Genomic DNA, 57,671 nt, shown 5'->3' on the forward strand with positions numbered 1-57,671 from the left:
TACACGCTGGTGTACCGGCTGATGTTCAACATCAACGAGGGCAAGGTCATCTGGCCGTCGCTGGGCGCCGCCCTCAAGAAGGCGCAGCTGCGGGACAACACCTCGTTCCTGCTGCGTCCGCCGTCCCCGGCGAGCTTCGACTTCCTCGGCCCGAACGTGGCCGTGGAGTGCACCGACCGGGACTACCCGCGCGACCAGCGGCTGCTGAAGCACAAGGTGGAGTCGTTCGCCGCGGCGGCGCCGCTGCTCGGCCCGGCGATGGCGTTCGGTCCGCCGACCTACGACCACCAGCACGCCACCGCGTGCGCGCAGTGGCCGGCCGAGCGGGTCAGCAGCTACGACGGCTCCTACCGGGCGCAGGGCTCGGCGCCGATCCTGGTCATGGGCACCACCGGTGACCCCGACACCCCGTACCAGGACGCGGTGGCGCTGTCCCATCGCCTCGACAACGCCTCGCTGCTGACGTTCGAGGCGGAGGGCCACACGGCGTTCGGCCGCAGTGCCTGCGCGACGGACGCGGTCGTCAAGTACCTGGTGGACCTGACGGTTCCCGCCGACGGCACGACCTGCGCGGACGAGACGCAGCCGCCGTCGTCGACGCCGAAGGTGGCCCCGCCCGGTACGACGCTGGGTGAGCTCCGCAACGGTGTGAACGAGCGCGTGGAGAACATCGGTTCCGTGGCCTGACCGGTCCTGACCGGTCGGCGGTGTCGCACCCGCACCACAGCACGCCACGTCCCGAGGCGTCGGCCCCACGGCCGGCGCCTCGGTCGTGCGCGGGGCGTGGGGCGCGGTGGCCGGCGTGACCGGGGCCCGGCGCCCTACCGGTCCGGGGCCGGGTCCGGGTCGTCGGCCGGGTCGCCGAAGGTGAGCGCGTCCAGGTCGCCGTCGAAGTCGTCGGGGACCGGGCACAGCAGGTCCAGGGCGTCCGGCGGCTGTCTGCGGGGGTCGGGGCCGGTCAGGGGCTGCTCGGTCCAGATGCACTTGCCGTCGGGGGTGTAGCGGGTGCCCCAGCGGTGGGAGAGGGCGGTGATGAGCTGCAGGCCGCGGCCGCCCTCGTCGGTGTCGGTCGCCCGGCGTATGCGGGGCATCGTGAGGCTGCCGTCGAAGACCTCGCAGGTCAGCTCGGAGCCGTGCAGGAGCCGCAGCCGCACGGGCCCCTTGGCGTGGCGTACGACGTTGCCGACGAGTTCGCTGGCGAGCAGTTCGGTGGTGGGGGCGAGGTCGTCCAGGCCCCAGGCGGCGAGCTGTTCCCGGACGTGGCGGCGGGCCTGCCCGGCGGCCCTCGGGTCGTCGAGGAGCGGCCAGCACGCCACCTTGTCCTCGGTGAGGGCGTGCAGCCGGGCGACGAGGAACGCGGCGTCGTCGGCGGCCTGTTGGTGGGCCGGGAGCAGCCCGTGGATGAGGGTGTCGCAGAGGAGTTCCAGGTCGTCGGCGGTGCCGTCGTCGTGGGCGTTGCGCAGCAGCCGGGCGAGTTCGGCCATGCCCTCGTCCATCTCGCGTTTCGAGGACTCCACGAGGCCGTCGGTGTAGAGCACGAGCATGCTCCCGTCGGGCACGTGCAGTTCGACCGTCTCGAAGGGCGGCTCGGCCGCGCCCAGCGGCGGGTCGGCGGCCAGGTCCGGGAAGCGCACACTGCCGTCGGGCAGGACCAGCGCCGGCGGCGGGTGCCCGGCGCGGGCGAGGGAACAGATCCGGGTCGTGGAGTCGTACAGCGCGTACAGGCAGGTCACGTACGACTCCTCGCCCATGCCGGCGACGAGGTCATTGAGGTGGGTCATGATCTCGTCGGGCGGCAGTTCGAGGTCGGCGAGGGTGTGGACGGCGGTGCGCAGCCGGCCCATGGTGGCCGCCTCGGGCAGTCCGTGGCCCATGACGTCGCCGACGACGAGGGCGACCTGGCCGCTGGAGAGCGGGATGACGTCGTACCAGTCGCCGCCGACGTCCATGCCCCGTCCGGCGGGCAGATAGCGGGCGGCGGCCTCGCAGGCGGGCAGGTCGGGCAGGGCCTGTGGGAGGAGGCCGCGCTGGAGTTCGTGGGAGCGGGTGTGCTCGACGTCGAAGAGGCGGGCCCGCTCCAGGGACTGGGCGAGGAGCGCGCTGATCGCGGTGAGGAGGGTGCGCTCCTCCTCGGTGAGACGGCGCGGCCGGTCGAAGGAGACGACGCACACCCCGAAGGTGTGGCCGGAGGCCGTCAGCGGCAGGAACGCCCAGGACTGCTTGCCCGAACGACGGGGCAGGTCGGCCTGGTGCGGCTCGTACGCCGCGTACTCCTCGGCCGAGGACAGGAAGACGGGTCCGCCGGTGGCGATGGCGTCCCAGGCGGGCCCGTGGCGCGTCTTGGGGCGGTGGTCGACCAACTCGACGAACTCGGCGGAGTAGCCGACCGCGCCGAGGTTGTGGAGGCGGTCGCCCTCGACCTCCTGGACGAGGAACCCGGTGGCGGCGAACGGCGGAAGCACCCGCCGGGCCACCGCCTCGATCACATCCCGCGTGGTGGTCGCCTTGGCCAGCGCGGCCGTCAACTCGGCTGTGCGGGAGGCCCGTTCGGTGGCGGCCCGCTCGGCGGCGCGGCGTTCCTCCTCCAGCCGGCGGTTCTCGGTGGTGTCGGTGAAGTACAGGGTGTGGCCGTCGGGGCCCGGAACGACCCGGAGGTGGAACCAGCGGTCCTTGCCGGGGCTGTGCACATCGAACCCGGTGGGCCTCTGGTCGGCGGCGGCCTTGCGGCACAGCCGCTCCAGGCCGGGCACCCCGTCGCACTCGACGGCCAGCTCCCACAGCACCCGTCCGACGATCTCGTCCTCGGACAGGCCCAGCATGCGTTCGGTCTCCAGGTTGGCGAAGGTGATCCGCCATGCCGTGTCGACCGCGAGGAAGGCGTCGCTCATGTGGCGCACGGCCCGGCTGAGGGCGTCGCGGGCGGAGCCGGACGGGGTGCTCTCCCAGCCGACGCCGACCATCCGCCGGGGTGTGCCGTGCTCGTCGTAGGTGGCGCGGCCGCGGGCCCGGGTCCAGCCGTAGGTGCCGTCGAGGCGCCGTACGCGGTACTCCGCCTCGTACACGGTGCGGTCGCGGATGGCGCGGTGGGTCGCGGCGAGGGTGGGGGCGAGGTCGTCGGGGTGGACGATCCGCATCCAGTCGTCGATCCTGCCGGTGAAGTCGGCGGGCCGCGTGCCGTACAGCTCCAGGGCGGGCTCGTCCCAGATCAGGTCGCCGGTGCCGATGTCCCAGTCCCAGGAGCCGACGCTGACCTCCTTCAGGGCCTGCCGCAGCCGCTCACCCCCGGACTCGGCGGGGCCGGGGCCCGACGGGGGCGGGGCCTGCGCCATCCGCTCCTCGGTCCAGGTGACGACGTCCCGCAGGAACCCCCAGTGGGCGTCGTCGGGTTCGCCGCGGTCGCCGGTGAGGACCGAGAGCGCGCCGATCGCCCGGTCGCCGCAGGTCATGGGGAGGGCGGCGACACCCGTGCCGGGCCAGGTCGGGTCGACGGAGGCGATGGGCGCCCAGGAGCCGTGGTCGCGGTGGAGGGCGCGGGCCGGGGGCAGGGAGCCCTCCTGGTCGATGATCTCCCAGGGGCGGGTGAGGGCGGCCGGGAGGCCGGTCGCCGACACCAGACGGAGCGCCGACATCGGCCCGCGGAGGTGGATCATGCCGCCGAGAGCGCCGAGTTCTCCGACCGCGTGCTGGAGCGCGAGGCGGAAGACCTCGCTCACCGCGACACCGGGATCCACCGTGCCGAGCAGGGCCAGCCGTGCGTTCATGAATCCGACCTTAACGTTCACCGCTCGATCAAGGCAGTGCACCACGGGAACTCACTGACGGATCGTCCGCACCGGCCAACCGCGCCCAAGTGGCTTGTCATGCACAACAATTGACGAGCCGACAGAAAGGCGGCCCGCACGGCGTGGCCGTCGCCGCGCGGGTGGCGTGACCAAGATCCGGCGCGGGTCGTTGGGCCGCTGCAAGACCCAGGTTGTCCGGCCGACCCCCAGCAGGCGCCCCATGTTCAAGTCGTTGGTCAAGACGTTCGTCGAGCAGTACACGAGGAACCAGCAGCTCGGACGAGAGCTCAGAGTTCAGCGCGAGGAGCAGGAGCGGCGTTGGCGTGAGGAGGACCGGGCCGTGCTCCTGGCCGCGCTCGCGGAGAACCGGGTCGCGCTCGACGAGCACAACCGCACGCTCCGCCGGGCCGCCGGCGTCTCGTACATCACGCTGCGCTGCCACGAGGACACCTGGACCTTCATGGCGCGCGCCGCCTTCGGGGTCTGGGAGCCGAACTGGACCCAGAGCACCCGTGACCCCTACGACCGGATCGGTCCCGGTGTGAGCAAGGCGGGCCGGTTCACCGCGGACCCGAACCTGCCGCCGGGCCGTGTCACCAAGGCCGAGGGAGGCATGCAGGACGTGCTGCTGTCCGGGCAGAACCTCGTCCTCGTCCTCGACGCCCTGCACACGGCCACGACGGCGGAGCTGTCCGCCACCGGGGCCCGCTCCAGGACCCTCTACGACCGGCTGGCGTCGTTCACCGCCAAGCTCGACCCGGCCGCGCCGCCCGGCCGCACCACCGGGATCCTCTGCCGGATCGACGACAGCCTGCACACCCAGTACGTCGGCGGCCGGCCCTCCGGCGGCACCACCGGTCGCGGCACCTCCGCGCCCCTGTTGCGCAAGGTGCCCTCCCCCGCCCCGGCGACCCGCTGACCCGGGCTGCGCGTGCCGGGGCCGGACTGACTTGGGGCGGAGTGGGGCCGGGGCGGGGCGGGGCCTGGTTCAGGCCAGGGAGGCGAGGAGGCCGGTACCCGGTGCCAGGACGCCGGGCTGGCCGAGGGCGCGGAAGTCGGCCTCGACGTCCGACAGTCGGAGGGTGCCGGCGCGGACGGCGTGGTAGCGGACGAGCGACCACACGAAGACGTCGAGGTTGTCGAACTGCGTGTCCGCCTCGACGACCTCCTCCTCGTGGAACCACACGGCGACACGGCCGTTGGTGAGCACCACGTAGTAGTTGCCGCCCCCGTCGGCGCCGACGGACCACACGTCGTCGTCGGACAGATCCGTCTCGTAGTCCGAGTCGAGGATCCGGCAGTCGTTGGCCGCGAAGTCGAAGGCATACGACCAGTCGTGGATGTCGAGGAACCGCGGCATGGTCCCCGCCCGCACCCGGCGGTCGAAGGCGGCCAGCGCGGTCGCCGCGTCGCGGGGAAGGCGGGCGAGGAACGGTGCGACCGGGCGGGTCGACGCCGGGGGCACGGCGGCCCACGGCTCGTCGGGGAACCAGCGCGCCAGATCGGCGTCGAGACCCCGCTCCACGTACCCGGCCAATGCGTCGACGGAGAGAGACATGCGGGGAGGCTATCCACGCCCGCCGTAGGCAGTTACGTGGGGCACGGGCCCCCGGCGGTCATGGGGTGGGCCGTGTGGCGGGCGACGGGGCGGGTCGGGGCCGGTCGTCGCAATCGGAGCACAACCATCCGCCATGACCTGCCGTCTCACCACGTAGCAGCGTCATGCGATCCAGGGGGGACAACATGCGACGTATCGGAGCGGCGGTGGCCGTACTCGTGCTCGCCGGCACGGCGACGGTGGCGGCGGGGGGCGGCGCGAGTGCCGCTCCGGCGGGCGCCGCGCGGGCGGCGGCCTGCCCGACGGGCTGGGGCAGCGGCCTCAAGGGCGTCCCGGACAGCGGCATCGTCCCGCTGGCCGACATCAGGACCGGCCGCCACGACTGCTACGACCGCATGGTCTTCGATGTCCCCGGCGGCGGCGACCACATCGGCTACTACGTCCAGTACGTCGACCAGTTGCACCAGGTCGGCTCGGGCGACGTCATCCCGGTCGGCGGCGGCGCCGTCCTGGAGGTCAGGATCGCCGCGCCCAGCTACGACCCGGAGACCGGCGCGGTCGCCTACCCGGGGAAGGCCGCGAAGCCGCTGCCCGGCGTCGACATCACCGGCTACCGCACCTTCCGCGACACCCGCTTCGCGGGCAGCTTCGAGGGCGAGACCCAGATAGGTCTCGGTGTCCGCGCCCGGCTCCCGTTCCGGGTGACCCGGCTGCACGACCGGCTGGTCGTCGACGTCGCCCACAGCTGGACGAGCACGCGCTGACGCCGCGCGGGGCGGCGCGACCCGCGGCAGGGGCGGGAACACGCGGCGGCCGAGCGCCGGTGCTGTTCCCCGGTGCCCGACTTGTAGGGTCCGCACGGTGGAGAGATCGAATGAAGGTTTGAACGGCGGGGCGTCGGCCGAGACGCTGCTGGATGTGCTGCTCGGCGCGGCGCGCGAGGCTCCCGAGCGGACCGTCGTTCATGTGCGTGCCGACGGCGGCGAGCACACCGTCACCTTCGCCGGACTCCGCGACGACGCGCTGCGGGTGGCGGGCGGCCTGATCGAGGCCGGCGTCACCGCGGGCACCCCGCTGCCGCTGGTCGCCGACCGGGGCGAGGACTTCCAGCCGATGTTCTGGGGCGCGCTGGCGGCCGGGGCCGTTCCCGTGCCGCTCGCGCCCGAACCCCGCCGTGTCGGACCGGTGTGGGAACTCCTCGGCCGCCCGCCGGTCGTCGTCGACGCCTCCACGGCACCCCTGCTCGGCGAACTGGGCGCGTCTGTCGTGGCGTTGCCGCTCGACGCGCTCCGCGAGGGCCGCCCGCTCCGGCGACCGCACCGGCCCGCGCCCGACGATGTCGCGTTCCTCCAGTTCTCCTCCGGCAGCACCGGCTCCCCCAAGGGCGTCGAACTCACCCACGCCGGCGTCCTCGCGAACCTCCGCCAGATCCGTACGGCGATGGCCATCACCGGCGACGACGTCATCGCGACATGGATGCCGTACTTCCACGACATGGGCCTCATCGGCACGCACCTCGTGCCGATGGCGGCGCGCGTGCGACAGATACGCGTCGAACCGCTGTCCTTCGCCAAGCGCCCCGCCCTGTGGCTGGAGGCCGCGGCCCGGCACCGCGCGACCCTGCTGTCGGCCGCCAACTTCGCCCTCGACCTGGCCGTACGGCGGATCCCGGCCGCGACGCTCGCCGGGCTCGACCTGAGCCACGTACGACTGCTGCTCGTCGGCGCCGAGCCGATCGCCCCGCGTGTCTGGCGCGCCTTCCAGGCCCACACCGCCCCCGCCGGGCTCGACCCGCGCGCCCCGCTCCCCGTCTACGGCCTCGCCGAGGCGACGCTCGCGGTGACCGTGCCGCCGCTGGGCGAGCGCGCCGAGCCGGTGGTACTCGACCGGGCCGCGCTCAGCCGGGGCCGGGCGGTGGAGACCGCGCCGGGCACGCACGCGGTGGAGCTGATGGACCTCGGACTGCCGGTGGAGGGCTGCGAGGTCAGGATCACCGGGACGGTGGGGGACAGCGAGGGCGAGGGCGAGGTCGAGAGCGACGGCGGCGCGGGGAATGCGGAGGGTGCGCGTGACGCCCGAGACTCCCGTGACGTCCGTGACGTCCGTGACGTCCGTTCCGTCCGTGACGTCCGTTCCGTCCGTGGTGTGCTCGGTGAGTCGCGGGTGGGGCATGTGGAGGTGCGGGGGCCGCAGGTGGGGCGCGGGTACCACCGGGCGCCGGGGGCGAGCGCGGAGGCGTTCGGGGACGACGGGTGGCTGCGGACCGGGGACCTCGGGTTCCTGCGGGGTGGGCGGCTGGTGGTCACCGGGCGCCACAAGGACGTCGTGTTCGTCAACGGCCGTACGTTCCACGCGTCGGACCTGGAGGAGGCGGTCGCGGCGACGCCGGGACTGCCGTCCGGTACGACCGCCGCGGTCGTCGGGTCCACCGACCCGGACGGCGGGGGCGAGCGGGTCGTCGCGTTCGTGCGGTGGGCGAGACCTCCCGCCACGACCGCCGCCCCCGTGCTGCGGGCCGCCGCCGGACGTCTGCGGGAGGCCCTCGGCCACGACGACGTACGGGTCCTGCCGCTGCCGCCGGCGGCGTTCCCCCGCACCACCAGCGGCAAGCTGCGCAGGGGCGCGCTGCGGGAGCGGTTCGAGGCCGGGGGGTTCGCGGCGGTCGAGGAGCGCTGGGGCGACACGGCGACGGGGAGCGCCGGGACGGCCGGGGAGCCGGGCGAGGGAGGTGGGGCGGGGAGCACCGGGGAGGCCGGGGAGCACCGCGGCGGAGGTGAGGCCAAGGGTGCGGTCTCGGTGGCCGGGGCGCCTCGTTCGGTGCGGGACGTGCGGGAGGCCGTACGGGGGGTCTGGGCGCGGGTGCTGGAGCGGCCCGAGGGCGAGATCGGGCTCCACGAGCGGTTCTTCGACCTCGGCGGCTCGTCGCTGAAGGCGATGGCCGTGCTGGCGGAGTTGGAGGACACGTTCGCGGTCACCGTGGAGCCGAGGGCCCTGCGGGACCATGACACGGTGGCGGGGCTGGCGGGGTATCTCGTCGAGGCGGTGGTGGAGCCGGGGTCGCGCTCGGTCGCGGTGACGGGCTCGGACACAGGAACGGGGGCGGTCGCCGGTTCGGCCGCGGAGACCGGGCCCGTGACGGAGACGGACACTGCTTCCGCTGCCGTTCCCCGTGGCCGTCGTGACCGTAGCCGTGGCGGCGGGGTCTCCTCCGGTGCCGTGGCCGTGCTCTCGGTGGCGTGCCGGTTCCCCGGGGTCGGGTCGCCCGAGGAGTTCTGGGAGTTGCTGGCGGCCGGGGGCGACACCGTCGGGGCGGTACCCGAGGACCGGTGGGGGAACGGGCCCCTCCCGAGCACCCGGTTCGGCTCCTTCCTGCCCGAACCGGCGGCCTTCGACGCCGACTTCTTCGGGATGGACGACGCGGAGGCGAGGGCGACCGACCCGCAGGCGCGGATCTTCCTCGAACTGGCCCACGAGGCACTGGAGCGTGCAGGGTACGCGGGCCCCCGCCGGGCCGGCCGCAGGGTCGGCGTGTTCGCGGCCACCGGCGACAGCGGCTACCGCGAGGTCCTGGCCGAGGCCGCCGCCGGCGACCTCGCCCGCCACCCGGCCGCCCTCACCGGCAACCTGCCCAACCTGATCGCCGCCCGGGTCTCCCAGGTGCTGGACCTGACCGGCCCGGCGCTCGCCGTCGACACCGCGTGCTCGTCCGCGCTGGTCGCGCTGCACCTGGCCCGGCGGAGCCTCGCCGCCGGGGAGTGCGACCTCGCCGTGGTCGGCGGGGTCAACCTGGGCCTGACGGGCACCGGGCACCGGCTGCTCGAAGCGACGGGCGCGCTGTCGCCGACCGGCCGGTGCCGGGCGTTCGACACGGACGCCGACGGGTTCGTGCCCGGGGAGGGCGGCGCGGCCCTCGTGCTCGCCCGCCTGGACGAGGCCCGCGCCGCCGACGACCCGGTCCTCGCCCTCGTACGCGGGACGGCGGTGAACAACGACGGCCGCTCGCTCGGCCTGCTCGCGCCCACGCCGCGCGGGCAACGCGAGGTCATCGCGCGGGCGTACGCGGAGTGCGGGGTCGACCCGGCCGCCGTGTCGTACGTCGAGGCGCACGGCACGGGAACCCCGATCGGGGACCCGGTGGAGGCGCGGTCCCTCGGCCAGGCGTTCCCGCCCCGTCCCGACGGGCTTCCGCGACGGCTGGGCTCGGTCAAGGCGAACCTCGGGCACCTTCTCAACGCGGCCGGGATGCCCGCCCTCGTCAAGGTCGTGCTCGCGCTCACCCACCGCCGGCTCCCGCCCACGCCGCACGCCGCCCGACCCGCCCCGTTCCTCGCCCACACGGCCCCCGGCTTCCGCCTCGTGACGGAGCCGGAGCCCTGGACCACCCCGGACGGCGGCCCCCTCACCGCGGGGGTCAACGCGTTCGGCTTCGGAGGCACGAACGCCCACGCGATCCTGGAGGAGGCACCGGACACCACGGGGCGCCGTGACTGCGGGGAGGTCGGTTGCCGTGCGGGTGGGGAGGCCGGTTGCCGTACCTGCGGAGAGGTCGGCCGGTCCGGGCACGGCCGCCCCGTCGGAGCCGCGGTCGACGTCTCCGGGCCGTGTCTGCTCACCCTCTCCGCTCGGAGCCCCGGCGCCTTGCGGGCGGCCGTCGCCGAGCTCGCCGCGCACCTCCGAGCGCGTCCCGAGCTTCCCGAGGCGGACGTGTGCGCCACCGTCGGCACCGCGCGCGACGACGCCCCGTACCGTCTCGCGGTCGTCGCCGACGGCGACCTCCTCCAGCGGCTGGAGGCGGCCGCTCGCGCCGGGGAAGCGGAACCCACCCGCGCCCGGCCCCGTACCGTCTTCGTCCTCCCCGGTCAGGGCGCCCAACGCCCCGCCGTGGCCCGCGCGCTGTACGAATCCGCCCCCGCCTTCCGGGACACGCTGGACGAGGCGTCCGCGCTCGTCGGACGCGTCCTGGGCCGTTCCCTGACCACGTGGTGCCTGGACGAGCACGTCAGCCCGGAGGCGCTGGCGCGGACGGAGGTGGCGCAGCCCCTCCTCGTCGCGTTCGGCGCGGCCCTCTCCGCGCAGCTCGGCGCGTGGGGGGTGCGACCCGACGCGGTCGTCGGGCACAGCGTCGGCGAGATCACCGCCGCGCACCTCGCCGGCGTCCTCCCCCTCCCGGACGCGCTCGCCTTCGCCGCCGAACGCGGACGCCTGATCGGCGAACTCGCCGCACCGGGCGCCATGGCCGCCGTCCGGGGCGACGAGGACACCGTCGCCCCCGTGATCGCCGCGTCCGACGGCGAGTTGTGCGTGGCCGCCGTCAACTCGCCCACCCAGCTGGTGATCGCCGGCACGTCCGACGCCGTCGACCGCGCGATCGCCACTCTGACAGCGCGCGGTGTCGCCGCACGCCGGCTGCGCGTCTCGCACGCCTTCCACTCCCCCCTGCTGGAGCCCGTGCTCGACCCGCTCGGCAACGCAGCGAAGGCGCTGACCGTGCTCCCGGCCACCGTGCCGATGCTGAGCACGGTCAGCGGACAGTGGGGCCCGGAACTGACCCCCGAGTACTGGCGCGACCACGCGGCCCGGCCCGTGCGCTTCGGCGCGGCCGTGGCTCGGCTCCTCGACGAGGGCTACGACACCTTCGTCGAACTGGGCCCCGGCGACACCCTCTCGGGCCCCGTCCGCGCCATCGCCGCCGCCCGGCCGGGGGAGGTGGCCGGAACCAGGGTCGGGGCGGGGGCCGAGTTCCACGAGTTCCCGTCCTCGTCGTCCGGCGTCGCGTACCTGCCCGCCCTGAGTCCCGCCCCGAGTGTCGCTCCGGACGGTGGGAGCGCCGGGTCCTCCGACGCGCGCTCCCTGCTGGAAACGGTCGGTCGCCTGTGGACACGCGGGACACCTCTGTCCCCGACGGTCCCCGCACGCGGCCCCGTTGGGAACCGCCGGGTGCCCGTCCCCACGTACCCGTTCCAGCGTCGCCGGTACTGGCCGGAGCGCCTCGACTCACCCCCGGCGCCCCACGCCACACCTCCCAGCCACGACCTCGACGGCGGCCCCGTTCCCCGGCCCCTCCTCTGGCGCGACGCCCCACTCCTCGCCGCGCCGGACCCCCGCGTCGTACGCCTCGCCGGCGCCGACACGGCCCTCGCACGGGCCCTCGCCGACCGCCTCACCGAGCAGGGCGTGACGGTGCTGGGGCCGGACGACAACTCTCCGAGCGGGCCGAACGCCCCGGAGACCCTGGTGTGGTTCGCCGAGGACACCACCGAGTCGGCCACGGCAACGACCACGACCACCGACGCCATTGCCTCCCTCCGTGGTGTTCTCGCCCTGTTCGACACCGCCCCCGCCCGCCTGCTGCTCGTCACGGAGGACGCGTACACCACCGGCAGCGGAGACACCCCCGGGCGTGCCCGGCCCGTCGGCGCACTCCTCCACGGCTTCGCCCTGGCTCTCCCCGACGAGCACCCGGCGCTGTCCTCCCGCGGCGTCGACCTCTCCTCCGGTGACCCGCTCGCCGCCCGACTCCAGTCACTGGAGCGGGAGTTGTACGCGGCCGACACTCCCGGCAGCGCCGTCGGCACCGTCGCCTGGCGGGCGTCCCGTCGCCTCGCCCGTACGCCCGTCGCCTCGACCGGCACCACCCGGACGACCGCCGACGTCCTCCCGCCGAACGGCACGTACCTCATCACCGGCGGTGCCGGCGGCCTCGGTTCCGCGCTCGCCCGCGACCTCGCGGAGCACGGCGCCCCCGACCTCGTCCTCACCGGCCGCACCCCCACTCCGCCCCGCGCCCTGCTCGCCGAACTCCGCGCGCTCGGCGCCCGCGCCCGCTACCAGGCGGCGGACGTGAGCGACGCCCGCGCCCTCGACGACCTCGTCGCCGGGCTACCGCCCCTGGACGGTGTCTTCCACGCGGCCGGTACGGCCCGCCCCGGCAGTCTGCGCGGCAAGTCCGACGACGAGATCGAGGAGACCCTCGCGGCCAAGGTCCACGGCACGGTCCTCCTCGCCGAGGCACTGCGCCGGTACGGCCACGACACCGCCGTCCGCGTCGCCTTCTCCTCCGTCTCCTCGGTCCTGCCCGGCCTGTCCGGCGCCCTCGGCGACTACGCCGCCGCCAACGCGTTCCTCGACGCCTTCACCACCGCCGAGCACGCCGCGGGGCGGCCCTGGCGGACGATCGCCCTCGGGCCGGTCTCCGACACGGGCCTGGCGAGCGGCCCCCGCGCCGAGGACCGACTCCGCGTCCGGGGCCTCGCCCCCATGCCCGTACGCGCCGCCCTCACCGCCCTCCGCACGGCCCTCACCCTGGACGCGCCCCACATACTGGTGACGGGCACGACGGAACCGACTCCGACGCCGACACCGGACGCCACGCAGAGCTCCACGCCTGCCTCCGCGCCCGTGCCCGCGCCCACACCCACGCCCGCGCCCACGAGCAGCGCCACCTCCGCAAGCGGCACCGCCCCCGCGATCACCGCGCTCCTCCGCCGTCTCCTCGCCGAGGCCCTCCATCGCTCCCCTGAGGACATCGCGGAGGACGCCCCCTTCCTCGGTCTCGGGCTGGACTCCCTCAGTGCCGTGGACCTCGCCCGGCGTCTGGAGCGGGAGCTGGGCCGGCAGCTGCCCGCCACCCTGCTCTTCGAGTACCGCACCATCGGCGAACTGGCCGCCCACCTGGCCACCGGGACGCCCACAACGGCACCGCCCGCCCTGCCCGCCGCGCCTCCCACCACCGGTTCCACCACCGGTTCCGGCGCCGAGTCCGGCGCCGAGGACGGCCTTCTGCCCCTCACACCGCTCCAACTCGCCTTCCACACCAGCGCATCCCTTCACGAGGGGGTCACGGCATACGGCTATGTCCGCCAGACCGTCAGCGGCCCCCTCGACCCCGCGCTCCTCGGCCGGGCGCTCGCCCACCTCGCCCTCCGTCACCCCCTGCTCAGGATGCGGTTGACCGGGGACGGCGGCGCCCGCCCGCGCCAGTACACCGCGCCCGCCGAGGTGCCCACCGCCCACGGATCCGGGCCCGCCTGGTACGAGATCCGGCAGGTCCCGGCCGGTCCCCGCGCCCTGGCCGACCTCGAACAGGCCCTCTGCAACCGGCCCTTCGACCTCACCACCGAGGACCCCGTACGAGCCGTTCTGGTCCCCGACCAGGAGGACGCGCACCTCACCCATCTGCTCCTGGTCGTCCACCACGCCGCCGCCGACGGCTACAGCCTCAAGGTGCTGAGCGAGGACCTCTGGTCGCTGTACACCACCCTCGCGCGGGGAACGGGAGGGACGCCGGAACTCCCGCCCGCCTCAGGCGAGTTCGGCGACTACGTGGCCGCCCTCACCGTCGAACGGCACTCCCCGGCGTTCGAGCGGGACCAGCGGTACTGGCGCGACCGCCTCACCACGCACCTGTCCGCCCCCTCGACCGCATCCGCCGCCCCCGCCCCGGCCCTCCCCTACGACGGCGACCCCGACGCGCCGCCGGTGCCACCGCTCGTCCATCACCGCACCGAGATCGACGAGGAGGTGACCTCCGCGCTGCGCGAGGTCGCGGCCCGCCACGAGGTGTCGCTGTTCCATCTGCTGCTGGCGGCCTACGGGCGGTGCCTTGCCCGGTGGAGCGGGCGTCCGGAGGTCGCCGTGAACGTGGCGCGGGCGCGCCGCGAGGTGGCGCTCGCCGGGGTCGACCGTCTGGTGGGGCCGCTCGCCGACACCCTGCCGGTGTTCGTGACGGTCGGCCCCGACGAGCCGGTGACCGCGCTGGCCGGCCGGGTCCGGGAGATCTGGCGGGAGGCCGAGGCGCACGCGACGCTCGGCAGCGCCGACCTTGCCCGACTGCTGGGGGAGGTACGTCCCGCCACCGGACCGGCGCCGCGCACGGTCGCCGAGGCGGGCTTCAGCTTCGCCCGTTTCCCGGTGGTGCACGGCCCCGACTGGCCCGTCACCGTCACCCCGACGGCCGCGGCCACCGCCACCGCCGCCACCCGCCTCGGCCTGCTCTGCTGGGAGGCCGACGCGAGCCTGCGCCTGTCCTGGAACCACCCGGCCCGGCTGTTCCGCCCCGAGACGGTACGCGGCCTCGCCGACGGGTACGTCTCCGAACTGCGCGCCGTCGCCGCCGGGTCGAGGGAGCCGGCCGTCGCGTACGCCCCGCACCGGCAGCCCGCGCGTCCCGCATCTGGACCCGTCGCGCCCGCCGCGCCCGCCGCGCAGCCGGCGGGCGGCGGACAGCCCGGCATCGTGGACCGCCTGTGCGCGCGGTTCCGTGCCACGCCCGAGGCCGTCGCCGTCCACACCGGCGACTCCACCCTCACCTACGGAGCCCTCGACATCGCGTCCGCCACCCTCGCCGCCGGGCTCCGCGCCCACGGGGTGCGCCCCGGCGACCTCGTCGGGCTGCTCACCGAACCGGGCGGCACCGCCACCGTCACCGGGGTGGTCGGCATCCTGCGCGCGGGCGCCGGCTGGGTACCGCTGGACGCCACCCACCCCGTCGCCCGGCACCGGGACCAACTGGCCCGCACCGGCGTCGGTGTCCTGGTGTGCGACCCGGCGAACCACGAGGCCGCCGCCCGACTGGGGGGCGTCGTCCCCGTCGCCACGACCGAGGCACCCTCACGCCCTGTCGCCGCAGGCGAAGTCCCCTCCCCGCTCCCGGGCGGGGCCGCCACCGACCTCCTGGGCTCCGCCCCGTACGACCCCGACTCCGCCCCGTACGACCCCGAGGCCGTCGCGCACGACCCGGACGCCGTCGCGTACGTCATCTTCACCTCCGGCTCGACGGGCCGTCCGAAGGCCGTGCCCGTCACCCACAGGTCCATGGCGAACTACCTCGACTGGGCGCTCGCCACCTTCGGCTACGGCCCGGCCGACCGGCTGGCGCAGACCGCGTCCGTCTGTTTCGACGCCTCCGTACGGCAGTTGCTGGCCCCGCTGCTCGTCGGCGCCTCGGTGCACACCGTCTCCCGCGATCTGCTGCGCGACCCCGAGGCGCTCCTCGACCGGGTCGTGGCGGACCGGATCACGGTGTGGAGCTCGGTCCCGACGCTCTGGGAACGTCTGCTGACCGCCGCCGAGGAGCGTGTCCGCCGGGAGGGGGCGGCGCCCCCGGACCTCTCCGCCCTGCGCTGGGTCCACGTGGGCGGCGAGGCCCTCCCCGCGGCCCACGTCCGCCGCTGGTTCGACCTCCTCGACGCGACGGCCACCCCGACCCACACCCTGGGCGTCCCCGGCATCCCCGGCGTCCCCGATGCTCCCCGTGTGCGCCATCGGGTCGCCAACCTGTACGGCCCCACCGAGGCCACCATCAACGCGACCTGCCACATCATCGACACCCGCCCCGCCGACGACGTCCGCCACCTCCCCATCGGCCGCCCGATCGCCGGCACCGAACTGGCCGTGGTCGACGCGGACGGCCGGGCCTGCGCCCCCGAGGAGGCCGGGGAACTCCTCATCGCCGGCACCGGACTCACCCCCGGCTACCTCGGCGACCCGCACCTCACCGCGGCGGCCTTCACCGAGCGGGACGGACGGCGCTGGTACCGCAGCGGCGACCGCGTCCGCCGTACGGCCGACGGGGTGCTGGAGTTCCTGGGCCGCCTCGACGACCAGGTCAAGGTCCGCGGTCACCGCGTCGAACTCGGCGAGGTCGAGGCCGCGCTCCTCGCCCACCCGGGCCTGGCCCGCGCGGCCGTGCTGCTGCGGGAGGGGCGGCTCGTGGCGTACGTCGAGCCCCGGGCCGGGGCGCCTGAGCCCGACGCCCGCGAGGTCCGCGCCTTCCTGTCCCGGACCCTGCCCCCGTACATGCTCCCGGCGCGCATCCACGCCCTCGCCGCCCTCCCGCTGACCGGCACGGGCAAGATCGACCGCAACCGTCTCGCGCCGCCCCCGGACCACGACACCCCCGCACCCGGGCGGACAGCGCACCGCACCCCGCCGGTGACCCCCACCGAACGGCTGCTGGCGCGCGCCTGGTCCCAACTCCTGGACGTGCCCGAGGTCTTCCGGGAGGACGACTTCTTCGTCCTCGGCGGGGACTCCCTCACGGTGCTGGAGCTGTTCTCCCGTCTGCGCGACGACCACCGCCTCCTGCCACGGCCGACCACCGTCTACACGCACCGCACACTGGGCGCGCTGGCGGCGGCCATCGACACGGCCGACGAGACGGCGGCGGCCACCGCGCTCCCCGTCGCGGGACCCGGCCCGGCCGCCCCCACGTCCCCCACCACCCCGGTCACCCCCTACCCCCTCACCCCCTCCCAGCGGGGCTTCCTCCTGGCCGACGCGCTCGCCGCCGGTGCGCCCGGCGGCTCCGGGGGCACCGGCGGCTCCGTGGACTCCGCCTGGCTGGCGCGTTTCCGGATACGCGGGCCTCTGCGTCCGGAGCTGTTCCAGCGCGCGGTGGACGTCCTCGTGGCCCGGCACCCGATGCTCCGCACGGTGTTCCCGGCCGGTGCGCGCCCGCCCGTGCAGCAGGAACTGCCGGACACGCTGCGGCTGCCGGTGGAGACGGAGGCGCTGAGCGAGCCGGGGCTGCTGGAGCTGCGGATCGCCGAGGAGGCGCGGCGGCGGTTCGAGCCGTGGGCGTGGCCGCTGCTGCGGCTGCGTCTGTTCACGGTCGCCGACGACGAACACGTCCTCGTCGTCCACGCCCACCACCTCATCGGCGACGGCTACAGCGCCGCCCTGCTCACCCGTGAACTCCTCACCGTCCACGACCGTTTCGCCGCCGGTCTGTCCGACGGCCTGGAGCCGTTGCGGTCGACGTTCCGCGACCACGTCGAGCTGCGCGCCACCCGCCGCCGGGCCCCGTCCCGGGCGCCGGGAGCGGCGGACCACCTCGCCCGGCACGAGGCCCCGTACACGCCCCCCGTGCTCCGCGCCTCCCGGCAGCCCGCCGACGGCACCGGGGCGTCCCCCGGCCTCCGCACCCCCGGCTTCCACACCACCGGTTTCACCCTCGACGCCGACCGCGCCGGGGCGTTGCGCCGGCTCGCCCGTACCGCCGGGACGACTCCGTACGCGCCGTTCCTCACCGCCTACCACCGCGCTCTCGTCGGCCTCACCGGCCACCGGGACCTGGTGCTCGGCCTCGCGGTCACCGGGCGCGACGACAGCGTGCCCGACGCGCACCGGGTGTTCGGCCCGTTCGCGGAGGCCGTGGCCGTGCGCCCGCCGGTCCACGGGGAGGTGCCCGGCCCCTTCGTGGAGGACCTGCGCCGTGTCGCCGCCGAGGCGGTCGCGGCCCGGACCGCCGGACCGCTGGACCTGCGGACGGACGACGGCCTGCCCCGTACCGCCCAGTTCTTCTTCACGTTCCTGGACTTCGGCTCCCTCGGCGCCCCGGCCGGCACCGCGCTGACCGTGCTCCCCGACGACACCGACACGGCGCTCGCCCCGCCCCCCGTGGGCACGGACGTCCTCCTCGCCGTCCGCCCCTCGGGCGACGGGGTACGGGTCACCGTCCGCGCGTCGGCGGGCGCCCTCACCGAGGAGGAACTGGCCGTGTTCGCGGGCGGGTTGCGCCGCGAGCTGGAGGACAGCGCGCCCCTGGACGCCGCGCTCATCGGCTATCTGCCCGCACCCCGCGACCTGGCCGCGTACGCGGGACTGCCCCCGCACGCCGTGCCGGGCCGCGAACAGCTCCGGGCGCTCCTCTTCCCCGACGGCCGCCCGCGGCTGCTGGAGACGACGACCACGTCCCTCGGCACATCCGGCTTCCTCGCTCTACCGGTGTTCGCCGACGAACTGACGGCCCTCGCCACCCCGGACGACCGGAGTTCTCTGGCCGCCCGCACCGCACGTGCCGTGGAGCACGCCCTCGCCCTGGGCGCGCGTTCCGTCTCCCTGGCCGGGGTGATCCCGGCCCTCACCGGCTACGGCTACGACGTCCTGCGAGAGGCGGCCCCCACGGCGACCCCGAGCGCAGCGGCCCTGAGCGCAGCGGCCCTGAGCGCAACGCCCCCGAGCGCCGCGGCCCCCGGCGCGCTCACCACCGGCCATGCCACGACCACCGTCGCCGTCGTGAAGACCGTGCACGCGGCGCTCGCGGCGACCGGCCGGGACCTCGCCGGTCTGACCCTCGCGGTCGTCGGCTGCGGTTCCATCGGCACGTCGTCGCTCCGGCTGCTGCTGGCCCGCAGCCCCCGCCCGCCGGCCCGGCTGATCCTCTGCGACCTGCCGGGCAGCGCCCCACGGCTGCGCCGTCTCGCCGCCGAGCTGTCGGCGGACCGCCCCGGCACGGCCGTACAGGTCCTGGAGTCCACCGGCACCCCCGCGGGCCTGCCGGCCGAGCTGTACGAGGAGGCCGATGTCGTCGTCACCGCGGTGAGCGGCCCCACGGCACTCCTGGACGTCGACCGGCTCCGGCCCGGCACGATCGTCGTGGACGACTCCTTCCCGCACTGCTTCGACACCGCGCGGGCCCTGGAGCGGATGCGGCGCGAACGGGACGTGTTGCTCGTCGGGGGCGGACTGCTCGCCCTGGGGGCCACCGAGACCCGGCTGTCCCCCGACCTCCCGCCACTCGCGCGCACCGGCCCGGCACGGGGCACACAGTTCCAGCCCCATCTGCCCGGCACCCTCGCGTCCTGCCGTCTGGAGTCGCTGCTCCACGCCCACCACGACGGCTCGGAACTCCCCCCGATCCACGGCCTGGTGGACCTCCCCCACGCCCTGGCCCACTGGGACGCCGCCGAGTCGGCCGGGGTCACCGCCGCGCCCCTGCATCTCCTCGACCACGTGATCCCGGAGGCCACCCTGAAGGCCCTGCCACGCCCCCGGACCCGGCCCCTGCCCAGGCCCCGGCGGCCCTGATCCCGGTCGGCCGGCCCCACATGGCGACGCCCGGCCGGGGGAGTTCCCCGGCCGGGCGTCCGTCGGTGGTCGCGCGGGTTCAGCGCACGACGACCCCGGCGGTCGTGGCGGACCCGTTGGTCCAGCCGTACCGCTTGGCCGTCACCTTCACCGTGATCTTGTGGCCCCTGTCTGCCTTGACCAGGACGTACGTCGACTTCGTGGCGCCCGTGATGGTCGCGCCGTCACGCTTCCAGGAGTACGTGTAGGTGGTGGCGGCCGGTGACCAGGTGCCGTGGGCGGCGGTGAGCTTGTAGCCGACCTTGGCGGTGCCGGTGACGGCGGGTGCCGTGGCGGCCTTCAGGGCGGGGCCGACGGCGACGGTGACGGCCGGGGACGTGGAGGTGGCGGACCCGGCGCCGTTGCTGACCTTGGCGCGGCAGGACACCTGGTGCTTGTAGTCGGCGGAGGTCAGGGTGCGGGACTTGCCGGTGGCGCCGGTGATGGCCGTGCCGTCCCGGAGCCAGGACCAGGCGACGGTGGTGTTGTAGCCGGTCCAGGCGGCGCCGCAGGTGACCTTGGAGCCGGTGCGGGCGGTGCCGCTGACGGCGGCCTTGGCGGTGACCTTCGGCTTGGTCAGCAGGGTCTGGGACTGGGCGGACAGCTGGGAGGTGAAGTCGCCGGGGGAGATGTCGACCGCCTTGCGGAAGACGACGGTGGCCCTGCCGTCGGGGCCCGCGGTGACCTCGCCGGAGAGGGCGTTCGCGTCGGGGACCGCGGGGACGGGCGCGCTGTTGAGGGCGGTCGCCGCGCTCCAGGTGCCGCCGGCCGGGCGGACGGCCCACTCCAGGTAGTTGTCGTTGCCGTTGTCGATGCTCGGCGTCTGCGGCCAGACGACCTGGACGGTGCCGTCGGCCCCTATGGACGCGGAGACGTCCCACTTCACATAGCCGGTGGACAGCGTCTTCGGCGCCGACCATGTGCCGGTGCTGGCGGTCCGGGTGACGGTCCGTACGACGGGGGTTCCGGCCGTGGAACTCCAACCGGCCCACACATAGGTGAGGTCACCGTTGGGTGCGGTGAGCGGCTCGCTCTCGTCGCTGGGGTCGATGGCGGCGACCGCGGTCTGCGGAGCGCCCCACCCACCGGACACAGAGGTCCGCGTGGTGGACTTGAGGGCGGTGGTTCCACCGGCGTCGGCCCGCCACAACACGGTGGTGGCGCCCTTGGCGTCCATCGTGACGCGCACGGTGCCGCCCGTGCCGGCGGTGCCGGGCAGCGGGGCGGCGGCGCTCCAGGCGCCGCCCGCCGAGGCGCGGGTGGCGGTGTGGACGGTGTGGGCGTCCTCGCCCTCCTCGGGGACCTGGTCGTAGACGTCCCAGACGGCGGTGGCCTCGCCGTCGGGGGCGACGGCGAGGGCGAGGTCGTAGACGGACCCGGTGGTGATGTGGGCCAGCGGCTTCGCGGTGGACCAGGTGGTGGCGCCGGGGGCGCGGGTGGCGGTCATGACGTCGTAGTCGGCGAAGTCGCCGTGGGCCCACACGGCGGTGAGGGTGCCGTCGGCCGCGGCGGCGAGCCGGGGCAGCCCCAGGTACACGCCGGTGGTCGTCGCGATCGGCGCGGGTGCGGACCACGTGGCCTGGGCGGGGCTCCAGGTGGCGGCCAGCGCGGTCGGGTCGCCGTCCGCGCCGCCCCCGTCCAGCCAGGTCACCACGGCCTGCCCGGTGGACGTCACCGTCAGCTCGACGAGGGAGCCCTTGGACCGGCCCGTGGCCAGCGTGTGCGGGGCGCCCCAGGTGCTGCCGCCTGCCGCCTTCACCGCGACCTCGAAGTCCCAGGTGCTTGCGCCGGCGGCGCGGTTCCGCCACAACGCGAACGCCGTGCCGTCACCGGCCGTCCGGACGGCGATCAGCGACTGCTGCCCGTCCGACCCGGTCAGCGCGGCGGCACTGCTCCAGGGCCCGGCCACCCCGGTGTACGCGGCGGCGCTCGCCGTGCCCCCGGCCCCCAGCGTCATCGCGACGACCGCCGCGACGACCGCCGTACCGACGGCCCCCGGCCTCCACACCCTCACTGCCACGACGGCTCCTGTTCTGCGGGCACGCTCGTGTGCCCGGTACGCGTACGCGAACTCGGCGTGGGGGGAGCCCGACCCGGGCGCGGGTGCGCGAAAAACGATGGGGATGCGCTGCCCTGCCGCAGGTCACGGCAGGGATGACGCTACATGTCGTCCCGTCGGCCAAGTCCCCGGGGTGATCCCCGAAGCGGTCAAGGTTCCGTATCCCGCCGCCCGGCACGGGGCCCCGGCTCGACGAAAAACCTCCCCGGGCTCGGCAACCTTTTGTGTCCGCGGCGTCGACTGGCGGATGTCCCGGGGCCGAGGCCCCCACCGCGCCAGAAGGACGATCCGTTGCCAGATCAGCACCGTTCCCATCGCCGCCGCCCGGCGACCCGCCACGTGCTCGCCGCCGCCCTGGTCCTCGCCACCGCGGGTGCCGCCGTCCCGCTGGTCGCCCAAGCCGCCCGCACGCCGGAGCCCTCCAAGCCGACCGTGCTCGCCGAGGGTGCGGCGGCGAACGGCCGCTACTTCGGTACGGCGGTGGCCGCGGACAGGCTCGGCGACGCGACGTACTCCGCCCTCCTCGACCGGGAATTCGACATGGTCACCCCGGAGAACGAGATGAAGTGGGACGCCGTCGAACCCTCCCGCGGGTCGTTCGACTTCGCCCGCGCCGACCGGATCGTCAGCCACGCCATCGCGCACGGTCAGCGCCTGCGCGGCCACACCCTGGTGTGGCATTCCCAACTGCCCGGCTGGGTCGGCGGCATCCGCGACGCCGCCACCCTGCGCGCGGTGATGAACAACCACATCACCACCACGATGAGCCACTTCAAGGGCAGGATCTACGCCTGGGACGTCGTCAACGAGGCCTTCGCCGACGGCGGCAGCGGCGGGCACCGCGGCTCCGTGTTCCAGGACGTGCTGGGCGACGGCTTCATCGAGGATGCCTTCCGCACCGCGCGGAAGGCCGACCCCGCGGCCAAGCTCTGCTACAACGACTACAACATCGAGAACTGGTCCGACGCCAAGACCCAGGGCGTCTACCGGATGGTCAAGGACTTCAAGTCCCGCGGTGTCCCCATCGACTGCGTCGGCTTCCAGAGCCACTTCGGCGCCGGCGGCCCGCCGACGAACTTCCGGACCACCCTGTCCGAGTTCGCGGCGCTCGGCGTGGACGTCCAGATCACCGAACTGGACATCGCCCAGGCGCCCGCCACCGCGTACACCGACACCGTCAAGGCATGCCTGGCCGTGGACCGCTGCAAGGGCATCACGGTCTGGGGCATCCGCGACAGCGACTCCTGGCGCACCGGTGAGAACGCGCTGCTGTTCGACGGCGGCGGCAAGAAGAAGCCCGCGTACAGCGCGGTGCTCAAGGCCCTGGGCGGCGGCAGCGGCGGGAGCACACCGAGCGGGGGCATCACCTCCGGCGCCGTCTACACGCTCTCCGACGTCGCCGCCAAACGGGTTCTCGACAAGCCCGCCGGGAAGAACGGCAACGCGACCCCGCTGCGGATCTGGGACGCCCGCGGCACCTCCCACCAGCAGTGGCGCGCCGACCGGAACCCGGACGGCTCGTACACCCTGACCAACATCGCCAGCGGCCGGGTCCTGGACGAGCCGGGCGACCGGACCGGCAACGGGACGAGGACGCAGCTCTGGGACGCCAACGGCGGTGCCAACCAGCACTGGCGGGCGCGCCGGAACAGCGACGGCTCGTACACCCTGACCAACGTCGCCAGCGGCCGCGTACTGGAAACCCCCCGCGGCCGGACCGCCAACGGGACCCCCGTGCGGATCTGGGACTCCAACGGAGGCGCCCACCAGCACTGGAAGTTCAGCCCGGCCTCGACCAAGGGCGGCACCTGCGCCCTTCCGTCGACCTACCGGTGGACCTCGACGGGTCCGCTGGCGCAGCCGTCCAACGGCTGGGTCGCGCTGAAGGACTTCACCACCGTGACGTACCAGGGCAAGCACCTCGTCTACGGGACGACCGCTTCGGCGTCGGGATGGGGCTCGATGGCGTTCGCCCCCTTCACCAACTGGTCCGACATGGGCTCGGCCGCCCAGAAGGGCATGAGCCAGGGCGCGGTGGCGCCCAAGCTGTTCTACTTCGCGCCCAAGAAGACCTGGGTACTGGTCTCCAACGGGTGGGGCACCGCCTGGACCTTCACCTACCGCACGTCCAGCGACCCCACCGACCCGAGCGGCTGGTCCGCGCCGAAGCCGCTGTTCACCGGCAGCCTCCCCGCCGGCTCCGAGGGCGGCCCGATCGACCCGACCGTGATCGCCGACAGCAAGAACATGTACCTGTTCTTCGCCGACGACAACGGCGGCATCTACCGGTCGACGATCCCGCTCGGGAACTTCCCCGGCAGCTTCGGCTCGTCGTACACCAAGATCATGAGCGACACGAAGGCCAGGCTGTTCGAGGCGCCGGAGGTCTACAAGGTCAAGGGCCGGAACCAGTACCTGATGATCGTCGAGGCCATGGGGGCGGGCGGACGCTACTTCCGCTCCTTCACCGCCTCCAGCCTGAGCGGCACCTGGACCCCGCAGGCCGACAGCGAGAGCAGCCCCTTCGCGGGCAAGGCCAACAGCGGTGCCACCTGGACCAACGACATCAGCCACGGTGACCTGGTCCGCGACAACCCCGACCAGACCATGACCGTCGACCCCTGCGATCTGCGGTTCCTCTACCAGGGCAGGAACCCGGCGTCGGACGGCACCGACTACCCGAAGCTGCCGTACCGGCCGGGCGTCCTCACCCTGCGGCGCTGACCCGCCCGGCCCACGGTGATCCCCCGGCCGTGACCCACCGCCCCGAGAACCCCAGCCGCGCGTCGGCCGGGGTTCTCCCTTCTCCGGGGCCCGAGCCCGCGACCCGCCGGGGCCGCCCCGCGATTCTCCGGCGCCGCGCCACGGGATCAGTGCCGGCCGTCATCGGCTCGCGTCGGCGGTCGGGGTCAGGCTGATCCATGTCTTCCCCGCGCGTTCGGTCGCGCCCGAGAAGGCCTCCTGGGCCTGTTCCAGGGGGAAGCCGGAGTCGATGACGAGGCCGGGGCGGGCCTCGGGGAGTTCGGTGAGGGCGGTGGTGAAATCGCCGGGGTGGTCGTAGATCATCGAGCCGCGCAGGACGAGCTGTCGGCGGACCACGTCGTCGACGGTGAGCGGCAGCCGTTCCGCGGACAGACCGATGAGGACGACGGTGGCGCCGGGCGCGCACCGGTCCACGGCGGGGCGCAGGGCGGGCGCGTGCCCGGACGTCTCGAAGACCAGGGTGAAGCCGGTACGGCCGTCGTCGCGCATCGCGCCCAGCCCTTCGGCGCGCGCCAGGCGGAGGGGGTGGGGTTCGGTGACGACGGGGCGGATGCCGAGACGGGACAGGATGCGGCACACCAGCAGTCCCTGCGCACCGGCGCCGACGACCAGGCAGCGGTCGTCGGCGGTGACCCCGCTGCGGCGGACGGCGGCCCTCGCCACCGCGTAGGGCTCGGCGGCGGCCAGGTCGGCGCCGGTCAGGCCCCCGGCCGGAGCGGGGGACAGGGCGGGGGCCGGGTGGGCGAACCGCGCGGGCAGCGCGACGCGTTCGGCGAGGACACCGGGGGCGTCCAGGCCGACGATCGTGCGGTGCGGGCAGGCCGAGGTCAGCCCGGTCAGGCAGTCGGCGCACCGCAGGCAGGCGTAGTTGGGCTCGATGACGACGCGCCCGCCCACCGCCCGGTCCCGGACCCGTTCGCCCGCGGCGACAACGCGCCCGAATCCCTCGTGGCCCGGCACCCACGGCAGCGCGGGCGGCACGCGCCCGCCCCGGAACACGGAGATGTCGGAACCGCACAGCCCGACGCCCTCGATCTCGACGACGACGTCGTCCGGCCCGCAGTGCGGCTCCGGCCGGTCGTCGACGATCTCGATCCGACCGGGCGCCACGAGGACAGCTGCTTTCACCAGAACTCCCAGGACTCACAGACTCACAGGGCTCAGAGGGCTCAGAGGGCTCAGAGGCACACAGGGCTTCGAGGGCTCAGAGGCTCACAGGGCTTCGAGCCTTCCGGCCACCCCGGCCGCCGGACGCCCGGACCGCCGAGGCGGGCCCCTGAGGGACCCACGCCTCGACCAGCCGGTGATCCATTTGACGGGCTGAATGATCCGCCCTGCGGTCCACAGAGGGCTGTTCGGCCCTCTGGACCGTCACGTCAGACCATCACGTCAGACAGCCGCCTCAGACCGTCGCCCCCGTCGCGGCCCCCGCCTCCGGCTCCCGTGCGGCCCGCACCTCCGCGGCCCCGGCCCGGTCGTCGCCGCCCAGCGTCAGCGCGACCAGGAAGGAGATCGCGCAGCCGAGGGCGAGGTACGCGGCGACGAGGCCCCAGCCGCCGCCGGCCCAGATCACCAGGGAGCCGGCGATGAGCGGGGTGAAGCCGCCGCCGATGGCGCTGGCGAGCTGGTAGCCGACACCGGCGCCGCTGTAGCGGTACTCGGGGCCGAACATCTCGGTGAACAGGGACTGTTGCACGGAGACGGCCATGTCGTGGGCGACGTTCACGAGCAGCACCGCGCAGACGATGATCGGCACCAGTGAGCCGGACTCCATGGCCCAGAAGTACGGCACCGCGCTCGCCACCCCGACGAGGGCGCCCCCGCAGTAGATCCGGCGGCGGCCGAAGCGGTCGGCGAGGTAGGCGAAGGCCGGGATGGTGATGATCGCCAGACCGCCGACGGCGAGGTTGACGTCGAGCAGGCTGTTCCGGTCGAGGCCCAGTTGGTCGGTGCCGTAGGCGAGCCCGAAGGTGGTCACGCCGTAGAACGTGAAGAGTTCGACGAACCGCAGGCCGATGATGGCGAAGAAGCCCTTCGGGTTGGACTTCACGGCGGCGACCAGCGGCACGCGCGGCTTGGTGCGCGCGCCCTTGGCGGCGACCTCCTTGGTGAAGACCTCCGACTCCTCGACCTTCGCCCGGATGACCAGGCCGACGATCACCAGCACCGCGCTGACCAGGAACGGGATCCGCCAGCCCCAGGCACGGAAGGCCGCGTCGGACGTCGTGCCGGAGATGACCTTGGTGATCAGGGTGGCGAGCAGCAGACCCACGGAGGCGCCGACCTGGACGCCGCTGCTGTAGAGGGAACGCCACTTGGCCGGGGCGTTCTCCACCGCCATCAGCGCGGCCCCGCCCCACTCGCCGCCGACCGCGAAGCCCTGCGTGGCCCGCAGCACCACCAGCAGCGCGGGCGCCCAGAGCCCGGCCTGCGCGTAGGTGGGCAGGACACCGATGAGGGTGCTGGCCACGCCCATGATCAGCATGGTCAGGACGAGCATCCGCTTGCGGCCGAGCCGGTCTCCGAAGTGCCCGAAGACGATGCCGCCGAGCGGCCGGAAGAGGAAGCCGACACCGAAGGTCGCCCAGGCGGCGAGGGTGCCGACGGCGGGCGAGGCGCCCGGGAAGAACAGATCGCCGAAGAGGAGACCGGCGACGATGCCGTAGAGGAAGAAGTCGTACCAGTCGACGACGGCCCCCATGAAGCTGGCGACCGCCGCTCGTCTGGCGACTCCGGCCCTGGCGGGGCTCTGGGTACTGCTCATCTCACACACTCCGTTGGATGCTGCGACGACGGGCGAGCGCTCAGGACCGGGCTCCCCTAGGTCCATTCAGTGGACCGATCGGACCGAGCAGCGGAAACATACGATGCGGGATGACGGCCATCAAGAGGTGCGGCACAATTCGTGTGGGTCCGTGGTTCACACGGTCCGCAGAGCGGACTACCGTGCACGGAGTACGGACGAACAAGGCGCCCGCGGAGCGAGCGGGACGCGCGACGGGGACGGTACGGGGCGGGGAGGAAGCCGCGTGGACGACAGGAGCCCGGGGACCGACGGGGACCGGGAGCAGCCCGGCGCCGGCAGCGGAGGTGTCCGCAGTGTGCGCCGCGCGCTGGACATCCTCAACCTGCTGGGCGAGGACCGTCCGGTCGTCACCCTGCGGGAGATCATCGACGCCACGGGACTCGCCAAGACGACCGTGCTGCGGCTGGTGCAGACCCTGGAGGAGAGCGGCCTGCTGTGGTCGCACCCCCTCGGCTACACCGCGGGCCCCGGTCTGTGGCGCTGGGCCTATCTGGCCCGCAGCCAGTGGGAGGTGCCCCGTGAGACCCGCAAGGTCATGCGTGACCTCGCCGACCGCCTGGGCGAGACGGTGAACATCTTCGTCGCCCGCGACACCCACCGCGTCTGCGTCGCCCACGAGGAGAGCCCGCACCCCCTGCGGCACGTGGTCGACGTCGGCGACGAGCAGCCCCTGTGGGCAGGCGCCTCCTCCAAGATCCTGCTGCGCGGCGCCTCCGACACCCTGCTGCGCCGGGTCGCCGCCGCCTCCCCGCACGGCGAGTCCTACGCCGAGCGGCTCCGTGCCCGCGCCGAGGAGGCCGCCCAGAGGGGCTACGCCGTCAGCAGCAGCGAATGGGACGAGGGCCTGACCGCCGTGGCCGTCCCGGTCACGGGCCGCTCCGGCGGTGTCATCGCCTCCCTCTCGGTCAGCGGCCCGAGCCACCGCTTCCCGTACGAGGCCGTGGAGCACTTCGCCACCGACCTGGCGGACGCCGCGTCCCTCATCTCCGCGCAGGGCTTCAGCCACCCGCTGAGCCCCACCCGCTGAACCGGACTCACCGAACCTCGGCCGCTGAACGACGGCCGCTGAACGACGTGAGGGGCCGGGCCGACGCGGTGGGCGTCGGCCCGGCCCCTCACGGTCCGGTCCTCTTCGGCGCTCGGTCAGTCCGTGCCGAACTCCATGGCGGCGCGGTCCAGCAGCTCGTCGTCGTCGGAGCCGGTGAACTCGCCGCGCGCGGCGATGGCCTCGGCGCCGCCCTCGGGCATGGTGCCGATCAGCCCGGTCGCGGCGGCCTGCGCGGCACCGATCGCGGCGGAGCCGCCCGTGCCGATCAGACCCATCGCGGCGTACTGCTCCAGCTTGGCGCGGGAGTCGGCGATGTCGAGGTTGCGCATGGTGAGCTGGCCGATCCGGTCGACCGGGCCGAACGCGGCGTCCTCGGTGCGCTCCATGGAGAGCTTGTCCGGGTGGTAGCTGAACGCCGGGCCGGTGGTGTCGAGGACCGAGTAGTCCTCGCCGCGCCGCAGCCGCAAGGTGACCTGACCGGTGACGGCGGCGCCGACCCAGCGCTGGAGCGACTCCCGGATCATCAGGGCCTGCGGGTCCAGCCAGCGGCCCTCGTACATCAGCCGGCCGAGGCGACGGCCCTCGTTGTGGTACTGGGCGAGGGTGTCCTCGTTGTGGATGGCGTTGACGAGGCGCTCGTACGCGGCGTGCAGGAGGGCCATGCCCGGGGCCTCGTAGATGCCGCGGCTCTTGGCCTCGATGATGCGGTTCTCGATCTGGTCGGACATGCCGAGGCCGTGGCGGCCGCCGATGGCGTTGGCCTCCATCACCAGGTCGACGGCCGAGGCGAACTCCTTGCCGTTGACGCTGACCGGGCGGCCCTGGTCGAAGCCGATCGTCACGTCCTCGGTGGCGATCTCGACCTCGGGGTCCCAGAACCGGACGCCCATGATGGGCTCCACGGTCTCGATGCCGGTGTCCAGGTGCTCCAGGGTCTTCGCCTCGTGGGTGGCACCCCAGATGTTGGCGTCGGTGGAGTACGCCTTCTCGGCGCTGTCCCGGTACGGCAGGCCGTGCGCGACCAGCCACTCGGACATCTCCTTGCGGCCGCCGAGCTCGGTGACGAAGTCCGCGTCCAGCCAGGGCTTGTAGATCCGCAGGTGCGGGTTGGCGAGCAGACCGTAGCGGTAGAACCGCTCGATGTCGTTGCCCTTGAAGGTCGAGCCGTCGCCCCAGATCTGGACGTCGTCCTCCAGCATCGCCCGCACCAGGAGCGTGCCGGTGACGGCACGGCCCAGCGGCGTGGTGTTGAAGTAGGCCCGTCCACCGGAGCGGATGTGGAACGCGCCGCAGGTCAGCGCGGCCAGGCCCTCCTCCACGAGCGCGGCCCGGCAGTCGACCAGGCGCGCGATCTCGGCACCGTAGGTCTTCGCGCGGCCGGGCACCGAGGCGATGTCGGGCTCGTCGTACTGACCGATGTCAGCGGTGTAGGTGCACGGGACGGCGCCCTTGTCGCGCATCCACGCGACCGCGACCGAGGTGTCGAGCCCGCCCGAGAAGGCGATGCCGACGCGCTCGCCGGCCGGAAGGGAGGTGAGGACCTTGGACATAGGAAGAGTATGCACCCCCATGCATGATCATGCAAAGCCCGGTCCGGGTGATACAGCTCCCACCCGACCGCCCCGACGCACCGCCCCTGCGCACCACCCCGGCACCACCCGGACGACCACCCCCCTCCCGGCCTCGCCCCCTCAGGCGTCGAAGCGGCTCCGGGACGCCTCGATGTCGCCGAGGTACCGGTGGGTCCAGTCGCACATCGCGTCGACCGTCGCCCGTAGGGCCCGCCCCGGCTCGGTGAGCGTGTACTCGACGCGCGGCGGCACCGTGGGGTGCACCTCCCGGTCGACCAGGCCGTTGCGCTCCAGCATCCGCAGGTTCTGGGTGAGCATCTTGTGGCTCACACCCTCGACGTCGTCGCGCAGCTCGCTGAAGCGGCGGGTGCGCTCGCCGAGTGCCTCGATGATCAGCAGCGCCCACTTGTTGGCGATGTCCGCGAAGATCTCGCGGGCCAGCGAGTCCGCGCGCCGCAGATCCGCGGCCTCCTCGGGCGTGCCCTCGTACTGCTTGGTCACCATCAGGTTCCCCAGTCACCGAAAAGTGCGTTCTTCCTTGTCAGCGGCCACTCTCCTACGGTTTCCCAGTAACCACAAGAGAGCACGAGAGCACGTGCGCCCTGCCCGCAGGAGGAGAAGACAGCATGGCCATCACCCTGGTGAACCCCGCCGGACTGCCCGAGACCGGTGTCTACCACCACGTCTCCGTCGCCTCCGGCTCCCGCCTCGTCCACCTCGCCGGACAGGTCGCCTGGGACGCCGACGGCGTCACCGTCGGCGAGGGCGACCTCGCCGCGCAGGTCGAGCAGTGCTACCTCAACATCGCCACCGCCCTGGCCGGTGCCGGAGCCACGTTCGACGACGTCGCGAAGCTGACCGTCCACGTCGTGGACTGGACCCCGGACAAGATGCCCCTGCTCCTCGACGGCATCGCCCGCGCCGCCGCCCGTCTCGGCACGACCCCGGCCCCGCCCGCCACGCTGCTGGGCGTCGCGGCCCTGGACGTACCGGAGCACCTGGTGGAGATCGAGGCGGTCGCGGTCCTGGGCTGACCGGCGCGTCGCCGATACTGGCCCCATGGCGTCGCCAGAACCGTTCCGGGCCCCGGCGGCCCCCGTGCCGCCGGCCCCGATCACGGCCGACGCGCCGGGGGCGATCCCGCGTCCGCTGCTCACCCAGTCCTGGCTCGACCTGACGTTCCTGCACTGGGCCGCCGACCCGGCCGACGTCGCGGGCCTGCTGCCGCCGGGGACCGTGCCCGACACCCTCGACGGGGTGACGTACGTCGGGCTGGTCGCCTTCCGGATGCACAAGGTCGGCTGGCTGCGCCTTCCCGGTGTGCCCTACCTCGGCTCGTTCCCCGAGACCAATGTGCGGCTGTACTCGGTCGACGCGCACGGACGGCGCGGCGTCGTCTTCCGCTCCCTCGACGCCTCCCGGCTGCTTCCGGTCGTGGTGGGCCGGATCGGCTTCCGGATGCCGTACCTGTGGTCCCGCATGACGATCGACACGACGGCGTACGGCGTCCAGGGCGTCGCCGGCGACGACTCCAGAACCGGCGCCCGACCCGGCGGCCCCGGCACCCTGCGGGGCGGTGTCTCCGTCACCTACACCAGCCGTCGGCGGTGGCCGGGCCCGCGGGGAGCGCACAGCCGTATCACCGTGCGGGTCGGTGAGCGCGTCGACGAGCCGACGGGGCTGGAGCACTTCCTGACCGCCCGCTGGGGGATGCACGGCGCCTTCTTCGGCCGGCCGATGTACCTGCCCAACGCCCACCCCCGCTGGCCGCTGCACCGCGCCGAACTGGTCGAGTGCGAGGAGGACCTGGTCGTCGCGGCGGGCCTGCCCGCCCCCACCGGCCCGCCGGTGAGCGTCCTGTACTCGCCCGGCGTCCCCGCCCGCTTCGGCCGCCCGGCCCGCCCGGCGGGCATCCCCACCCCCTGACGAACGCGGGCGCCTCCCCCACGCATGACGCACCCCCGGGTCCGGGACCCGGGGGTGCGTCGTCGTGCGATGTGCGTCGTTGTGCGATGACCGTGCGGCCGCCGGTTACGGGGCGTCGATCAGGTGGTGCGGGGGCACCTTCACCGTGCGGGCGCCGGGCTTGCCGCCGAGGACCACCTTGCGGAGGGCGACGTTGTTCTTGGTGTCGCTCTCCTTGAGACGGTTCTCCGGGTTGGCGATGACCTTGATGTAGTACGTGCCGTTCGGCAGGTCGGTGATGTCGAACGACTGGCCGGGACGCTCCTGGGTGTAGGTGTCGCCGGAGCCGACGTCGAGGACCTCACGCACGGAGATGGCCTCCTGCGAACCGCACGCGGAGCCCAGGTCGGTGTTCTCCGGGTGCCAGTTGGCGCCCTTCACCGTGTAGTCGATGGCGTCGGTGTTGGCCAGGCAGAACGCCTCCTTGCCGGAGCGCACCTCCTTCGTCTGGTCCGCGCTGAGCAGGCGGTAGCTGGCGAAGTCGGTGAAGTGCCAGTGCTCGTGGCCCTCACGCGGGTCCCACTCCATGGTGCCGGCGGGGGAGTAGCCGACCTGCTTGCCCTTGGTGTCGTAGAAGTACTGGTACGAGTCCATCAGGTCGGCACCCGGCTTGCGGAAGCCGTCCACGACGAGGGGCGCGGGGCCCGCGTTCCACACGTTGGCGCTGAAGGCGAGGTAGTCCTTGCCGGGGACGTCGCCGTCCTCACCGTCGGTGATGGCGATGCCCCAGGCCGGCAGCGAACGCAGGTCGGGCTTGGGCACGTTGGCCGGGGCGCCGGCCTTGCCGGTGGGCCGCTTCGCGGCCGGCTTCAGCGCGGGCGCGATGCGCGAGCCGTCGGTGTGGCCGGGGCCGTCACCCAGGTGCTTGGCCAGGCCGCGGTCCTCCAGCGCGTGGGGGAGGGCGGGCGGCATCGGGACGTCCTCGCCGCGCGGGCCGAAGCCGTGCAGCGGCGGCTGGGACGGGTCGACGGGGGCGGCGTCGTGACCACCGTGGCCGCCGTGACCGCCGTGACCGGCGGCGTGGTGGGAGGAGGACTTGGCGCCCACACCGACGCCGCCCTCACCGCCCTCGTCGTACTGCACCACCGTCACCTTGACGGTGGGACGGTCGTTCGACATGCCGAAGAGTTCGCGGTACTTCTTCGCGACGCCCACTTCCGCGGTGTACTCACCCGCGGGGATGTCCACCGTGTCGTCGTAGCGGTACTGGGTGGTGTTGACCGCCCAGCCCTTCTCCACACCCCACACCGAGCCCAGCGTCCACGGGTTCCGCGAGCAGCTCTGCGGGTAGTGCGAGGTCGACGGGGCGTCCGGGCGGATACGGCCGGAGGCGTTGTTCGGGCAGAAGTCGCTGGCCGTCTTGAGCACCTGCTGACCCGCGGCGTTCTTGAGCGAGATCTCCAGGAAGCCGGGCAGCCCGCCGTGATCGGTGATCAGACCCTTGGGCAGGGTCCGCGTCGTGGTCTTCTTGCCGTCGCGGAGGATCTGCTGGGCGACGATGGGGTCCTTGTAGGACTTCCGCGTCACCTTGAACTCCAGGGGCGCGCCGTCGACCGTGACGTACGTCCCCAGCTCCAGGATGGTGCCGCCCTCCGGGTACCGGTAGGTCGTCACGGACTTCGAGGCGGCGATCAGCTTGAGCTTCGGGGTGCCGGCCTTGGCCGCGGGCGCCGCGCCCGCGCCGGGGGCGGCCCCCGCCACGGTGGCGACTACGGCGAGCGTGGCCAGGGCGGCGAGCCCGGGACGCCTCAGACGGCTGCGGTGTTCTTGACTGGTCATCGGTTCCTCGTCTGCGAGTGCCATGGTCAGTGGCATCGGACTGGACAACCCACGGACGACCGGCCGCCGATGGTGCTGACGCTCCCCCGAACGCCCTCGGCGCCCACCGGTCTGTGAGCACCCTGTGAGACAGGTGAAAGCCGTGCGGGGGTTGCCTGTTGAAGAGGAAATCAAGAAAAGAGAGTCCGGAGACGCCCGCCGAGCGGGAGGGTGACGCCCGGACACGCGGGCCGGGACGGCCGGACATGCGGACCGTGACGCCTGAACTCGCGGACCGTAACGGCCGACAAGGCGGACCGTGACGCGCGAAAACGCGGACGGTGACGCCCAAACACCGGGCCGTACACCGGTGCGAAGTCCCCGGAGAATCCCCGCAGGAGCATCACACAGTGTGCACACAGCTCTGAGAATGCCTCGTTAGCGTTGCTGATCCTCGATCCGCTCGATCCCACGTGCGAACGACGTGACCGGGCCGCTGGCCCGTCGGGTCGACGGCATGCCGACACAGGAAGACCTCCATGGACTACTGCTCCTCATGTCGCCGACATCTCAACGGCGCCCTCGTCTGCCCCGGCTGCGGCGCGTACGCGCCGGACATAGCCCCCTCGGCGCCCGGTACGACGACCGCCATGGCCGTCGCACCGACGGTGCCGTCGGCGACCTGGGAGTACGCGGCGTCGGGCACCGAGGAGACCTGGCACGACGGCGGACGGCCGGAGCTGGAGCTGGAGCCCGCGGCGGGACCCTCGACGGAGCTGGTCCCGGCCGGTGTCGCACGCGCCGAGAGTGCCGATGACATCGAGGACGTCCACGGTGTCGAGGATGTGCAGGGCGTGCCGGTCACGCCGCGGGGGCGGGCGGCACGGCGGCGGCAGATGGCCCGCTGGAAGAAGAACCAGCGCCGGGCCGTGGTCGCGACCGCGGTGGCGCTGGTCGGCGGCGGTCTGACCGTGATGGGCATGGACCGGCAGTCCACCGACCGGACGCAGGCGGCCACCGCCCCGGACGCCGAGGGCCTGGGCGCCGTCGAGGAACAGGGTTCGCAGAGCGGCCAGACCCCGGACACGCGCCCCGACGAGACCCGGCGCTCCCCGGACACTTCGCGGGGCCACGCACGAGGCGGCTCCTCGTACGACGGGACCGGCGCGCAGCAGCGGAACACCGGCGGCGACACGGGCAACGGCAGCTCACCGCGCACGGCCACGGCGCCCCCGTCGGGCCAGCGGGCGCAGACGGGCTCCTCGTCGCACGGCGGGTCGAGCGCGGACGGCTCCACCGACACCCCGGCGGGCGGGGCGACCACGCCCCCGGCCACCGACGACTCCACGGGTTCCGGCGCCGGTTCGGGCGCGGACACGGGAACGGGCGCGGGCTCCGGATCAGGTTCGGGGAACGGCTCCGGTACGGAGACGGGGACCGGCTCGGACGCGGGCACGGGCACGGGTACGGGCTCGTCCGGCGGTTCGGGCTCCTCGGACTCGGACGCGACCTCACCGTCGGGCCTGTGCCTGCTCGGCGGAATCGTGTGCGTCAGCTGACAGCACCCTTGTGACTCGGCAGACCGGCGGCCGGCCCTCGCACCGAGGACCGGCCGCCGGTGTGTCCGTAGGTCCGCCAGCAGGTCCGTGCGTCGGCCCGTCCTCGGGACCGCAGTCGTCGGGACCGCAGCGGCCGTAGCCTTCGGGGCCCCGGCCGGCCGACGACGGCGTCAGCGGTCGCCGGCCATCGGGCGTGGCCAGGAACGTCCGCTGACGCGTTCGACGTCGGTGTTGAACTGCCGCAGGTCGGCGATGAATCGCTCGCGCCGCTCGGCGGGCCAGTCGGCGATGACCCCGCTGATGCCGTCGACGAACACCTCGCGCTGCTCGGCGAGGCGCGCCAGCCCCTCGTCGGTGATCCGGAACTTGCGGGCCACTCCCCCGTCGGGGTCGAGGGTCCGCTCCACCAGACCGTCGCGCAGCAGGGCCGAGGTCTGCCGGGTGAACGTGGACGGGGCGAAGCCGAACGCGTCCACGAAGTCCGGGATGGACATGGGCCCCTGGGCCTCCAGTCTGCTGAGCAGGACGTAGGCGCTGCGGTCCAGGGCACCGCCGCCGCGGACGCCTCGGGGTGTCGACGTCTCGCGGTTGCGCGTGAGGATCAGCAGCTCCCGCTCGATGCGCTCCCCCGCCTCACGGGCATCCACACCGGTCTCCTTCTGCCTGCCTGGCCTCCATGGCCCCTCACCCTACGTCGAAATTGCGCCATGCAGAGTGAGTGCATGATGCACCATTGATGCATCATGCACAGCGCGAGTAGCGTGCGTTGCGATCTCCACTCCGCCCCACACGAGGAGACGTCGCGATGAGCAAGGTCGAGACGGGCGAGAACGCCCACCGGGACGACGAACGCACAGGGCACGACGCGCAAGGGCCGCACGGGGAGGTCGTACGGCTGCCGATGGTGAGCCCGGGGCCGCTGGAGCCGCCCGGCGCGTGGGAGCGGCTGCGGGAGCGGTGCCCGGTGGCGACGGTCGAGTTGCCGAGCGGTGACCGGGCGACGTTCCTGAGCCGGTACGCCGATGTGCGGGCGATGCTGTCCGACCCCCGGTTCGCGCGGCCGGCCGCCGGGGACGACAGCGCGCGGCTCTCGGCCGACGGGGCGGGCGGTGTCGCGGCCGACGCCGACCCGGAGTACGAGCTGGCCATCCCGGAGAACGGCGCACCCCATCAGCGCTGGCGGCGCCAGGTGGGCCGGTACTTCACCGCGAAGCGGATGGCCGCGCTGCGCCCCGGGATGACGAGGGTCGCCGAGTCGCTTCTGGACGAGATGGTGGAGCGGGGACAGCCCGCCGACCTGAAGGCGGCACTGGGGTTCCCGCTGCCCGTGTACGTCATCTGCGAACTGCTCGGCGCTCCGGCCGAGGAGCGGGACCGCTTCTCGCACTGGTCGGACGCGTTCCTGAACGTCAGCCGTTTCACGCAGGAGGAGACACGGGCGGCGTTCGGCGAGTTCGCCGCGTACATGCGTGACCTGGTCGCCGCCAAGCGGGCCGAGCCGGGCGAGGACCTGCTCAGCATGCTGATCGTGGAGGGCGCGGCCCTGCCGGAGGAGGAGCGGCTGACGGACGCCGAACTGCTCGCCACCGGCATGGGGTTGCTGGTCGCGGGCCACGAGACCACGGCGAACATGATCGGCAAGATGGTGGCGCTGCTGCTGTCGGACCGCGACCGCTGGGAGCGGCTGCTCCGGGACCCGTCGCTGATCCGTACGGCGGTGGAGGAGGTGCTGCGCTTCGACGCGAACCTGGGTGGCTTCGGCATCCGGCGGTATCTGAGCGAGGACCTCGACCTCGACGGGAAGGTGCTGCCGCGCGGCACCACCGTGTGCTGCGGGATGTCCTCCGCCAACCGTGACGAACGGGTCTTCACCGACGCCGACGAGATGGACCTCGCCCGCAGCCCCAACCCGCACCTCACCTTCGGGGCGGGGCCGCATTCCTGCCTGGGCCAGGCGCTCGCCCGCACCGAGCTGCACGTGGTCCTGGAGGTCCTGCTGCGCAGGCTCCCCACACTCGAACTGGCGGTACCCACAGGGGAGTTGCGCAAGGTGGAGGGCCTGCTGGTGGGCGGTCTCCGCGAAGTCCCGGTCCGCTGGTGAGCCCGCGCACGCACGCCCAGGCGAGGAGGCGACACCCTTGAAGGTCCACATCGACGAAACCAGGTGCTGCGGCGCCGGCCAGTGCGTCCTGCTCGCCCCCGAGGTCTTCGACCAGCGCGACGAGGACGGCATCGTCGTACTCCTCACCCCGGAACCGGCCCCGCCCCACCACCCGGCCGTCCGGGAGGCGGCGGCGGTCTGCCCGACCTCGGCGATCACAGTGGACGAGGACGGGGGCGGCGCCTGACGGGCTACGCCTTGGGCGCCCGATGAGGCCCCAGTTCCTCCAGTACGGCACCGAGTTGGGCGGCCGTGAGGGCCTCCCCCGGCAGGCCGGGGGCCGCAGCCACCGGGGCGCCCGGAGAAGCGGACGACGGCGGTGAGGCGGACGACGGCGAGGCGGCGGACGACGGCGAGGCGGCGGACGACGGCGAGGCAGGCGACGGCGGTGAAGCGGGAGTGGGCGGGGCGGTCGGGGGCGGCCGGAGGCTGTCGAGGAACAGGGCCAGGGGGCGCTGCCAGGCATCGGCGCCGGTCACCGCCGTGAGCGCGGGGACGGCGCGGCCGAGGACGGCGAGCCCGAAGAGGACGTCCTCGACGGTCACGTCGCCCCGGACGGCGCCCTCGGCGCGGCCGCGCGCCAGCAGCACCTCCATCGTCTCCCGGTTGTGGGCGTGCACGGCGTCCAGCACCTCGACGCCCTCGACCCGCGTGGTCATGAGGTCGTTGGTGCCCCGGTCGGCGGCCAGCGTCGCGAACACCGCCCGCAGATAGGTGTGCAGCCCCTGCCAGGCGTCCCCGGCCGCCCGCGCCCGCTCACCGGCGTCCATCGTGCCGGTGAGCCGGTCCCGGAAGACGGCGTCGACGAGCGCGGCCCGGGTGGGGAAGTGCCGGTACAGCGTCGCGTTGCCCACCCCGGCCCGCCGCGCGATCACATCCCACGGCGCGTCCAGCCCCCACTCGGCGTACACCTCACGGGCCGCCGCGACGAGCAACTCCCGGTTCCGCCGGGCATCGCGCCGCCGCCCCGCAGTCCCGTCCCCCACACCGCCGCCGCCCATCACACCCTCCGCCCACCCGACCGACCCGACTGGCCCGAGCAACCCGGCCGGCCGACCTGACGGACCCGACCGGGGACCACTCCCCGGCGCCGCCGCGCGCGATGCTACCTCCGCCGGGGCGACGGCCCCGTTCCCGTGGGGCCGCGCGGCGGCCCGGTCGCCCGGGTGGGGCTCAGCCGACGGCGACCCGTTCGGCGGTCGGGGCCCGGCGGGCGGCCGGGCGGTCGAGGTGGACGACGACCGTGCCGTAGAAGCGGTGCACGGCGTCGTCGACGCTGCGGATGAATCCGGACTCGGCGTTGCCGCGGGTGCTGCCCATGCCCTTGAAGAGGGACAGACGGAAGCCGGTGATCTGAGCGCCGTTCGCCGGGAGCATGTCCCCGGGTTCGGGACGGAGCCGTTCCAGTGTGCCCCGCGGTCCGCCCGTCCCCCCGTCGACGAGCGTCTCGACGTGCAGATCGGCCGGCGCCTCCGCCAGCTTCCTCACGAGCCGTTTCGCCCAGTTGAGCGGGTAGCCCTGCTCGGGGGCCGGGATCTCGATGGAGGTGCGCAGCTTGCCCGTACGCAGATCGGCGCTGAGCGCGAGGATGCCCGGAGTGCCCTCGATGCGCAGCTCCGCCTCGAGCCTTCCCTCCCGGCACAGCTGGTCGGCCATCTCCGCGCGGCGGACCTCCGGGTCGGTGCCCCGCCGGGCACGCCGTACGGGCAGCACCTTCTGGCCGAGTTCACCGCCGAGCCCCAGACAGACCTGGCGGATGAGCCGCTCCCAGCTCTCCACGACCTCCAGGGCGCGGGGGTCGCCCTGGCAGAGCGTCTCGTCGTCGATCCCGTTGCGGACGGGCACCCAGGCGGCGCCCATGTTCTGGAAGCCGTGGCAGCCGGAGTTCTCGTGCTGGAGGTAGTGCAGGAGTTCCTGGAGCAGCCAGGCGTGCGCGCTGTTGCCGACGCCCTCGTGCCGGATCAGCATCTGCGCCTGGTGGGCCACCTCGGCCCACGACAGATGTCGCAGCGCCACCTTGTGCTTGCGCCGCCTGTCGATCTTCACGTCGACGAGGGGGCTGCCCTCCAGCGCGACATCGTTCGACAGGGTGATCACGGCCTCGTAGCCGCGCCGGGCGGCGATGTCCATGTACGCCTGCACCTGCTCGGTCCTGAGCGCGTTGCCGTTGGTCTTGGTCTCCACGAGGGCCGTCCACAGCTTCCCGGCGCGTTCGACGCGGATGACACCGTCCGGGCGGCGGGGTGTCTCCCCGTGCGGCAGGGAGACCTCGGTGAACGTCTCCATCCTGCCCGCCGGGGCGCCGAAGGCGGCGGTGAGGCGCCTGCCGAACTCCGGCACCTGCGCCATCACGGACAGCAGCACGGACGTGGCGCGCGCCTCGCGGTCCCGGTCGCTCTTGAGCGCCGACACCGGGAACAGCCGCGCCTCCCGCCACGACTCGTTCTCCGCGAGGGACTTCTTCACCGCCTTCGGCAGCGTCACCTTCTTCTTGGCGGTACGGGGGCGGGCCGACGGCTTCCTCCCGCCCGCGTCCTCCTCCGGCTGCCGGGGCGCCGGCACCGCGGGCAGCGTCCCCGCCTGCGCACCGGCTCGGACCCCGCCCGACTCCAGCGACTGCCCGGGCACCAGGGCACCCGGGGCTTCAGGGCGGGCGGGATCGGCTGGAGTGACGGGGCCGGCTGGGTCGGCCTGGGTGACGAGGCCGGGCGGGCCGGCGGGGGTGACGGCGCCGACCGGGGTGACAGAGCCGGCCAGGGGGCTCGGGGTCGCCTGCTCGACGGCCGTCGCCACGACCCCGGCACCCGCCGTCCCAACGGCCGCTTCCCCCGCGCCGTTCCCGGCGACGACGCCCCGGTCCTCGACCGTGGCCACACCGGGGTCCACGTCGGCCTCAACGTCGACATCGGCCTCGGCGTCGGCGTCGGCGTCGGCGTCGGACGCGTCGTCCTCGATGTCGACGCCGAAGTCCGTGGCGAGGCCCGCGAGTCCGCTGGCGTAGCCCTGGCCGACGGCCCGGAACTTCCACTCGCCCGCGCGCCGGTACAGCTCGCCGAAGATGACCGCGCTCACGGACCCGGCGTCGTCGATCGCGAACCGCAGCAGCCCTTCCCCGGAACCGTCGGCCAACACCACGCGCAGGTCGTCGAGTTCACCGAAGCGGGCGCCCTCGTACCGGCTCGCGGCGACGACGATCCGTTCGACGTCGTCCGGGATGGCCGTCAGATCGAAGACGATCTGGTCCTCGCTGCCCTCCTCGACGGGCTTCTTGCCGAGGAGCTGCACACTGCCGTCGGCCGCGACCGGGTTGTTGTAGAAGTAGAAGTCGCCGTCGCCGCGCACCTTCCCGTCGGCGCCCAGCAGCATCACCGAGACGTCCGCGTCGCCCTCGCCCGTGGAACTGGTCCAGCCGAGGCTCACACTCACCGCGTCGACGTCCTCGCTCAGCGCCGCCAGCCCCACGTTGGCGCCCTTGACCATCTCGTGCATGAAACCCCCCATCCGCTCACGCGGAACGCGCCGGGCCCCACCACCCGTCACGCACTCCGTGTGACATGTCACACATTCAGCGCAGGCGAAACTCTAGTGCGCCACGGGCCGACATACGGCGATCCGCCGGAAACCGCCCCCAGCGATCACCGTCCGGGCGGGCAGCCAGGCCACCCCGGTAGAACGCCCACTTGCGGTCCGGGGAGGCTGGGGGACGTGTCGGGCATCCCCCACAACTCCCAAGGGTCGACGAGGGGATCACCCCGATCGCGCAGGTGGCGGAGGCGTACACGGGGCCGGTGGCGGCGGTCTGGGAGTGGTACTGGCCGGCCCGGCTGTCGGTGGACCTCGATGTGAGCGACGCGTACGCCGACACCGACCTCGCCCGCTCCGGCCTGCGGTTACGGCACGCCGCCGGTCTCGATGTCCCGCTGTACGCCTTCCAGACCAGCGCCTACCGCGGCACCGTCCTCGGCGCGGCCCGGGTCGCCGCCGAGTCCCGCGTCCCGTACGCCGTCCACGAGACGGACGAGGGCATGAACCACCTCGACCCCCTGTCCGCCGCGACCGCGCACAACACGGCGACCCGCACCCTCGCGGAGTTCGTACGCGGGCTGCGGTGAGCGGCGGGGCCGCCCGTCGGGCAGCGCTGCCTCACGTGTAGACGATCGGGCAGCCGCGGCGGAGCGAGTGCTGTGCGGCGCGCAGGTACAGCGCCACGTAGAAGGCGGCGTCGAGGTCCGCGCTCCACGGCCCCGGCCGGGACGCGGCCAGCTCTCTCGCCGGTCCGTCCATGAACCACAGGGTCAGGTCGAGGTTGTCGCACATGGCCGGGGTCTCGGCCGGCAGGTCGACGGCCTCGGCCAGTCTCTCGGCGAGCGCGAGCATCTGCGGGGCGCCGGCGACGAGGGTCTCGTCCGTGTACCCGGAGCCGACGGGCAGCAGGATCGGCTCGTCGAGCGAGAACGGCACCAGCACCGACCAGCCGCAGAGGACCGCCACCTCCTCGGCCGAGAGGTGCGCCTCGCACAGCGCGACGAACCCGTCCATGGAGGGGATCAGCTTCTCCTCGAAGCGCTGGCCCGACCCGCGGACGAACTCCACGTCCTCCGGCACCGATTCATAGGCCGGCAGCCCCCGCCGGCCCAACTCCTCGTTCAGCGCCGAGGAGACGTGGACCCACCCGTCCTCCTCCTCGTCCCCGGACCCCTTGAACCAGTCCTTCGCGCCCACACTCACCAGATACACGCCCATGAGCGGAACGTACAGCGCGCCACTGACACCCCGGTCCGCCCGCTCCGGACGGAGGCGGCCGCCTGAGAGGATGCGCGGACGACCACTGGAGAAGCGGAACAAGCATGACCGTGTTCATACTGTCCGGCGTCCTCGTACTCGTCATCGGTGGCTGCGTCTGTGTCTTCTGGGCCGCACGGGGCGGCCCCCGTTGGGTCCGCGCCGTCGCCACCGCGACCCTCGCCGTGGGTCAACTCCTCCGTGTCGTCGACCCCCTGCGCTCCTCGAACAGCAAGAGAGGCGACTCGCAGAGGGAATGAGACCCCGCCGGGCCGCACGAAGAAGCGGACGGCCACGGGGAGAGGTCCCGCGGCCGTCCGCCTGCGGACCGGGCGAGCCCGGCCCGCCCCGCGTCCTGGGATCAGCGGGTCTGGTAGTCGACCAGCGTCACGAAGTACCGCTGGGCCGCACCGCACGCCACGCTCGACTTCTTCTCGATGCCGACCCACGGGCCGTACGCGAAGTGGCTGCTGCCCGTCACGCCGTCCTCACAGGTGACCTTGACCCGCACCTGGCCGGTGCCCCGGTGGCAGATCGCGAACCCCGTGTTCTCGGTCGGCTTGCCGACCTGGCACCCCTGCGGCGTGGCGCTGGCGGCGGTCGCACCGGCGATCGGCGCGGCCACGGCGATACCGGCCAGCACCAGCGGTGTCATGCCGAGAGACGTCAACTTCCTGATATTCATGATGTGTTCCCCGTATCTCTGGGCCTGCGAGGCAGGCAGCCCGGGCCACCGGAAACGGGCCCGGGCATTGGTCACCGGGAAGCCAAGCAACATTCCTTGGACATGTCCACGACTTTTGACAAGCCTTGGCCTTGTCTAGACCTCACCCTCGGCAGGCTGACCGCCCGAACCGTGCTCGGGCCCGCCCGAACCGTGGCCGGTTCACTCCGGGAAGCAGCCGAACTCCTCGTCGTCCCGGTCGTCGTAGGCCGTCCGGGGCTCGGCGTCCGACTCGCCGAACACGACCTGCCCAGGGGCGAGTTGTTCGGGTCGGAAGGTGAGGAAGCCGGAGACCTGGTCGTCCGAGGCCATGTTGGTGCGCAGGGCGTAGGTGGTGCCGGGGTCCAGGGCGTCGGTGAGGGGCCGTTCGGTCGTGAAGCCGTCCGGGGCGGCGCCCAGTCGGATCCGCTGGGAGAGGGTCTTTCCGTCCGTCGCCCTGATGTGCCACAGCGTCCGCCCGGGGTCGTCTACGGTGCTGGAGTCGTTCCACTCGTAGAGCGCGGCCTCGGTGATCCCGTCGTCCTTCGCGGCCGGGCAGTCCCGCCAGGCGAGCGTGGGCTCCGCCGCGGTGCCCGTGACGAAGAGGGGATCGTACTCGGCGCCGCAGGCCGTCAGGAGGGGCGCGAGCGCCACAACCGCCGCCACGCGCACCACTGTTCCCCGTTTCATGGCGCGGAGTCTATGAGGGGACACGGGCACCGTCGGCCCCACGCGACGTATCGAAGCGGTACCGGACAGATCACACGGCACCCTCGGATAAGGTCACCGATCATGGCTGAGAACTGGCGACGTGATCGGATCGGAAGCGCCCTTCGCGGCGAGAACCCCACCGTGCTGCGCAGACTGGACGCCGGGTTCGCGGTGATCGGCGACGTGCAGTTCCTGCCGGGATACGCCGTCCTGCTCGTCGACGACCCCGCCGTGACGCGGCTCTCGGAGCTGCCGAGGGCGCGGCGGCTCGCGTTCCTGTCGGACATGGAACGGCTCGGCGAGGCCGTCGAGCGGGCCTGCGGGCGCCTCGACCCCGCGTTCCGGCGGGTCAACCTGGAGATCCTCGGCAACACCGACCCGTTTCTGCACGCGCATGTGTGGCCGCGCTACGCGTGGGAGCCGGCCGAGTCGGTGGGGCGCCCGGTGTGGCTCTACCCGCCGGAGCACTGGGCCGACCCGAGCCACGCGCTCGGGTCCCGCCACGACGCCTTGCGTGCGGGTATCGCGGAGGAGCTGGACCGCCTCACGGGCGCGGCGGCGTGACGTCGGCGGGCAGTGCCTCCCGCATGGCCTTGGCCGTGACCGCCGGGTCGTAGTCCGCGGGGACGCCCTCGACCATGACGATGTCGCCCTCGATGTGCCGGGAGCGCAGCGGGGCGATCTCCTGGTAGGCCGGTGAGTCCCACCAGGCCCGCGCTTCCTCGATCGAGGGGAAGCCGATCATCACGACGTGGCCCGGCCAGGTGCCCTCCTTCACCTCGTGCGGCGTGGCATGGACGAGGAAGCGTCCGCCGTACGGCTCGAAGGTGCCGGGGATCCGCTCGATGTACTCGGCGATGTCCGGGTGCGGGGCGGCGTCACGCAGGTGGGCGATGACGTAGGCGGTCATGGCGTCGGGGGTCCTTTCGGTCGGTGGAGCTCAGTGGGGGCCCTTGTCCGAGGTTCGGGGTCCCGGGGGCCGAGGGTCCCGTGGTCCGGTAGCCCGGCAGTCCGGTCCTCCGCAGGCCCGGGGGTCCGCTGGTCCCGCCGTCGGCCCCCGTACGGAGAGCCTGTCAGCCGGCCCCCGGAGGCGTCGATTACCCGCCGGGTAATGCCCCGGCCGCCCAGCCGAGCCCCCCGACCGCCCCCTACAGCAGCCCGACTGGCAGTGCGGCCCCCGCCCCCGCCAGGTGTCGCAGTGCCGCCGCGATCGAGTGGCAGTCGAAGAGTGCCGAGTGTTCCGCGCCCTCGGAGGCCGGGCGCGGCAGGCCCAGCACCTCCCACAGGCGGCCCGAGTTGATGCCCGCCGTCACCGGGGCGACCGTGTTGACCCACGGGCGGATGTTGAGGAAGCCGGGGGTGAGGGGCGTGTGCTTGATGTGCTCCCCCCGGGAGCGGGCCCAGCCGATGTTCTCGCCGAGGACCAGCATGTCGTTGCCGTACGAGAGGACGGACCGGCCCTGGCAGAAGGCCAGGAAGTCGCTGAGGGCCTCGGCCGGGGGCACGCCGTCCCGGTCCACCGACTCCTGGTCGATGCCGGTGAGTTCGGTGAAGAAGGGGGACAGCTCGGGGTTCGCCACCGGGCGGACCAGCGTCTCGTACTGCTCCACCACCGCGTACCGCTCGTCCAGCCGCAGCGCCCCGATCTGCACGATCTCGCGGAGCTGGCCGGGAGCCGACCAGTCCTGCGCGGCGGCCCCCGGCCAGGTCGTGAACTCCAGGTCGAAGATGACGAAGGTGGGCAAGGCGGCACTCTCCCGGTGAGGCGTGGGCGGATCAGCCTACCCACCCCCCGGAAGGCGTCAGTTCGGGACGGGAGCGGCCGGGCTCACCACCTGACCCCCGGTGGAGAGGTCCACGCCGACCAGCCCGTCGGGAAGCACCCGCTCCCCGCCCGCCACCCCGGACGACGACCCCGACGACCCCGACGGCTTCGACGGCTTCGACGGCTTCGACTCCGTGCCCGCCTCCTCACCCGTGCCCGAACCCGTGCCCGATCCCGTACCCGCCCCGGCCCCGGCGTCCGCCCCCGGCGTGTCGCACAGCGCCGTCGAGAGATGGACGTTGAGCGCCTCGTCGATCGGGCTGGGCTCCAGCTCCGTGCCCTCCTCGTTCAGGCGCTGGTACTTCATCAGGTTGAAGCCCAGGCTGAGCTGGCGTTCGCCGTCGGCGCGGGTGAGGCTGATCGTTCCGGCGCCGAACACCCCGCCGTCGTGGCCCCAGAAGCGGCCGCAGCCGGGGAAGTCCAGGGTGTAGATGCCGAGGCCGTAGTCGATGGCGACGCCGGGGCCGACGCTCACCGGGACCGTGCGCTTCATCTCCGCCAGGGAGGCCCGGCCGATCAGCTTCCCGGTGAGCAGCTTGGCGTAGAAGCGGTTGAGGTCGTCCATCGTGGAGGTGAGGGCGCCGGCGGTGTAGCCCCAGGACATGTCGTAGACGCTGTAGTCGCGCGGCGGGTCGATGAGGCCGAAGAACGACTCGTACATCTTCGAATGCGGACCCTTGATGTACGGGGTGCGCGGGAACGCGGTGTGGTGCAGCCCGGCGCGGTCGAAGACGTGGCGGGTGAGGTACGTGGCCGCCGTCTGACCCGTGACCTTCTCCAGGATGAGGCCGGCGACGACGTAGTTGGTGTTGGAGTACGAGCCGGGCTGCGCGCCGGGGCTGCCGGTGGCGGGCGCGGCGAGGCCCAGGCGGACGAGTTCCCGTGGCCGTATCGTGCGGAAGCGGTGCTCGTCGATGCTGGCGGTGGAGTTGCGGGCGAGGGAGGGGAAGGCGCCGAGGACGTAGTCGCCGAGGTGGCTGGTGTGGTTGAGCAGCATCCGGACGGTGATCGCGTCACCGCGCTGCCGGTCGGCGCCGGGGAAGAGGTCCGGCACATACCGGGTGACCGGGGCGTCGAGGCTGATCCGCCCCTTCTCCACCTGCTGGAGGATCGCCACCGCGGTGAACGTCTTGCTGATGCTGCCGATGCGGTGCCGCATGTTCGGGGTGACCTTGCGGCCGGTGTCCACGTCGGCGAGTCCGGAGGCGCCCTTCCAGCGGTCGCGGCCCTCGCGCACGGCGGAGTACGCGCCGTACATGCCCGCCTCGTGGAAGGCGTCGAGCGTGCCGCGCAGCGCGGTGCGATCCAGGGCGTCACGGGCGGCGGACCGGGTGGGGGCCGCGGCGGTGCCGTCGGCGGACGCCGTGGGCACGGCGGTGAACAGCAGCAGGGTGGTCCCCACGGCTGAGCCCACAAGTCGCTTGATACGCATGGCTGTTCCTCCCCGTTTACGGCTCTCGATGTCCTGAGTGTCGCCGGGACCGGTGAGGGTCACATCCATCCTCTGGACGATCACCTTCACAGAGGTGCCGTGACATCTGTCATGACGGACCGTCAGCCTGCTGCCGCGGCACCGCGTCCTCCGCCTCCCCGAACCGGGCCAGCGCCACGCCCCCTGCCACACACGCCACGAACCCGGCGGCCGCCAGGGCGCCGTACCCGTGCCGGGTGGTGTCGCCGAGCCACAGCACCCCGAACAGGCCCGGCCAGACGGTCTCGCAGATCACCATCGCCGCCGTGGCCGCCGTGACGGAGCCGGACTGGAGGGCCTGGACGAGCAGGAGATAGCCGCCGAGACCGGAGACGACCACGGCGTACGCCACGGGCTCGGCCAGGACGGCGGGCACGGACAGCTCCGGCAGCAGCCGGACGGCGGTCGCGGTCAGCCCGAAGCTGATGCCCGCCGCGGCGCCCAGGACGACGGCCCGGCCCCGCCGCAGCCGTCCGCCCACGAACCAGCCGAGCGCCACCACCAGCAGCGACACCGCCAGCGCCGTCACCCGCAGCGCCTCGTCACCGTCGCCGTCACCCTCGCGGCCCGCCGACACGGCCAGCGTGGCGAGTCCCAGACACACCACCGCCACGGCCGTCCACTCGCCGCGCCTCAGCCGCAGCCCGAGGACGAACGTCCCGACGACCGCCGTGATCGCCAGGGACGCCGCGACCGCCGCCTCGACCAGGAACAGCGGCACCAGCAGCAACGCCCCCACCTGCGCCCCGAACCCGGCCGTGTCCAGCCCGGCCCCGAGCAGGAATGGCCACCCCCGCAGCACCGCCACGACCGTCCCCCACCGCCCCCGCGCCCCACCACCGGAACCTGCACCGGCACCGGCGTCCGTGGTCGCCCCGGTGTCGGCCTTCGCCGTCCGTCTCGACCCCAGCGCCTGGAACACCGTCGCCGTACCCATGCACACCGCAGCGCACAGCGCCAACGCCAGACCTGCCACCATCCGGGCACCGTAACGGCGCGACGGCCCCCCGCCCCGGCGACACCCGCCGGACCCACCCGCACGGGTGCCGCCCCATCACCTCGCTCTTTCCTCCCCCTCCACCGCACCCTCCCCCACCCCACTCACCCCCAGGACCACACAGAGTCCGACAGACTCATTGCTCCACTTCTGTTCGAAGTCCTACTGTGAGCGCGGTTTTTCAACAACAACGGACAGCAACCGACGGTCCTCAGTACGCGCACTCCCCCAAGTCGTCACGAGGAAGGCCCCGGTCATGCAGCACCCGCACCCTGGCGCCCACGCGGACCCGTCCGCGCGCCCCGCAGTCAGCCGCCGCCGTCTCCTGGAGGGCGGCGCCGTGCTCCTCGGCGGCCTCGCCATGCCCGACAGCGTCGCCCGGGCCGCGGCCCGCACCGCGACGACGGGGGCCGCCACCACCACGGCCACCACCGCGGCCGCGGTCACGGTCGACGGCACCGAGTGGAACGGCGACATCGCCCTGTTCCAGGTCGGCGCCGAGCCGCCCCACACGACCCTCATGCCGTACGCGGACGTCAGACAGGCCCTCAAGGCCGACCGCACCGACTCCCCGTACCGTCTCAGCCTCGACGGCCGGTGGAAGTTCGCGTACGCGGACCGGCCGGACGACCGGGACGAGGACTTCTACCGCACCGACGTCGACGACAGCGGCTGGGACACCATCCCCGTGCCGTCCTGCTGGCAGAACCACGGCTACGACTTCCCGATCTACGTCAACATCACCTACCCGTGGTGGGGCCCGAACGGTCTCGGCGAGGAGGCGCAGCCACCGGCCGCGCCGACCCGGTACAACCCGATCGGGCAGTACCGGCGCCGGTTCACACTCCCGAAGAACTGGACGGCGGACGGCCGCCGGACCTTCCTCCACTTCGAGGGCGTCAAGTCGGCGCACTACGTGTGGATCAACGGCGAGCTGGTCGGCTACCACGAGGACTCGTACGACCCGGCCGAGTACGACATCACCGATCATCTGAGGCCGGGGACCAACCAGATCGCCGTCGAGGTGTACCGCTACTCGGACGGCGACTGGCTGGAGGACCAGGACATGATCCGGCTGAGCGGCATCTTCCGCTCGGTCTACCTCTTCAACACCCCGGCCGTGCACCTGCGCGACTTCAAGCTGGACACCCCGATCCGCGACGGCTACAAGGCCGCCGACCTGTCGGTCACGGCGAGCGTCCGCGCCTACGGAAAGGGCACCGGCAAGGGCGCGTACTCCGTGGAGACGCAGCTCTACGACGCGCGCGGGCACGCCGTCTGGTCGCGGCCCCTCGTGCGGCCGGTCGATCTGTCCGCGGCCCCGGCCGGCGAGGACGTCACCGTCAGCGCGAGCAAGGCGGTGCCGGACCCGGTGCTCTGGTCGGCAGAGCGGCCGACCCTCTACACGGCGGTGCTGCGGCTGCGGGACGCGCGCGGCAAGGTCGTCGAGACGCTGTCGCACCGCGTAGGTCTGCGCGAGTTCGCCCTGAAGGACGGGCTGATGCGGATCAACGGCAAGCCGGTGTCGTTCCGGGGCACCAACCGGCACGAGATGCACCCGGACCGGGGCATGGCGCTGACCCGCGCCGACCTGGAGCGGGACATGCGGCTCGCCAAGCGGTTGAACATCAACACGATCCGCACCTCCCACTACCCCAACAACCCGCTGTGGCTGGAGCTGGCCGACGAGTACGGGCTGTACCTCGTCGACGAGACGAACCTGGAGACGCACGGCATCCGCGACCAGTACCCGGGCAACCACGCCGACTGGACGAAGGCGTGCGTGGCCCGCGCCCAGGCCATGGTGCACCGCGACAAGAACCACGCCTCGGTCGTCATCTGGTCCCTCGGCAACGAGGCGGGCGGCGGCAGCACCTTCGTCGCCATGCACGACTGGATCCGCTCCTACGACCCGACACGCGTCGTCCAGTACGAGGGCGACGACCGGCCGACGATCAGCCAGATCAGGTCGGAGATGTACGACAGCCCGCAGCGGGTCGAGCAGCGCGCGAAGGACACCTCGGACACCCGCCCGTACGTGATGATCGAGTACTCGCACTCCATGGGGAACTCGACCGGCAACTTCAAGAAGTACTGGGACCTCGTACGCCGCTACGACGTCCTCCAGGGCGGCTGGATCTGGGACTTCATCGACCAGTCACTGACGACGCCGGTGCCGGTGCGGAAGATCTTCACGGACTCCGGGCCGAACGGCCTGAAGGGCGAACTCCTCACCGCCGCCGGGCGCTTCGACCGCGACAAGGGCGTCTTCGGCGCGACCGCCTTCGAGCGTGACGATGCCGTGGACCTGACGGGGTCGCTGACCCTGGAGGCGTGGTTCACCCCGCACGTCCCCTTCAGCCACCAGCCGATCCTCGCCAAGGGCGACACGCAGTACGCGCTGAAGCAGACGAACCGGAGCGTCGAGTTCTTCATCCACGGCGGCGGCCAGTGGGTCAGCGCGAGCTGGAACGTGCCGGACGAGGGCTGGACCGGGCGCGAGCACCATGTCGCGGGCGTCTTCGACGCGGACGCCGGTTCCCTCACCCTGTACGTCGACGGCGAGGCGAAGGCGACCCGCACCACCACGCGGCGCCCCGGCAGCAACACCGCGCCGCTGACGCTCGCCACCGATGTGGACAACCCGACGCGGGAGTTCAACGGGACGATACGGCGGGCCCGGGTGTACGCACGGGCCCTCAGCGCGGCGGAGCTGGCCTCCGACGGGCGGGGCCCGGAGGACGAGGGGGTGCGCTTCTGGTTCGACGCGGCCACCGTGAGGGTGACGGAGAAGAAGCCGAAGGAGCGCACGTTCCTCGCGTACGGCGGTGACTGGGGCGACAACCCCAACGACGGCGCCTTCGTCGCGGACGGCATCCTCACCGCCGACCGCCGCCTCACCGGGAAGTCCGCCGAGGTCAAGCAGATCTATCAGGCCATCAACGCGGCCCCGGCGTCCGGCGGCACCCTCGCCCAGGGAGCGGCGGTCACCCTCACCAACGAAAACCTGTTCACCAACTTGCGGTCCTACGACGGCCACTGGTCACTGGTGGCCGACGGCGAGGTGGTCCAGCACGGCCGCCTCACCCGGACCCAGCTGAACGTCGCCCCGCTCTCCAGCAAGGACATCACCGTCCCCTTCCGTCTGCCGTCCTCCCCGGCGCCCGGCACCGAGTACTTCCTCCAGCTCTCCTTCACCACCAGGGAACCCACCCCTTGGGCGAAGGCGGGCTTCGAGGTGGCCAAGCAGCAGCTGCCTGTCAAGGCCGCGGTCCCCGCGGTGAAGCCCACCCGGCTGGCGAGCGTGCCGGCCCTGCGCCACGAGGAGACCGCCGGGAAGGTCATCGTCAGGGGCCGGAACTTCTCCGTGACCGTCGACAAGGCCGACGGCCTGCTCACCTCGTACGAGGCGCACGGCACCCGGCTCCTCGACTCCGGTGCCGTGCCGAACTTCTGGCGGGCGCCGACGGACAACGACCGGGGCAACGGCCACCACACCCGCAACCAGACCTGGCGGGACGCGGGCGCCCGGCGCAAGGTGACGGATGTGACGGTACGGGTCCTCGGCACCGACAGGGCCGTTCAGGTGAAGGTCGGCGGCACCCTGCCGACGGCCACCGAGTCGACGTACACGACCACGTACACGGTGTTCGGGAACGGGGAGATCAAGGTCGACAACACCCTGCACCCGGGGGCGTCGTCCCTGCCGTACATCCCGGAGGTGGGCACCCTGCTCCTGTTGCCCCGCCGGCTGGACCGGCTGCACTACTACGGCCGGGGGCCGGAGGAGAACCACTGGGACCGCAACGACGCCACCGACGTCGGCCGCTATTCGGGTTCGGTCGCCGGGCAGTGGACGCCGTACATCCGCCCCCAGGAGAACGGCAACAAGACCGACGTCCGCTGGGCCGCGCTCACCGACCGTGCTGGTGCCGGTCTCCTCGTCTCCGCCGAGCCCGGCTCCCTGCTGGAGGTCAACGCGTCGCACTTCACCCCGGAGGACCTCTCCTCGGGTGTGCGCCACGACTACCAGCTGACGCCCCGTGACGCCGTCGTCCTGCGCGTCAACCACCGCCAGATGGGGGTGGGCGGCGACAACAGCTGGGGCGCCCACACGCACGACGAGTACAAGCTGTTCGCCGACCGCGACTACGCCTACACCTACCGGCTGCGGCCGCTGCGGGACGTGGACGCGGCGACGGGGGCCGCGCGGAAGTGGACGGCCACCGAGTAGAAGGGCCGTGAACGGCACGAGCCCCGTCCCGCTGACCGCGGGACGGGGCTCGTAGTGGAGCGCCGGGCAGGCCTTGCACCTGCATTTCCCCACAGGAAGTGGGGCGTCTTTCCTTAGACGACCAACGCATTGAGTGCTTTTCCGGTGATCCGGTGAGCGGCTCGTGCACCACCATAGCGGATCTTCGCGGGCCCCGCGAACCGGTGGCCGACGGCCCCTCAGAGCAGCTCCGCCTGGGGCGCGTACTCCACTCTGATGTACCGGGCGTTCCGCTCGCCGAAGGCCGCCCGGAGGATCGGTTCGGCCGTCTCGGGGTCGTCGACGCCGACGAGGACGTGCCCCCTGCCGTCCTGTCCGACCTCGCGGAGCTGGAAGGTGCCGTCCCAGCGGGTCATGTCCTCGCTGATGCGGTCGGCCAGGGCGGTGAGGTCGGCCTCGTTGACGTCCGTGTCGTACAGCCGGACCGTGACGCCCTTCTCGGCGGTGGAGCAGACGGCTGCGTCGAGGGACGCTGAGGGCATGCGGTAGATGCTCACGCCGGAGCCCTCCTCGTCGACCTCCAAGCCGGTGAAGACGTCGGCGTAGCGGCCCTGGGTCAGCCTGTCCAGGTGGTTCAGCGTTCGCTCCAGCGGGGTGTCCTCGGGGCTGCCGTGTCCCGCGAGACTGCCCTCCGGCCGAGTGCCCCGGCACTCCGTCGCCGGTGACGACACGTCCTCCACGGTCTGCGCCCCCGCACTCGACCCCTGCAACGCCGCCAGCGCGAGCACGGCACCGGCCGCGGAGGTACCCACTCGCGCCCTCATCCGCCTGTCCATACGTCCCTCCGGCCCCCGGGGCGGCCGCCCGCGCGGCCGCTGTCCCCCCTGGGACGGAGGAAGCGGCAGAAACGTTCGGCGCACCGGGGGCGGAGCGAACGTTTCCCGTCCCCGCCCCGTCACAGGGGGGAACGACTCACCAAGGGGGCTCTCCATGTCGAAGACGCGTATCAGCAGGCCGGTCGCGGTCGTCCTGGCCGTGGGGGTGTCGGGGGTGGTGGCAGCGTGCGGGAGCGAGTCGGCCGGGTCGTCCTCGGGGGCGGCGTCCACGCGGCCGACGTGGCGGGAGCCCGCCTCCTACACGTACACGCTCACGTCGAGCGAGGGCGAGCGGTCCCTGCTCGGGACGTTCGAGGTGACCGTGGTGGACGGGAAGGTGACGAAGGCCGTCGGGACCGACGAGGACTCACGGCGCGTGGCACGGGAGGCCGACGGCCGGGTGCCTACCATCGGGCAGCTGCTGGCGGAGGCGGACGCGGCCAGGGGCGAGGACGCCGACGTGGTGGACGTCGACCACACGGCGGACGGCCGGCCCACGCGTATCTCCGTGGACTGGGACGAGGACGCGATCGACGACGAGGCGGTGTACGACATCAGCGACTACCGGCCGTCGGACGCGCCGGGCCGGGACGGCCGGTGAGCCGCGGTCACGACGCGCTCGGACCCGGGCCGCCCGTCCTGCCGTAGGTGCTCAGGTCCTTGACCGTGCCGCCGACCTTCTTCCGCAGCGGCTCCAGCACCTCCTCCTTCGCGGAGATGGCCCAGCGCGGGCCGACCAGCTTCTTGCCGCCGTAGATGGCGGCGGAGTCCAGCCAGACCTGGAGGAGTTCCTCCTTGGGGAACGTGGTGATGAGGTAGTCGCCGGCCTTGGTGTGGCAGACGCCCTCGCGGAGCTCCTCCGCCTCGGTGCGGATCTTGACCTCGCACCCGGTGAGCGAGGCGAGCACCTCGACCTTGGCGGGGGCCACCACCTCGGCCACCCTGCCGGCGTCGTCCGCCGCCTTCTTGGCGGACCTGTCCCCGTCACCGCCGCCGCACCCCGCCACCAGGGGCAGCACCGCCAGGCCGGCCGCCAGCGTGACTTCGCGCGTCAGCTTCCTCACCACGTGCCGTACTCCGTTCCGCGTGCTTGGTACCGGTCTGCTTCCTGCCGCGTGGGCTCCCCTTCCGTACGTATACGGGTGCCGGAACGCTCAGCGCGGGCCCGGCGACATGATGGTGCGGGAGACGAGGAACGTCACCGGGACCGCCACCCCGGACACGAGGAGCGGGGCGAGGCGATGGCCCTGGTGGAGCACGTCGACGACGACATAGACGCCCGCGGTGGTGATCAGGAAGTTCGTGGCGTTGCCCAGCGGGAAGAGCAGGAACTTCCGGAGCGTCGGGCGGGTGCGGTAGGTGAACCGGGCGTTGAGGAAGAAGGAGCCCGTCATGCTGAGCGCGAAGGCGACCAGGTGGGCGGTCAGATAGGGGACGACGGCCAGGAGGAGCAGGTAGAGGCCGTAGTAGGTGGCCGTGTTGAGCACGCCGATCACGGCGAAGGTGAGCAGCTGCGCCGCGAGCGGTCGCGGCGCACGCGCCGACCGGGCGGGACGCGCCGGCCGGGCGGGACGCTCCTCGGGGGACGCCGCGGCGTGCGCCCGCACGCGTGGCGCCGCGTGGGTCACGGGGCCCGGTCCTCGGTCGTGCTGCACGGCTGGGGGCCCTCCGTCGGTACGTCTGTCGTGCCGGTGCCCCGGCGATGGACTCCACCGTGACACCGCGCCGGCGCCGACGCGTACTACATCAGGGCCGGACGGACGGTCGTTTCGGGTGATTTCCCTCTCATCGCCCGGTTCTGCTGGGACGGTTGGGGCCCGAGCTGTCCGCCGGGCCTCGGCGGACGGACGACCGATGTGGGGGTACCACGCACGTGCGCATCCGTTCGATAGCCGCCGTCTTCACCGGCGCCCTGACCCTGTCGGCCCTCCTGACCCCGGCTTCCCACGCCGCCGGCTACGGGGACACGACGATCACCGATGTCGTCGTCAACGGCGGGGCCGAACTCGCGCTGGGGCCCAAGTCGCCCAAGACCTTCAAGGTGAGCGTCACGGCGCAGGACGACTCCGGGATCAAGGAGATGAAGCTGCGCGTGACGCTGTCGGGCTACGTCTACAGGTCGTCGGACCGCGGTCTCACCTGCGCCGCGAAGACCGCCACGACCTCCACCTGCACCGGCTCCTGGACGGTCGACACGAGCAATGTCTCCAGCAACGACGCGGCCGACGACCACTGGTACGTCGAGACCAATGCGACCGCGAAGGACGGGGACTGGTTCGACTCGGACCGGGCCGGAACCTTCACCGTGCGCCGACTCGCCAGGCTGACGGCGGACGCGGGCCCCGAACCGGTGGGCAGGAACGCGCCGCTCACCGTGACCGGCAAGCTGAGCCGCGCCGACTGGAAGGCCCGCACGTACGCCGGTTACTCCGGCCGTTCGGTGAACCTCCAGTTCCGCGAGGCGGGCACCTCCACGTACAAGACCGTGAAGAAGGTGACCAGCGGCGCCGGCGGCGCCCTGAGGACCACGGTCCACCCCACCGCCGACGGCTACTGGCGCTGGACCTTCACCGGCACCAGTACGACCTCCACCGCCAAGGCGGGCGGCGACTACGTCGACGTGCGCTGAACGCCGGGCGCCCGGCCCCCTCCGGGCGGAAGGGGCCGGGCGCCGTCGGACGTCACCGCGTCACGCATGACGGACGGTCCGCGGGCCGCCGGCAGGCCGGGGCTCAGGCGCCCGTGCGGCCCGCCGACTTGCGGCGCGTCACCACGAAGATGACACCGCCCGCCGCGACCAGGCCGGCCGCGCCGAGCGCGAGCGGGATCGCGTTGCCGCCACCGGTCTCGGCGAGGTCGCCGGAGCCGCCGTTGGGGCTGGGGGTGGAGTCGGGGGTGTCCGCCGGGGTCTTCGGGGACTCGGAGGGCGACGGGTTGTCGTCCGCCGGGGGCTTCTCGTCCGTCGGGGGCTTCTCGTCGGTCGGCGGCTTCTCGTCCGTGGGCGGCTTCTCGTCGGCCGGGGGCTTCTCCTCCTCCGCCGGGGGCTGCTCCTCGGTGGGCTCGCAGTACTTCGAGCCGCCGTTCCAGGCCGCGATCAGCTTGTCCTTGATGACCGGACGGTCGGGGCCCTTGGGGACGTCGCCGTGCTCGAAGCCGTCGGCCGCGTCCAGCTTGCCGTCGAACTTCACCTTGCCGCGGTAGAGGTCGATCTGGGCGTAGCAGCCCGCGTCCGGGACCGCGATGTCCAGGGTGTCCGTGCCGCCCCGCTTCACCGTGACGGTGTCGAAGTCGACGAAGACCTGCTCGCCGGAGGTGGCGAAGGTCGGGCCGTGGGCGAGGTAGGAGGCCAGGGAGACCGTGCAGGTCGTGGCGTCGGCGGCGGCGCGGACCGTGATGTGGACCTTGCCGTCCTCGGTGGGCTTGAGGTTCTGGTCGTCGAGCTTGACCCAGTCGGCGAACTTCACGCCGTCCAGGGAGAACTCGCAGCGGTCGGTCTCGGTGGCCGTGCCCGCGCCCTGGCCGGGGGCGTAGCTCTTCTCACCCCAGCCGTCGCCGCCGGGGCCGGTGGCCCAGGCGGAGCCGGAGGCGGCGGCGGTCAGGGCGAGGGCGGCTGCGCCCGTGCCGAGCAGACGGCGCATGGTGACACGTCTCGCTATGGACATGCAGATCCCATTCTCGAGCTTGGCGGTGCGAGACCCCGGGCACGGCAGCGGGCGCACGACGGCACAGGGCAGCACCGGGGTCACCGGGGCCGTGCCGGGGTGTGAGGTCGTCGAAGAGACACCGGGCCCACTGGTCGCATGAGCCACAGAGTGAGCACATCGTTTACCACCGAGTAGGGGCTGTCAACCTCGGGAAATGGGAGGTCACTTGGGCCCGTGCGGAGATGTGCGCACGGAGGGCACACATTCGGGACACATGGGGAATCCCGCACTCCGGTGGTGCCACGGGCTCCCCATGAACCCCCCGCCGGCTGCCCACCGGCGCGCAAAGTCTTCACCAACGCGTGCCACCCGACGGGGGAGCGGCGTGGCGGAATTTGACAACGTCCGAGCCGCTCCCGACTCTACGTTCATGACATCCATTTTCATTTGCGGTGCCGTGTCCGTCGCACGCTCCGCCGAACGGGGTGGCCGTCCGTGCGTGTCGCCTTCGTAGGGAAGGGCGGCAGCGGCAAGACGACGCTGTCCGCGCTCTTCGCCCGCCATCTCGCCCGGAGCGGCGCCCCGCTCGTGGCGATCGACGGGGACATCAACCAGCATCTGGCGCACGCGCTCGGCCTCGACGAGGACGAGACGTTCGGCGCCCCGCCGCTCAGCTCCCGCACCGGTGAGATCAAGGACCACCTGCGCGGCGACAACCCGCGGATCGTCTCCCGTGAGGCCATGGTCAAGACGACGCCGCCCGGCCGGGGTTCGCGTCTGCTGCGGCTGCTCGGCGACGACGAGGTCCACGGCACGCACGTCCGCGAGGTCGACGGTGTCCCGCTGATGGTCACCGGCGCCTTCGACGAGAGCGACCTCGGTGTCGCCTGCTACCACTCCAAGCTCGGCGCGGTGGAGCTGTACCTCAACCACCTCGTCGACGGCCCCGGCGAGTACGTCGTCGTCGACATGACCGCCGGCGCCGACGCCTTCGCCTCCGGGCTGTTCACCCGGTTCGACATGACGTTCCTGGTCGTGGAGCCGACCCGGAAGAGCGTGTCGGTGTACCGGCAGTACCAGGAGCACGCCGCCGAGTTCGGCATCCCGGTCGCCGTCGTCGGCAACAAGGTCACCGGCGAGGACGACCTCCTCTTCCTCAAGGAGCACGTCGGCGACGACCTGCTCGCGCACTGCGTGCAGTCCTCCTATGTCCGCGCACAGGAACAGGGCCGCGAGCACGGCGAGTTGGAGCCCCACAACCGGCGGACCCTCGACGCGCTCAAGGCCGCCGTCGACGCCCGCACGAAGGACTGGGCCACCTTCCAGCGGCACGCCGTCGAGTTCCACCTCCGCAACGCGGCGGCCTGGGCGAACGCGGCGACCGGCCACGACCTCTCGGCCCAGGTGGACCCGGAGTTCCGCCACGGCCCGGAGGCCCTGACGAGGCCCACGGCACGCACCTGACCGAACCCAAGCCGCCAGCCGCTCTCTCCCCCTCTCTCTCCTCTCTCCCCCCGCACGCCCACAGAACAAGAACAAGAACAGGAACAGCCATGTCGCTCGACGTCTCCC

At 73.2% G+C, this 57,671-nt stretch carries 41 protein-coding genes (1 of these 41 running past the window's edge); 19 read left to right on the forward strand and 22 right to left on the reverse strand.

Annotated features, from left to right (window positions below):
- A partial coding sequence (locus tag M8J73_RS18780; RefSeq protein WP_249828829.1) for an alpha/beta hydrolase occupies positions 1-687 on the forward strand: 687 nt, incomplete at its 5' end.
- A gap of 134 nt (positions 688-821) precedes the next feature.
- On the opposite strand, the gene M8J73_RS18785 is transcribed toward M8J73_RS18780, so the two are convergent.
- Positions 822-3,761 (reverse strand): SpoIIE family protein phosphatase, encoded by a 2,940-nt coding sequence (locus tag M8J73_RS18785; protein ID WP_249828830.1) that lies wholly within the window; start codon positions 3,759-3,761, stop codon positions 822-824.
- A gap of 241 nt (positions 3,762-4,002) precedes the next feature.
- Between M8J73_RS18785 and M8J73_RS18790 the strand changes: the two genes are divergently transcribed.
- Positions 4,003-4,701, forward strand: a complete 699-nt coding sequence (locus M8J73_RS18790) for a hypothetical protein (RefSeq protein ID WP_055539840.1) — start codon at positions 4,003-4,005, stop codon at positions 4,699-4,701.
- A gap of 69 nt (positions 4,702-4,770) precedes the next feature.
- Here the strand turns inward: M8J73_RS18790 and M8J73_RS18795 are convergent, their stop codons facing one another.
- The gene (locus M8J73_RS18795) at positions 4,771-5,340 is read right to left on the reverse strand and encodes a hypothetical protein (RefSeq protein ID WP_249828831.1); all 570 of its coding nucleotides are present in this window, start codon (positions 5,338-5,340) and stop codon (positions 4,771-4,773) included.
- Between the two features lie 185 nt (positions 5,341-5,525).
- Here M8J73_RS18795 and M8J73_RS18800 point away from each other — a divergent pair, with 185 nt between their 5' ends.
- Both M8J73_RS18800 and M8J73_RS18805 read left to right on the forward strand, forming a co-directional pair.
- Positions 5,526-6,104: an AMIN-like domain-containing (lipo)protein gene (locus M8J73_RS18800; RefSeq protein WP_249828832.1), complete on the forward strand. Its 579-nt coding sequence runs from the start codon at positions 5,526-5,528 to the stop codon at positions 6,102-6,104.
- Positions 6,105-6,222: 118 nt separating this feature from the next.
- Entirely contained in the window at positions 6,223-19,149 is a 12,927-nt protein-coding gene (locus tag M8J73_RS18805; RefSeq protein WP_249828833.1) for a type I polyketide synthase, read from the forward strand.
- Positions 19,150-19,228: 79 nt separating this feature from the next.
- Here M8J73_RS18805 and M8J73_RS18810 read toward each other — a convergent pair whose 3' ends face one another.
- Positions 19,229-21,208, reverse strand: coding sequence for a hypothetical protein (locus tag M8J73_RS18810; RefSeq protein WP_157873353.1), 1,980 nt, complete (start codon positions 21,206-21,208; stop codon positions 19,229-19,231).
- Between the two features lie 330 nt (positions 21,209-21,538).
- Between M8J73_RS18810 and M8J73_RS18815 the strand changes: the two genes are divergently transcribed.
- On the forward strand, positions 21,539-23,971 hold the full coding sequence (locus M8J73_RS18815; protein WP_283946783.1) for a non-reducing end alpha-L-arabinofuranosidase family hydrolase: 2,433 nt from the start codon (positions 21,539-21,541) through the stop codon (positions 23,969-23,971).
- Positions 23,972-24,130: 159 nt separating this feature from the next.
- Here the strand turns inward: M8J73_RS18815 and M8J73_RS18820 are convergent, their stop codons facing one another.
- Positions 24,131-25,138 (reverse strand): zinc-dependent alcohol dehydrogenase, encoded by a 1,008-nt coding sequence (locus M8J73_RS18820; RefSeq protein WP_249828834.1) that lies wholly within the window; start codon positions 25,136-25,138, stop codon positions 24,131-24,133.
- Between the two features lie 274 nt (positions 25,139-25,412).
- Complete coding sequence (shiA, locus tag M8J73_RS18825; RefSeq protein WP_055538802.1) at positions 25,413-26,774, reverse strand: shikimate transporter; 1,362 nt, start codon at positions 26,772-26,774, stop codon at positions 25,413-25,415.
- A gap of 265 nt (positions 26,775-27,039) precedes the next feature.
- On the opposite strand from shiA, the gene M8J73_RS18830 reads away from it, so the two are divergent.
- Positions 27,040-27,843, forward strand: a complete 804-nt coding sequence (locus M8J73_RS18830; RefSeq protein WP_055538801.1) for an IclR family transcriptional regulator — start codon at positions 27,040-27,042, stop codon at positions 27,841-27,843.
- A gap of 116 nt (positions 27,844-27,959) precedes the next feature.
- On the opposite strand, the gene argG is transcribed toward M8J73_RS18830, so the two are convergent.
- Both argG and M8J73_RS18840 read right to left on the reverse strand, forming a co-directional pair.
- Positions 27,960-29,414 (reverse strand): argininosuccinate synthase, encoded by a 1,455-nt coding sequence (gene argG, locus M8J73_RS18835; RefSeq protein WP_055538800.1) that lies wholly within the window; start codon positions 29,412-29,414, stop codon positions 27,960-27,962.
- Between the two features lie 141 nt (positions 29,415-29,555).
- Positions 29,556-29,939, reverse strand: coding sequence for a winged helix-turn-helix transcriptional regulator (locus tag M8J73_RS18840; protein ID WP_055717768.1), 384 nt, complete (start codon positions 29,937-29,939; stop codon positions 29,556-29,558).
- A 122-nt stretch (positions 29,940-30,061) separates the two neighbouring features.
- Between M8J73_RS18840 and M8J73_RS18845 the strand changes: the two genes are divergently transcribed.
- Entirely contained in the window at positions 30,062-30,469 is a 408-nt protein-coding gene (locus M8J73_RS18845; RefSeq protein ID WP_249828835.1) for a RidA family protein, read from the forward strand.
- Between the two features lie 25 nt (positions 30,470-30,494).
- Positions 30,495-31,361 (forward strand): YqjF family protein, encoded by an 867-nt coding sequence (locus M8J73_RS18850; protein ID WP_249828836.1) that lies wholly within the window; start codon positions 30,495-30,497, stop codon positions 31,359-31,361.
- A 105-nt stretch (positions 31,362-31,466) separates the two neighbouring features.
- On the opposite strand, the gene M8J73_RS18855 is transcribed toward M8J73_RS18850, so the two are convergent.
- Positions 31,467-33,179, reverse strand: coding sequence for a lysyl oxidase family protein (locus M8J73_RS18855; protein WP_249828837.1), 1,713 nt, complete (start codon positions 33,177-33,179; stop codon positions 31,467-31,469).
- 518 nt (positions 33,180-33,697) lie between these two features.
- On the opposite strand from M8J73_RS18855, the gene M8J73_RS18860 reads away from it, so the two are divergent.
- The gene (locus tag M8J73_RS18860; RefSeq protein ID WP_055542938.1) at positions 33,698-34,717 is read left to right on the forward strand and encodes an SCO2400 family protein; all 1,020 of its coding nucleotides are present in this window, start codon (positions 33,698-33,700) and stop codon (positions 34,715-34,717) included.
- A gap of 170 nt (positions 34,718-34,887) precedes the next feature.
- On the opposite strand, the gene M8J73_RS18865 is transcribed toward M8J73_RS18860, so the two are convergent.
- A complete protein-coding gene (locus M8J73_RS18865) occupies positions 34,888-35,364 on the reverse strand; it encodes a MarR family winged helix-turn-helix transcriptional regulator (protein WP_055542939.1) in 477 nt (158 codons plus the stop codon).
- Between the two features lie 158 nt (positions 35,365-35,522).
- Here M8J73_RS18865 and M8J73_RS18870 point away from each other — a divergent pair, with 158 nt between their 5' ends.
- On the forward strand, positions 35,523-36,818 hold the full coding sequence (locus tag M8J73_RS18870; protein ID WP_055542940.1) for a cytochrome P450: 1,296 nt from the start codon (positions 35,523-35,525) through the stop codon (positions 36,816-36,818).
- A gap of 37 nt (positions 36,819-36,855) precedes the next feature.
- Positions 36,856-37,065 (forward strand): ferredoxin, encoded by a 210-nt coding sequence (locus M8J73_RS18875; RefSeq protein ID WP_055542941.1) that lies wholly within the window; start codon positions 36,856-36,858, stop codon positions 37,063-37,065.
- A 4-nt stretch (positions 37,066-37,069) separates the two neighbouring features.
- Here the strand turns inward: M8J73_RS18875 and M8J73_RS18880 are convergent, their stop codons facing one another.
- Together M8J73_RS18880 and M8J73_RS18885 are read right to left on the reverse strand one after the other, a co-directional pair.
- The gene (locus tag M8J73_RS18880) at positions 37,070-37,879 is read right to left on the reverse strand and encodes a TetR/AcrR family transcriptional regulator (RefSeq protein ID WP_249828838.1); all 810 of its coding nucleotides are present in this window, start codon (positions 37,877-37,879) and stop codon (positions 37,070-37,072) included.
- A 172-nt stretch (positions 37,880-38,051) separates the two neighbouring features.
- Positions 38,052-40,367 (reverse strand): TerD family protein, encoded by a 2,316-nt coding sequence (locus M8J73_RS18885; RefSeq protein WP_249828839.1) that lies wholly within the window; start codon positions 40,365-40,367, stop codon positions 38,052-38,054.
- Between the two features lie 275 nt (positions 40,368-40,642).
- Here M8J73_RS18885 and M8J73_RS18890 point away from each other — a divergent pair, with 275 nt between their 5' ends.
- Positions 40,643-40,990: a hypothetical protein gene (locus M8J73_RS18890; RefSeq protein WP_055541277.1), complete on the forward strand. Its 348-nt coding sequence runs from the start codon at positions 40,643-40,645 to the stop codon at positions 40,988-40,990.
- A gap of 31 nt (positions 40,991-41,021) precedes the next feature.
- Here M8J73_RS18890 and M8J73_RS18895 read toward each other — a convergent pair whose 3' ends face one another.
- Positions 41,022-41,621 (reverse strand): hypothetical protein, encoded by a 600-nt coding sequence (locus M8J73_RS18895; RefSeq protein WP_055541283.1) that lies wholly within the window; start codon positions 41,619-41,621, stop codon positions 41,022-41,024.
- Between the two features lie 104 nt (positions 41,622-41,725).
- On the opposite strand from M8J73_RS18895, the gene M8J73_RS18900 reads away from it, so the two are divergent.
- On the forward strand, positions 41,726-41,920 hold the full coding sequence (locus M8J73_RS18900; protein ID WP_055541278.1) for a hypothetical protein: 195 nt from the start codon (positions 41,726-41,728) through the stop codon (positions 41,918-41,920).
- A 101-nt stretch (positions 41,921-42,021) separates the two neighbouring features.
- Here M8J73_RS18900 and M8J73_RS18905 read toward each other — a convergent pair whose 3' ends face one another.
- Together M8J73_RS18905 and M8J73_RS18910 are read right to left on the reverse strand one after the other, a co-directional pair.
- Positions 42,022-42,345: a hypothetical protein gene (locus M8J73_RS18905; protein ID WP_157873274.1), complete on the reverse strand. Its 324-nt coding sequence runs from the start codon at positions 42,343-42,345 to the stop codon at positions 42,022-42,024.
- Between the two features lie 201 nt (positions 42,346-42,546).
- Positions 42,547-43,053, reverse strand: coding sequence for a hypothetical protein (locus M8J73_RS18910; protein ID WP_157873275.1), 507 nt, complete (start codon positions 43,051-43,053; stop codon positions 42,547-42,549).
- 102 nt (positions 43,054-43,155) lie between these two features.
- Between M8J73_RS18910 and M8J73_RS18915 the strand changes: the two genes are divergently transcribed.
- A complete protein-coding gene (locus M8J73_RS18915) occupies positions 43,156-43,638 on the forward strand; it encodes an HIT family protein (protein WP_055541281.1) in 483 nt (160 codons plus the stop codon).
- Here M8J73_RS18915 and M8J73_RS18920 read toward each other — a convergent pair.
- The 4 genes from M8J73_RS18920 to M8J73_RS18935 all read right to left on the reverse strand — a co-directional run bounded on the left by M8J73_RS18920 (position 43,619) and on the right by M8J73_RS18935 (position 47,349).
- Positions 43,619-43,984: a DUF1330 domain-containing protein gene (locus M8J73_RS18920; RefSeq protein ID WP_055541282.1), complete on the reverse strand. Its 366-nt coding sequence runs from the start codon at positions 43,982-43,984 to the stop codon at positions 43,619-43,621. The two genes, M8J73_RS18915 and M8J73_RS18920, sit on opposite strands and share 20 nt — an antisense overlap.
- A gap of 238 nt (positions 43,985-44,222) precedes the next feature.
- Positions 44,223-44,819 (reverse strand): 3'-5' exonuclease, encoded by a 597-nt coding sequence (locus M8J73_RS18925; protein WP_249828840.1) that lies wholly within the window; start codon positions 44,817-44,819, stop codon positions 44,223-44,225.
- 57 nt (positions 44,820-44,876) lie between these two features.
- Entirely contained in the window at positions 44,877-46,331 is a 1,455-nt protein-coding gene (locus M8J73_RS18930; protein WP_249828841.1) for a serine hydrolase domain-containing protein, read from the reverse strand.
- A gap of 109 nt (positions 46,332-46,440) precedes the next feature.
- The gene (locus M8J73_RS18935) at positions 46,441-47,349 is read right to left on the reverse strand and encodes a DMT family transporter (RefSeq protein WP_249828842.1); all 909 of its coding nucleotides are present in this window, start codon (positions 47,347-47,349) and stop codon (positions 46,441-46,443) included.
- A 274-nt stretch (positions 47,350-47,623) separates the two neighbouring features.
- Between M8J73_RS18935 and M8J73_RS18940 the strand changes: the two genes are divergently transcribed.
- On the forward strand, positions 47,624-51,601 hold the full coding sequence (locus tag M8J73_RS18940) for a glycoside hydrolase family 2 TIM barrel-domain containing protein (RefSeq protein WP_055537477.1): 3,978 nt from the start codon (positions 47,624-47,626) through the stop codon (positions 51,599-51,601).
- Positions 51,602-51,819: 218 nt separating this feature from the next.
- Here M8J73_RS18940 and M8J73_RS18945 read toward each other — a convergent pair whose 3' ends face one another.
- On the reverse strand, positions 51,820-52,392 hold the full coding sequence (locus M8J73_RS18945) for a hypothetical protein (protein WP_240501059.1): 573 nt from the start codon (positions 52,390-52,392) through the stop codon (positions 51,820-51,822).
- A 178-nt stretch (positions 52,393-52,570) separates the two neighbouring features.
- Here M8J73_RS18945 and M8J73_RS18950 point away from each other — a divergent pair, with 178 nt between their 5' ends.
- On the forward strand, positions 52,571-53,056 hold the full coding sequence (locus M8J73_RS18950) for a DUF6174 domain-containing protein (RefSeq protein ID WP_063799167.1): 486 nt from the start codon (positions 52,571-52,573) through the stop codon (positions 53,054-53,056).
- A gap of 7 nt (positions 53,057-53,063) precedes the next feature.
- Here M8J73_RS18950 and M8J73_RS18955 read toward each other — a convergent pair whose 3' ends face one another.
- Positions 53,064-53,519, reverse strand: a complete 456-nt coding sequence (locus M8J73_RS18955; RefSeq protein WP_308408352.1) for a hypothetical protein — start codon at positions 53,517-53,519, stop codon at positions 53,064-53,066.
- Positions 53,520-53,609: 90 nt separating this feature from the next.
- Entirely contained in the window at positions 53,610-53,966 is a 357-nt protein-coding gene (locus tag M8J73_RS18960) for a GtrA family protein (protein ID WP_055537479.1), read from the reverse strand.
- A 362-nt stretch (positions 53,967-54,328) separates the two neighbouring features.
- Here M8J73_RS18960 and M8J73_RS18965 point away from each other — a divergent pair, with 362 nt between their 5' ends.
- On the forward strand, positions 54,329-55,084 hold the full coding sequence (locus tag M8J73_RS18965) for a hypothetical protein (RefSeq protein ID WP_063799166.1): 756 nt from the start codon (positions 54,329-54,331) through the stop codon (positions 55,082-55,084).
- A 103-nt stretch (positions 55,085-55,187) separates the two neighbouring features.
- On the opposite strand, the gene M8J73_RS18970 is transcribed toward M8J73_RS18965, so the two are convergent.
- The gene (locus M8J73_RS18970) at positions 55,188-56,117 is read right to left on the reverse strand and encodes an LAVTG motif-containing sortase-dependent surface protein (RefSeq protein ID WP_249828843.1); all 930 of its coding nucleotides are present in this window, start codon (positions 56,115-56,117) and stop codon (positions 55,188-55,190) included.
- Positions 56,118-56,594: 477 nt separating this feature from the next.
- Between M8J73_RS18970 and M8J73_RS18975 the strand changes: the two genes are divergently transcribed.
- A complete protein-coding gene (locus tag M8J73_RS18975; protein ID WP_055540184.1) occupies positions 56,595-57,563 on the forward strand; it encodes an ATP-binding protein in 969 nt (322 codons plus the stop codon).
- Positions 57,564-57,652: 89 nt separating this feature from the next.
- A protein-coding gene (locus tag M8J73_RS18980; RefSeq protein ID WP_249828844.1) for an SCO5389 family protein crosses the window boundary here: on the forward strand, positions 57,653-57,671 show its beginning. Its footprint extends 374 nt past the window's final position; the window shows 19 of its 393 coding nt (coding positions 1-19); it begins with the start codon at positions 57,653-57,655; its stop codon lies off the right edge, out of view.

This window comes from Streptomyces neyagawaensis, from assembly GCF_023516595.1.
In the GTDB taxonomy this organism is placed as follows: domain Bacteria; phylum Actinomycetota; class Actinomycetes; order Streptomycetales; family Streptomycetaceae; genus Streptomyces; species Streptomyces neyagawaensis.

What these genes read in the sequence shown, in the direction of transcription:
- M8J73_RS18785 (WP_249828830.1), bottom strand. Translation starts at nt 3,761, where the DNA reads ATGAACGCACGGCTGGCCCTGCTCGGCACGGTGGATCCCGGTGTCGCG.
- M8J73_RS18790 (WP_055539840.1), top strand. Translation starts at nt 4,003, where the DNA reads ATGTTCAAGTCGTTGGTCAAGACGTTCGTCGAGCAGTACACGAGGAAC.
- M8J73_RS18795 (WP_249828831.1), bottom strand. Translation starts at nt 5,340, where the DNA reads ATGTCTCTCTCCGTCGACGCATTGGCCGGGTACGTGGAGCGGGGTCTC.
- M8J73_RS18800 (WP_249828832.1), top strand. Translation starts at nt 5,526, where the DNA reads ATGCGACGTATCGGAGCGGCGGTGGCCGTACTCGTGCTCGCCGGCACG.
- shiA (WP_055538802.1), bottom strand. Translation starts at nt 26,774, where the DNA reads ATGAGCAGTACCCAGAGCCCCGCCAGGGCCGGAGTCGCCAGACGAGCG.
- argG (WP_055538800.1), bottom strand. Translation starts at nt 29,414, where the DNA reads ATGTCCAAGGTCCTCACCTCCCTTCCGGCCGGCGAGCGCGTCGGCATC.
- M8J73_RS18840 (WP_055717768.1), bottom strand. Translation starts at nt 29,939, where the DNA reads ATGGTGACCAAGCAGTACGAGGGCACGCCCGAGGAGGCCGCGGATCTG.
- M8J73_RS18845 (WP_249828835.1), top strand. Translation starts at nt 30,062, where the DNA reads ATGGCCATCACCCTGGTGAACCCCGCCGGACTGCCCGAGACCGGTGTC.
- M8J73_RS18850 (WP_249828836.1), top strand. Translation starts at nt 30,495, where the DNA reads ATGGCGTCGCCAGAACCGTTCCGGGCCCCGGCGGCCCCCGTGCCGCCG.
- M8J73_RS18855 (WP_249828837.1), bottom strand. Translation starts at nt 33,179, where the DNA reads ATGACCAGTCAAGAACACCGCAGCCGTCTGAGGCGTCCCGGGCTCGCC.
- M8J73_RS18860 (WP_055542938.1), top strand. Translation starts at nt 33,698, where the DNA reads ATGGACTACTGCTCCTCATGTCGCCGACATCTCAACGGCGCCCTCGTC.
- M8J73_RS18870 (WP_055542940.1), top strand. Translation starts at nt 35,523, where the DNA reads ATGAGCAAGGTCGAGACGGGCGAGAACGCCCACCGGGACGACGAACGC.
- M8J73_RS18880 (WP_249828838.1), bottom strand. Translation starts at nt 37,879, where the DNA reads ATGGGCGGCGGCGGTGTGGGGGACGGGACTGCGGGGCGGCGGCGCGAT.
- M8J73_RS18885 (WP_249828839.1), bottom strand. Translation starts at nt 40,367, where the DNA reads ATGCACGAGATGGTCAAGGGCGCCAACGTGGGGCTGGCGGCGCTGAGC.
- M8J73_RS18895 (WP_055541283.1), bottom strand. Translation starts at nt 41,621, where the DNA reads ATGGGCGTGTATCTGGTGAGTGTGGGCGCGAAGGACTGGTTCAAGGGG.
- M8J73_RS18900 (WP_055541278.1), top strand. Translation starts at nt 41,726, where the DNA reads ATGACCGTGTTCATACTGTCCGGCGTCCTCGTACTCGTCATCGGTGGC.
- M8J73_RS18905 (WP_157873274.1), bottom strand. Translation starts at nt 42,345, where the DNA reads ATGAATATCAGGAAGTTGACGTCTCTCGGCATGACACCGCTGGTGCTG.
- M8J73_RS18910 (WP_157873275.1), bottom strand. Translation starts at nt 43,053, where the DNA reads ATGAAACGGGGAACAGTGGTGCGCGTGGCGGCGGTTGTGGCGCTCGCG.
- M8J73_RS18915 (WP_055541281.1), top strand. Translation starts at nt 43,156, where the DNA reads ATGGCTGAGAACTGGCGACGTGATCGGATCGGAAGCGCCCTTCGCGGC.
- M8J73_RS18920 (WP_055541282.1), bottom strand. Translation starts at nt 43,984, where the DNA reads ATGACCGCCTACGTCATCGCCCACCTGCGTGACGCCGCCCCGCACCCG.
- M8J73_RS18930 (WP_249828841.1), bottom strand. Translation starts at nt 46,331, where the DNA reads ATGCGTATCAAGCGACTTGTGGGCTCAGCCGTGGGGACCACCCTGCTG.
- M8J73_RS18935 (WP_249828842.1), bottom strand. Translation starts at nt 47,349, where the DNA reads ATGGTGGCAGGTCTGGCGTTGGCGCTGTGCGCTGCGGTGTGCATGGGT.
- M8J73_RS18940 (WP_055537477.1), top strand. Translation starts at nt 47,624, where the DNA reads ATGCAGCACCCGCACCCTGGCGCCCACGCGGACCCGTCCGCGCGCCCC.
- M8J73_RS18950 (WP_063799167.1), top strand. Translation starts at nt 52,571, where the DNA reads ATGTCGAAGACGCGTATCAGCAGGCCGGTCGCGGTCGTCCTGGCCGTG.
- M8J73_RS18970 (WP_249828843.1), bottom strand. Translation starts at nt 56,117, where the DNA reads ATGTCCATAGCGAGACGTGTCACCATGCGCCGTCTGCTCGGCACGGGC.